The following is a 57,671-nucleotide window of genomic DNA, read 5'->3' as shown; positions in this document are numbered from 1 at the left end:
CCTATTGACCTCGATCACTCGTTTGCATTACGTGGACCAACAACAACTTGATCCTTTGGCAGTCGGTCCTTACCCAGAAGCAATGCGTGCTTTGGCTACCTCCTTGGATGTGGTCTGTCTGGATCTTTTTGCCGCAACACAACGGTTCTTTTCAGCGCTGGAACCACAACAGGCGAAAACCTATTTTCTTCATTTAGAAAAAAATCAGCACCCCAATTATCCAGCCGGCATTACGGATAACACGCATTTAAATGACCAGGGTGCTACAGCCGTTGCCAAATTAGTTGCAGAATGTTTGAAAAATTCTCCATTACCGCTTGCACAACAAGTTTTGTTAGATTGAAACTCATTGTTCGTGTTTAATCTTCCCCTAACATAAATACGCTACCTGATTTTAAAAAGAGCAACTCAAGCAAAACGCTGCGAAGAACATTTTCCTTCACAGCGTTTTGCTTTTCCTTCTTTTTAAAAGATTTGTTTGCAATTGCTTTGCTTCAACCCATTTATCGCCAAGCTACCTTTTAAAGCCCTGCATTTATTAGGTGTTGCACCATAAAAATGGGAACGATTGCAATCGTCCCCATCCTTACTACTGATTGTTTTATTCAGGTTGTTTCCCGATATACGCCAAGATACCGCCATCTACATATAAGACATGGCCATTGACAAAGTTTGATGCCTCAGAAGCTAAGAAAACAGTTGGTCCTGCTAAATCTTCTGGCTCACCCCAACGGGCAGCAGGTGTTTTCGCTACGATAAATTGATCAAAGGGGTGACGAGAACCGTCTGGTTGGATCTCTCGTAATGGTGCAGTTTGCGGTGTTGCAATATAACCAGGTCCGATCCCATTACATTGGATGTTTGCTGAACCAAATTCGGCACAAATGTTTTTCGTCAACATTTTCAAGCCGCCTTTAGCCGCTGCGTATCCAGCTACCGTTTCTCTTCCCAATTCACTCATCATTGAGCAAATGTTGATGATTTTTCCATGTCCTTTTTTGATCATTGACGGTAAGACTGCTTTTGAAACGATAAATGGAGCGTTCAAGTCCACGTCAACGACTTGGCGGAAGTCTTCAGCAGACATCTCCAACATCGGGATTCGTTTGATGATCCCAGCATTATTGACTAAGATATCGATCACGCCAACTTCTTCTTCAATCTGCTTGACCATTTCGTTGACTGCTTTTTCATCCGTTACATCGCAGACATAACCGTGGGCTTCGATCCCTGCTTCACGATAGTTTGCTAATCCTTTATCCACTGATTCTTGATCCAAGTTGTTAAAAACGATCGTTGCTCCTGCTGCTGCTAGTGACCGAGCGATCGTAAAACCGATCCCATAGACAGCGCCTGTCACTAATGCGATCTTACCATCTAAACGAAATTGATCCATTGAAAAATCCATAATTGATAAACCCTCTTTCTTTTTATTTTAAGTCGTCCATTGCCACCATATCCATGTCGGTATAGGTGATATTTTCGCCACACATTGCCCAGATAAAGGAGTAGTTACTTGTTCCAACACCCGAATGGATCGACCAGCTTGGAGAAATAACGGCTTGTTCTCCACTAACGACTAAATGCTTCGTTTCATCTGGTTTGCCCATCATATGGAACACTTTTGTGTCTTCGTTGGCAAAATCAAAATACACATATGCTTCCATCCGACGTTCATGGGTATGACTTGGCATCGTATTCCAAGCACTGCCTGGTTCTAAGATCGTATACCCCATTTGTAATTGACAGCTTTCGCAAACGTTTGGGTGAATATATTGATAAATTTTCCGTTCATTTAATGTCAAGCCTTCGCCAGTCTCCATTGGTGTGACTTGATCAATACTGATTTTTACATTTGGGTATTTCTTATGTGCTGGCACGCAAGATAGATAGAATTTCGCTGGATTTGCTGGATCATCTGAGTGGAACAAGACTTGTTTGGTTTCCTTGCCGATATAGTAGCCGTCTTGTTTTTTCATTGGTTCTTTTTGGCCATCGATCGTGATCGCACCAGGTCCTCCAATATTGATGACGCCTAATTCGCGACGTTCTAAGAAGTATTCCACCCCTAATTCGCTGCTTAATTGCACTTCTAACGCTTCTTCTGTCGGTGTCACTCCGCCAAAGATCATCCGATCATTGTGGGTATAGGTCAGCATGATTTGTCCTGGTGTGAAAATTTTTTCTACCAAAAATTCTCTGCGTAATTCCTCGGTACTATAGTGACGAATATCAAGTGGACTATGGGTATAGCGTGTTTCCATGTGTTGCATGTTTTATTCCTCCTATCGAATAATTTTTCCTGAACCTGTTGCAATAAATTCTTGTATCTCATTGGCGCTAAACTGATTACAGTCGCCATGGATCGTATGTTTCAAAGCAGATGCGGCTGTGGCAAAATCAACGATTTCTTGGTCTTGTTTCTTCGTGACAACACCATGTAGGATACCAGCTGAAAAGGCATCGCCGCCTCCGACGCGATCAACGATTGGATTGATCTCATGGGTAGCAGAAACGACATAATTGCCGTTATGCCATAGGCTTCCTGTCAATTGATTGTGACTTGCTGAGAGCACCTGACGACTAGTTGAATAAAAGAGCTGGATATTTGGGTATTTCCGATGCATTTCTTGATAATAGTAGTCATCTTCGACTTCCTCTGTTGGAGCTGATACATCCATAAAGACTTGGGCATCTAACTGTCCTGCCGAGCAATAATCGACATAGGGGAGCACTTCTTGCAAAAAGACGCGTGCTTCAGCGGTCGTCCACAGCTTTCCACGATAATTGATATCGAAACTGATTTTACAACCAGCTGCTTTCGCTTCTTTGATCAACGTCAGCAAAAGTGTCTTCCAAGTCGTTGAAAGAGCGGGCGTGATCCCTGAAAGGTGAACAATATCAACCCCATCAAAAAGGTCAGATTGCCACTCATTTTCTTTCATTTGAGCAAAGCTAGAGCCTGCGCGATCATAAACCACTCGCGCTGCTCGTTCCCCGATACCGGTTTCAATATAGTAAGTACCTAGTCGGGAACCGCCACGAAGCACGTGGCGACAATCGACGCCATAGCTTCGTAAATGATGAAAAACGGCATCTCCTAAAGCATTCTCAGGCACTTTACTAGCAAAAGAAACGCGATGACCAAAATTCGCTAAGGAGATCGCAACATTGGCTTCTCCACCGCCATAATGGGCAGCAAACATCGAACTATGGGCGATTCGTTCGCCTAACGTTGTCGATAGACGCAACATGATTTCTCCTAGTGTCAGAATGTTTGCCATCTTACTTTCCTCGAATCTCTTTTAATTTTGCCGCATATTGTTTCGCTACTTCTGTTACTTTGTCAAAATCCCCACTTGCTGCTGGCGCTAACAAATTCCCCCCTACACCAACGGCTACAACACCCGCTGCAAACCATTCTTGCATGTTGTCTAAGCTGACACCACCGGTCGGCATAATGTTTAATTGTGGCAATGGCGCTTTGAAGGCCGAGATGATACTTGGTCCATACGCACTACCCGGGAATAGTTTAATGATATCTGCGCCTGCTTTTAAGGCGTCCTTCATTTCTGAAATGGTCATGCAACCAGGCAGATACGGGATTTGATATAAATTACATAATTCAGCCGTTTCTTGATCAAAGGTTGGGCTGACGACATATTCTGCTCCTGCCATGATCGCTAAGCGGGCGGTCACTGCATCAAGAACGGTCCCCGCACCAACAACTACCTCTGGATTCTCTTTGAAGATTGCTACTAATTCAGCGATTACATCCGCCGCTTGAGGCACTGTAAAAGTCAACTCAATGCCGGTGATCCCCCCTGCAACGATCGCTTTACTTGCTTGTAGTGCTTCTTCTTTTGAAGCGCCACGTACAACAGCGATCACACCGCTTTCCTTTAGTTTCATTAAATTCGCTACTTTTTTCATTAAGACCCTCCACTTATTTCCTATTTGGAAAATGGTATTTATTATAAAGAAACTTACACGTTCATTATACCGTTCTCGTTTTTATTTGCAAGGGCTTTCCATTAAAAAGTTTACAACGCTTGCTCAATTTGTTGTTTTGTCGCAATAATCGCATCGATCAATGTCGTTTTGTATTTTGGGGTCAAGCGGTATTTCGGTAGGCTGATAGAAAACGCCCCAACGATCTCCTGATCTTTTGTCAGTGAGGCGCCGATGCAATAGATTTCTTGTTCCATTTCTTCATCATCAAAGGCTACTTGGTTCGCTTTTGCCTGTTCCAATTCTTTCTTCAACTTCAACTGATTTGTAATGGTATTTTCGGTATAAGCGGTTAAAGGCGTTGCTGCCAAGTACTCCTCTACTTGAGGGGCATCAAACTCCGCTAAAACGGCTTTCCCCATGGCAGAGCTATACAACGGTCTTGTGATTCCTACTTTTGAAGACATGCGGATCGTTTGATTCTGAGGCTCCAATTTATTGACATAAAGAATCTCATTGGCGGTCAAGACCCCTAAGTGGATCGTTTCATCCGCCGTTTTCTGCAATGCTTCCAAGTATGGCAAGCTGATTTCCACTAAATCAAGCTCTTGAATGTTTTGATTCGCATACTTGATCAGCTTAGACCCTAAGCGATAATTCTTCTCTTTGTCGCGTTTGACATAGCCGATCATTTGTAGCGTTTCCAATATTTTCAAAGCTGTGGATGGGGTCAGTTTCGTTGCTTCTGAAATTTCTTGCAATGGTTTACTTGGCGCTTCTGCGAGGTAATCTAAAATGGTTGCTGCTTTTAGTAGTACGGTTCCATATGGTTTTTGTGTCATCATTTCTCCACCTTTATTTTCTATATAAGAAATTATAATATCTTTTTAGGAAATGCACAATCTTTTTCCTCTATAAAAGCATGACGCGATTCCTATTTTACTTTCTGTCGTTATTCATTGTATGATGAAGGCAAGACAAAGGAGTGCCGAACAATGGACTTAAATGTATTGATCAAAGGAAAAAAATTGACTGACAATGAGCTGCAAATTCTTGATTATTTGCTTGCAAATACCGCTGCGATCGATGGACTGCCCTTAAGAGAAATCGCTAAAACGATCTACACTTCCCCAGCAACCATCGTGCGGCTTGCGCAAAAACTAGGTTTTTCTGGCTATCTAGAGCTGCTTTACTTCTTAAAGAATCGCTTGAAAAATCAGACGATCACTGAAGCCGCCATCGATTACCAAATTGACGCTGCCAGTATTGCAGATACGATCGAAGCGATCAAAGAAATCTATGGACAAAACAAGAACAAGTTTATTACGATTTATGCCACAGGTTTTTCGGGGATCGTGGCAGAATACCTCCACAAAAAAATGCTTGTCAACGGCATCAAAACCTTATTAGTCAGTGCTTCTGACTCAGGTGGGATCATTAGTAACAACATTGAGAACATCAGTATGTTGATCACCATTTCTAAATCTGGCGAAACACAAAAAGTGCTGGAAAAGATGGCATTAGCCAATGAACATCACATACCAACTGTTTTGTTTTGTGGTAACGGTGAGCATCGCGCCAATCAACTAGCGACCTTTTCCTTTGAAGTGACAGATGAACGTCCCTACGACACCCAAAACATCCAGTACACCAGTTTCTTTGGCAAACTGCTCTTATTGATGGAATATATCGTTGACGCTTTCACGTGTGTTGAAAAAGAAAACCAGCAACCCTAGTGGATTGCTGGTTTTTGCTTATGCATGAAAATACGTTTTTGCCAGTTCTTGATAAAGCGCGTGGTTCTGCAGATCAGGAACAAATTTTTCATCTGGCTGATCTTGCCGCACAACAGAGCTTTTGTACAAATCATACAAGCCGAATATCGGTTCATTTTCATCGGAAAGATAACAGGTTAGCCCCAACACATCCGCGGTCATTTGACCTAATAGTTTTGTTTGAAAGAAACCACCACTTACAGTGACTGCCCCTTCCAACTGCGCCATTTGCTTTAATAAATCGATGTTCATCAGCATGCCTTCGAGGACTGCCCGTAACATATCTGAGCGATTGTGTTTCAGGGTCAAGCCAGAAAAGCCACCTGTGATTTCATTCGTCCAAAAGGGTGCCCGCTCGCCATTTAAATAGGGGAAAAAACGTAAACCGTTGCTGCCGATCGGTGATTCCTCCATGACTTGCGGCAGATAATGATAAAACCCATCAGGATCTTCTGATAAGGTCTCTTTTGCCCAAGCAAGGACACAGCCACCATTATTCGAAGGTGCCCCTACGACATAGAGGTCATCTTGCAGATAGTAGCAAAAATTTTGTTTTTGGCGATCAAAGACGGTGGTCTCACTTACTTTACGAACCGCGGCACTGGTTCCGATCGTCAAGCTGTTGCGGATCCCTGTAGAAATATAGCCAGCATATGCTGCTAAACACCCATCGCTAGCCCCACACATCACTTCTACCTCAGGCTTCAAGCCACACCGCTGCGCCATCTCCTCGGTAATCAAAAAACGATCAGTCGGTGCACATAAAGGCGCTAACTGGGCTTTTGAAAGGGATAAATAATTGAGAATCTTTTGACTCCATTGCTTTTCTTTCAAAGAAAAAAGACCGGTCGCTGATGCGGTACTATAATCGATCCGTGCTTGTCCGGTAAACAACGCCATTGCTAGTTCTTTTAAGCCAAACCATTTCGTCTCTTTGGAATATGAACCATTTGTTTGAAAATAAGCCAGTTTCGCAAAGGGAGACATCGCATGGATCGGTGTCCCTGTCTCTTCATAAAACGTTGCCGCCAGATCCGTTTGACGAAAGGCCGTCATCGTTTGACTCGCTTGATTGTCTGACCAAATGTAAATCTCTTCTGCGGTCTCACCCTCCACTGGCATCAAACTGTGCATGGCGGTACTGAACCCGATCACTGTGATTGCCGCTTTTAATTGAACGGGAATCGTTGTGACACCACTGATCAATTGGCTACTGATCTGTGTCGCTGATTGGGTCTGTTTTAACCCGTGGCTATGGGTTTTGATTGGTAATGACTGTGAGTAAATGATTTTCCGATCTTCAATGACCCCAAATTTTATGGCTGTCGTGCCGATATCAATCCCTAAAAACATCGCATTGCTCCCTCTCATCTGATTCAATTAGCTTTATTCTACCATAGTTAGTGGCATATTCTAGTATACCTGTCTGATCGTTTTGTTGATAAGACGTTTAATGGTGATTTTCTTCAGAGAATTATCCTTCCACAACAAAAATCAAAAAAGAGAAAGATTCTTGGAGAATCTTCCTCTTTCCAGTTAGCCAACCAGCGAATGTTTCGCAAATGTGAAACAAATCAAGACAATCCTGGCCAGTAATCACCATTTTCCGAGACCAAATCATCGAGCAACTCTTTGGCTACTTTTGCGCTAGGAATCGTTTTGGAAAGGCTTAACGCTTGCCACATTTTTTGATAGCTCTTTTCCACATATGCTTCGACCACTAATTTTTCCACAGTCACCTGTTGGAACATGAGCGCTTGTTGGAAGGCAGGAATTTTTCCTTGAGCGAGGGCTTCTGGTCCATCAGAACCGACGATACATGGCACTTCCACCATGGCATCATCCGGGAAGTTCGCAATCGCGCCGTTGTTTTCCACAATCATGACCATTCGCTCATGCGTATTAAAAGCGATAGCGCGTGCCAAATCAACGATAAAGGTTGCATGGGCATCAATCTCAAAAGCGATCCCTTCAGCAGAGCCTTGTGCAGTGATCTTTTTGGCATGATCGAACACTCGTTTTTCCCGTCCTTCCATCACTTCATTGGAACGCGTATACTCTGGATGTTCTTTCATGTGTTCGTAGACGTAATCTGGGTATAAATAATACTTCAAGTACGTATTTGGCAGATATTCTGGTGTGAGCGCCAAGAGGTCTTTGGCTTTTTTGTGGGTGTCTTGCCAACTTGGGTCAGTATGTTGGGTATCCACTTCGATCTGCGTCAAATAGCCGTGTTCTGCAACGTAGTCACGAATGGTTTGAATGTACTCCGTGCCTTCTTTGTCTTTGACGCTGGTCCACCAGCCAAAATGATTCAAGCCAAAGTAGCGAACTTCTAGTTCCTCTGGCTGTTTGCCAATGATTTGCGACATGCGACGCAACGTGCCCACGGGCATGTCACAGATATTCAGAACCTTTGATTTCGGACGCAAGACCCGACACGCTTCAGCTACGATTGCAGCTGGATTGGAATAATTCAGCATCCAACAATCGGGGGAATATTTTTCCATGTAATCAATGATCTCCAGCATACCAGTAATGCTGCGCATCCCATAAGCGATCCCTCCTGGTCCACAGGTTTCTTGGCCAAAGACGCCATGGCGCAAAGGGACTTTTTCATCTTTTTCCCGCATGTCATACTTTCCTACTCGGATATGCGCCATACAGAAATCGACATCGCTGAAGGCTTCTTCAGGATCCGTCGTAAACGAAAATTCGATTTGCGGTGCTTGTTCTTTTAATAAAATCGCTAGGGCTTCACCGAGGATCGCTTGGCGTGCTTCATCATTGTCGTATAGTTTCAGCTTTCTTAAAGGAAAGCGTTCTTGATTGTCAAGCAGCATCATAACGATTCCCGGGGTAAAGGTACTGCCGCCCCCTGCGATCACTACTGAAAAATTTTTCATCATTCAATCTCTCCTTCTCTTCCAAGATAATGTTCTAATTCTTCCCGCACTTTCGGCACGGTCAACCCGTAAACGACATGGACATTTTCACCGTTTTTGATCACGCCTTTGGCTTGTGTTTCGTCTTTTAGCAGTGCTTCATCCACGAGTTCAGGATCCTTTAGTTTTAAACGTAAGCGGGTATAGCAGTTGTCGATGGTTTTGATATTGTCATCGCCACCTAGCGCTTTGGTGATGATTGCTGAGATACTTGTTTCACCAGTCGGACTAATGGCGGCTTGGTCACTCGCCATGACCCCGACACCTGCTCCAGCAAGTTGTTTTTCTTTGTACTCTTTCTTCGAATACAGTTTGGTCTCTGTCCCATCTTCTTCACGACCGACCGTTTTCAAATTCAGTTTCGTGATCAAAAAGCGGAACAAGAAGTAATAAAGAAAGAAGAAGACGACTCCGACGATCAAGTACACTGGCCAGCGAGTTTTCTCGATCCCTAAGGGCAAGTTGTACAAAAGAAAGTCGATGAAGCCATTCGGTCCGATGGCGCGAGAACCAAAGAGATTTAACGCCACCATGCTCAAGCCGCTAAGTGCAGAATGAATGACGAACAAAACAGGTGCCACGAACATAAAAGAAAATTCGATCGGTTCAGTCACACCTGCAATAAAGGAAGTCACAACTGCGGGAATCAAAATGGCTTTGACTTTGACTTTATTTTCTGGTTTTGCCGTTTGATACATCGCCAAACAGGCACCGATCAGTCCAAACATTTTTGAGATCCCGCGAGCGTCCCAAATGACACTTTGCGATAATACGCGGACTGCTGGGTCAGCAATTTCCGCAAAATAAATATTCCGTGCCCCTTCAAAGACTTGACCGCCAACTTCTGCGACACCGCCTAATGAAGTATACAAAAACGGCGTGTAGATCAAGTGATGCAAGCCAGTTGGAATCAATAAGCGTTCCAACATCCCGTACAAGAAGATGCCAAAGTTGCCCGTTTGTTGAATGATGCCGCCTAAACCGTCGATGCCAGTTTGTATTACTGGCCATATAAACGTGGAAACGATGGCTAATAACACGACGACCGGAATCAAGACAATAAAGACGAAGCGCGCGCCGCCATAAACTTGAAAGGCGTTGTTAAAGGTCGTATCGATAAAACGATTATGGATCAATGCTACGACGATCCCTAAAATGATACCCAGAAAGACCCCCATATCCAACACTTGGATTCCTAAAACGATCGCTTGTCCTGAACCTTGAAGGGCATCGGCTGGAACCAGCATCCCCCGAAGTTCCATGAATTTATTCATGGCATTCAAAAAGACGAAATAACCTAACAAAGCGGTAAATCCCGCTTCAGCTTTTTTCTTATTAGCTAACCCTAGAGCAATCCCGACACAAAAAATAATGCCCAAATTGGTTAAAATCGGTAATAAGGAAGCGGACAAGATACTACCAAAACCGGTGGTTATCGGATTATCCAAAAAGGGAAACTGCTCAAGCAAGCGGACATTTGTAAACACATTCCCAACGGCAATCAATATCCCTGCGATCGGCAAAATCAAAACGGGCACAAACATTGCCTTGGAGAATTTCTGCATCGCATCCATCACTTTTTCTTTCATTGAGGAAACTCCTTTGTAGTTGATTTGTAGGTTCATTATAGGAAACATTTGTTACTAATAGAATAGCAAACGTTTTCAATTCAATGCGTTTCAAAGATTGGAATGTGTTTCATCCTGTCTACTTCCTTGCTAGTGGCGATTACAAGCAACAAAAAAAGAGTGAATCAAGATTGATCCACTCTTTTTAGATGCAACACTTTTTGATAGAAATACAAGGGCCCAGACAGACAAAACAGATAGAAGATACCTGGTGCTGATTGCCATGTGAAGAAATAGCCGATCGCTGCTAGGACTAAGATTCCGATCCCTTTATGGTAGTGCATCATCGTAAAGAAAAAACTACTACGAAAAAGGTCAAACAAGTTTTGCCGATCTTGCATTTTTGATTGCATCACATACAGGTTAATGTTGTAGGACAACAAAAAAGTAAGAAAAATGATGGTCAAAAAAGAGAAAAACAATGAATTCGTCAAAGTAGCAGAACGCCACAAGCTGAGTCCGCATAAAAATGAGAAGAGATTGAAGACCCCTAGTGGCAGAGTCTTCAATAACGCGCTTTTGCTATTTTTCAAAAAGGGTTTTAGCAGTTTTGCTTCAGGATGTTCGTAAGCATCGACCACTGCTCGCAAAGCGGCTGGAAACGTGATGATCGGAAACGATACCACTAAAAACAAGAGATTCAATACCAGCATACGAAAAACGATTTCGCAAAGACGATAAAAACGACTCTCTAAAGCAAACATCACACTCACACACCTTTAGTTTAATTTTTCAATATTTTCAGCGATTTTCTCATTTCGATAATCAACGATTGCTGACCAACCATTGTTTTCTCGTTCTTGTAAGTAATCTTCCCAAATCTGACGGCCCGTTTCTTCCGAGTCTGCCTGAATAAAGTTGACCAACGCTTGCACTCTTGCTGTGTTGATGGAAGTGAGGTTTCTTGCTTCAGAACCGGTGCGAGGATCAATGTCTTCGATCTCAAAACGCGGCGCCAATTTGTCTTGCGACCATTCCACCATCTGCCGAATCGATGTTGCTGGTTTTTGTCCCATTTGAATGGCGTAATTGTCATTGCCAACAAACCAATAAGAACCTAAACCAATTTCCTTATCAAAGCGAGCAATATCAGAATTTCGTAACGCTTCTGTTTCTTCTGAGTACTCAACCACGCCATCCACAAGATTGTATGTTTCCCCTTCGATACCAAAGGTAGTGACCATCGTGCCATACTCACTTGCTAAATACGTCAAAAGTTCCATGGCTTTTTGGGGTTCTTTTGTCGACGTCGTGATGAAGGTTTGTGTCCATCCACCAATATTTCCGCCAGTAAAAGTGGAATCATCGCCATTCGAATTTTTCGGACCATCGACGGCAATATAGGTTTGCTCAGGATTACGGGCATTATTATCGGACATAAACTCATTGAGTCCCTTCGTATTCGTATGCAGGTAAGCAAAATAACGCCCTTGTCCTAGTTTTTCCTTCATCGTGTTGTCATTGTCTGAAAACTGGTCATTGTTGATGTATCCCTCATTGTACGCTTTTCTAAATGTCTCGATCCAAGTGATGTACTCCTCATCAGCGTCACGATCATTGAATTGACCGTCTACACTTGGTGCGATACTGAGAAAGTCTTGCAAAGTACCACCATAGGCGCCATCCCCGCCATTGGAAATATCTAGTGCAGTCGAAGCAAATGGGACTAGAGCTGCACCATCATCTGCTGTCGTAAATGCTTCTTTTGCCCGTTTTAACGCATCTAAAAATCCTTCTGGCGTCGACATATCGGGTTCACCTAACGCTTCGTAAATATCTTTGCGGACAATGAAAACTTGGTCTCCCACTACATTGCCGTCCTCATAATCTTGTGCAGTCGTGGAAAAGCTCGGGTATCCATAAATGTTGCCATCTTCTAAAGTAAACCATTGAACAGATTCCGGTTTCGCTGCATGTTCTAAGAAGTAAGGGTCATATTTTTCTGCCAAAAGATTCAATGGCAAGGCAAATTTTGTCGCTTCATTTGCAGCAGACAGGTTTTTATCGAAGGTCATGATATCTGGAAGATCGCCACCAGCTAGCATCGTATTAAGGTTCTCGTCATTTCCTGAAATAAATTCGACATTGATATTCATGTCTTCTTTGATTTTTCGCGTCACAGTGTCTTTGCCCCACCCCGGCTGAGCATACCAATCAAAATTGACATACCATTTTAAGGTCGCTTCATGGTCGGTGTCTTTTTGCCAGCTTGGTGTATCTTTGTCTGCTTCAAAGCGAGCTTCTGGCAGATCTTCTACCTCAGCAGCTCCTTTTGACTCACTGCTGGAATTACCACAGGCACCTAATACCATGACTGATGTACATACGAGACCGATCCCTAAAAATAATTTGCTTGCTTTCATTTTTTTCTCTCCTTTTGTCTATTCTTTTACTGATCCAAGAGTCATCCCTTGAATAAAGTACTTTTGTAAAAATGGGTAGATCACGACGACAGGAACCGTCGTTACCACCATGGTTGCTAATTGCAATGACTGTGAAGTTGTATTTCTGACAACATTGGTTCCGGTCGCCACTGCGGGCGATAGATTTTCCGAAACGATCCGAAATAGTAGCATTTGTAAAGGATATAAACTGCGATCATCCACATAGATATTGGCGGTCATGTAGTCGTTCCACTGAAAGACGCCGTGGAATAATGCAATGGTTGCCAAAACTGGAAGGGACAATGGCAAAATGATTTTCACGAAAATAATAAAAGGATTGGCGCCATCCATCATGGCAGATTCTTCCAGCGAAAATGGAATGCTCCGGAAAAAATTCATCAAAATCACCATATCGTAAAAAGAAAATAAGACAGGAATGATGTAAACCCAAAAATTATTTAACAATCCTAATTCTTTGAATAAGAGAAAGGTTGGGATCATTCCTCCGGAAACGAACATCGTTAAAATCCCCATGTTCATGTAGATTTTCCGTCCCATTAAGTTTCTGCGACTCATCCCATAGGCGACCATCGCCGTTAATGCCGTATGCAAAACAACGCCAATCACTGTTTTTGCAACTGAGATAACAAAAGCTTTATAGATCGCAGAATCTTCAAAAACGGTGTAGTAACTTTCTAGTGAAAATTCCCGTGGCCAGAAATAGATCCCCCCTCTTGCGGCATCGGTTGCATCATTGAACGACAAAGCGACGATATTCCATAATGGCAACGCAATGATGGCTAAAAAGAATACCATGAAAATCACATTGGCGGTATTGAAGATCTTCTCATCTTTTGAAAATGTTTGTTTCATACTTTTCCTCCTCTAAAAGACTGATTCATCACTGATTTTTTTGGTCAAAAGATGACTTCCTACTACGAGGATCAAAGAAACAACCGACACAAACAGGCCAACGGCGGTCGCATAGGAGAAGTCTCCTTGTTGGATCCCCATTTTATAGACAAATGAATTAATGACTTCACTGGACTGATAATTGACAGGGTTTTGTAAGACGAGTGTCTGATCGAGGTTTGAACCCAATAACCCACCCACTGACAAAACAAATGTCAAGGCGATAATATGACGGATCGAAGGAATCGTGATCCGCGTGATCTGCTGGAACTTCGTGGCGCCATCCATTCTAGCTGCTTCATAAAGAGCTGGATTGATCCCCGTCATAGCAGCGATGTATAAAATCGTATTCCAGCCAACTTCTTTCCAAATATCGGAAATGACTGCAATCGCCCAATATTTTTCGGGATCGGTCAAGAAGCGGATCGGTTCATCGATCAACCCAAAACCTAACAGTAAATTATTGACCAGACCGGTATCAGACAACCACGTAATAAACATGCCACCTAAGATGACCCAAGAAAGAAAGTGCGGCAAATAAGACACCGTTTGAACGACCTTCTTCAAGCGCACATGAACGATTTCATTGATCAATACCGCTAAACCAATCGCCGCTGGAAAGCCAATCAGTAGTTTAAAAAAGCTGATGCCCAATGTATTACTCATCACCGTCCAAAACATTGAATCACTAAAAAATTCTTGAAAATATTGAGTACCGACCCACTCCGCATTTGCGATCGAATCAAGAACTGAGTAATCTTTAAACGCGATAACGATCCCATACAATGGGATAAAATTAAAAATAATCATCAAGATAATACCTGGCCAAACCATCGCTTGATAAAAGCTTTGGCTTTTTAGTTTTTGCAAAAATGACCTTTTCTGTGGGGTTGCTTTTAGCATGACACCTTTTGATTCCATTTTTCCACCCTTTCTAAAACGCTTACTTTTCCACCCAAAGGAAATACATGCTTTCCTTTATTGGTTCATCAATTGATAGACCGCACCAATCATACCAGCATCATTTTTTAATTTTGCTCGTTGAATCGGTGCAATCGTGCGACCTTCTAAATAACCAATACTTTCATGGCGAGCTTTTAGCTGGCTCATGGTCTCTTCAAGCCTTGTCATGAAACCATCATTTTCACTGACCCCACCACCAACCAAAATCAGCTCGGGATCAAATGTACTGATCAAATTCAGTAAGCCCACTGATAAATCTTGGAAAAATTGAGCAATCACTTGGTTCGCTACTACTTCTCCTTGTTCTCCTCTCTGGAAGATCTCGACTGCATCTTGAGGCAGATCACTTCGCCCTTGTTGCTGAAGTGCCAGTTGATACTGATGGCAAAGACCACCCACGATGGCTGCTCGTTGATTCAAGGAAACTGACTCTAGATTTCCCTGTTCAGGCAATGTGTCGATCAGCATCCACCCAAATTCACCTGCCATGCCATGACTGCCTCGATAGAGCTGATTGTTGACGATGATCCCGCCACCAATACCAGTTCCCACAACAAGACAAAGATAGTTCTCACAAGCCTGTGCATGCCCAAGCCATTTTTCAGCAATCGCTGCAGCATTGGCATCATTTTCAACAAGGACTGGCAGCTTGACACGTTTCTCTAATTCCAACTTTAGGTTGATTCCATAAAGCGGTTTGATTGATCCTGCCGTGATCATCGTGCCATCTTTTTGGATGATGCCCGGTGCGCTAATACCGACACCTTCGATCATTGCGTCTTGCTGCAGCGATTCGATCAATGCTGTGATGGATTGCAAAAATTTTTCTTTTTCATGAATGGTTGGCATCTGTCCTTTCTTCACAATTTCACCCGTTCTCAAAATCACACCATATTTGATAGCCGTTCCTCCAACATCAATTCCAATAAACATTGCTTCACCCTCATTATTCATTTACTTGTTTTGTCGATTGATTAATACTCAATTCTCCTGGTAAAACGTAGGAGACACCACATGCATTTTCCTCAATCATTTCGATCAAGTGGTTTACTGCCGTGACCCCTTGCAATTGGATTGGATTTTTCACAGTCGTCAACCGAGGCATGAAATAGTCCAAGAGATCGATGCCATCAAAGCCAATTACGCTGAAATCATCCGGCACCCGCCACTTGGTCTCATGGATCGCCTTGACCGTTCCGATCGCACTAAGATCATTTCCCGCCAGAAACGCTGTGGGTAAATCTTTCTGCTCTAGCAAAAACTGTTGCACGCGGACTCTCGTTCGTTCTTCTTCAAAGAACCCCTGCAATTGATAGTCCGACCGTTTAGAAACCCCTGCCTCGTTTAATGCTTCTAAATACCCTCTTAAACGCTCATCACTATCATAAACACCAGTAATACCACTGATAAAGGCAATTTTTTTGTGGCCAAGTGACAAAAGATACTCGGTGGCTGCTTTCCCTTTTTCGAAAGAATCAAAGACTACACTGCCGAAGTTCTTCTCTTGAATGTTTCGATCGATAAAGACGGCTTTGATTTGTTCTCGTTCCATCGCAGCCAAATCCTGCTTCGTTAAAAAATCTTCAAATCCAATAATGCCATCAACAACACCACCTAAAATACTATTGAGGACAACGCGCTTATCTGCAGATAAAAACACGTTGACTGCATACCCATGTTTTTCTGCCTCTCTGGCAATGGCTTCAACTAGTACGCTAAAGTAGGGGCCCTTAATGCTGGTGGTGTAAAAACCAAGCATCTTGGTTTTCGTGTTTTTTAATTGTTTGCCCATCAAATTTGGGACATAATGCAACCGCTGCGCGGCAGCCATCACACGTTCTTTCGTTGCGGGCCGAACAACATCGACACCGTTTAATGCTTTAGACACGGTCGCAATCGACACGTTTGCCTCCTTTGCCACTTCCCGAATCGTGATTCGATTTGTCAAATGATTCTCCCCTCCTGAAGGATTCTTCCCAAAAATAAAAACGTTTTTATTTTGCTGAAAAAATCAACGACCACTCTAAGGTTGGCCATCCGATAAACCAACTATATATAAAAACGTTTTCACCCACAATGGTTCTAGGACTAGTTGGCGCATGTACCAGCACCTTGAAACCTGTGCCACTTTGGTACAAGTTGTTCCCGAAAAAAAAAGCCTCGAAAGGCTTTTAAATCGTGAGCGTACCAATCAACTTCGCTGAGGCAGCAGCAAAGCCAAGGTATAAGGAAATCGTACCAGGATCACTTTCTGTCGAGAAATCGGAATGAACATAAGCAAAATCCTCTGGTGTAACATAGAATGAATGCTGCCTTTCTTCGGCTGCAGCAAGATGGATTTTTTGCCATTGTTTTAATTCCCGCATCGGTCGCGCTACTTCTGTAACATCGTCTCTGCTATAGAGTTGCAGTGTCGTGGTATGCGGTACATCTCCCTCATTTTTCAACGTGCAGCTGACCTCAAATGGTGCATCCTTTTCCTGAGGATTAATGATTTGGGTGTGGGTGATCGTGCATCGACCATAGCCCATCCCCGAGCCAAAAGAAAACAATGGCTCATTTTTTTCATCCATATAACGCGAAATATATTTTTGATCACTATTCTCTTCAGTCAGTGGACGCCCTGTAGAGAGTTGAGCATAGGTCATCGGTAATTGGCCTTCTGCTCGAGGAAAACTCATAGCTAAACGTCCTTGCGGTTCAGACTCGCCCATCAACAAATCTGCCAACGCATTGCCTCCTTCTGATCCAGGGAACCAGGCAATCATGATGGCTTGGCAAAGAGGCTCGATGGCGGTCAAAACCAGTGGTCTGCCACAGAAAAGAATCGTTGCGATCCTAGGATTGACCTGACTTACTGCTTCAATCAATGCTTCTTGCTTTCTTGATAAAGAAAGTTTGGTCAGACTTGCCGCTTCTCCCGCTTCCTCGCTAGTTTCCCCCAGAGCCAATAAAACAACCTCAGCTTCTTTAGCAACTTTACACGCCTCATCAATAAAGGTGCTCGTCAGCATTTCCCCATCAGGATACGATAAGACAGTTAAGTCAATTTCTTTTTGAGAAAGACCCTCCGCTAAGGAGACCGCAGCCTCCGGTTTGCCGATCCACGACCAAGCCCCCAAAAGATCCTTCGAAGCTGCTTTGGGGCCGATCAACGCGACCTTTTGCTTTTTCTGCAACGGCAACAGTGCTTGGTTTTTCAGAAGAACCGTTGTTTGCTTTGCTGCTTCTCGTGAAAGAAGACGGGTTTCCTTTAGGAGTCTAGGCGTTAAGTTTTCCGGTGCTAACCCTCTATAAGGGTCTTCAAAAAGGCCTAGCTTGTTCTTTAAATGTAGCACATGAAAAACCGCCTTATTCAACTGCTCTTTCATAGCAGGATCTGCCTGAATGATTTGCTCTAGTGCGTTCAAATAGCAATCACTCATAATATCCATTTCGACACCTGCAGTAAAAGCTTTCTGTGCGGCTTCCTTTCGATCAGCAGCTACACGATGCGCCATCAATTCCGCCACCGCTGCCCAATCTGAGATGATCAAGCCATCAAACCCAAGCTTTTCTCGCAATACTTCCTGCAACAATGGTTGATTGGCTGTGGCCGGCACACCATGGATCGTATTAAAAGAAGTCATGACCAATTCTACACCAGCTTCAATCGCCGCCTGAAACGCGGGCAGATAATTTTGGTAGAGCTCCAGATCAGACAAATCGACAGTATGGTAATCCCGGCCGCCTTCTGCAGCGCCATAGCCGATAAAGTGTTTGACACAAGCAGCAATTCGCTGTTTATTTTCTGCAAGGGAAGCAGTTCCTTGATACCCTCGTACATAAGCAGCCGTCAACACCGCAGATAAGGTCGGATCTTCCCCATTACTTTCCAAGACCCTTCCCCAGCGCGCGTCTTTAACATGATCCGCCATCGGTGAAAACGTGACATGGACACCAGCTTCTGCCGCTTCTTTTGCTGAAGCTTTAGCAACTTCTTCCACTAACTGCGCATCAAAGGAAGATGCTAAGGCCAGTGGAATTGGGAAAATCGTTTCATACCCATGGATAACATCTGCCATAAAAACAAGAGGAATCTTTAAGCGACTTTTCTCAAGATAAGACGTTTGGATGGCATACACTTGTTCCGCAGTATGAGTGCCCAACACAGAACCAATCGAAAATAATTGGTCTTCACTCATGTGCCATTGTTGCATCGGACCGGTGATTTCTCCTCCTTGCGCAAAAAAATCTGGCGTCAGTTGGACCAACTGGCCCACTTTTTCAGCTACAGTCATTTGGTCAATCAGTTCTTTTAGTTTTACGGTTTGCACTATTATTCTCTCCAATCATTAGGCTCTCTTCTTTTGCTTATCGAACTTGCGGCATTTGCTCCTTCTTAGCAGAAGCAACATGTTGCAGATTCCTTTCATTCAGTATAATTAAAAACGTTTTCAAAAAAAGACGATCTTCATACTTTGGTGCAACTCATGGCAAAAAGGAAAAAACTTCATCATGGTACAAGGTGTACCATGAATAATGGATAACACCAAATCCCCTGATACATCCGACATTGTGTCTTCTCCGATGCTAACAAAAAGAAGCTGCAATTTGCTGCAGCTTCTTTTTGTTTATTGTTAAGGAACAAATGAAAGTTCCCAAAGAATGGTTGCTGAATATCTCGTGGCTTGAGGAGTCGCACTAATTGGCACCTCAAGTTTGACACTTTGATCCATTGTTTCTCGATTGCCAAAGCGCTGGACCCAAGTGCCTCTGCCTTGGTTGGCACCTGCTTGTGCGATTATCTCCGCATTTCCAACAGTCAGTGCTGCTTGCTGTTTATGAGTAGGTGGCTCAGACACGTTTTCTCGAGTCGTTACTACATCGATATTGTCTAATAAAATTCTAGCACCAGTCAGTTGATGCCCTTCATCACTTTCAAAAGGCTCTCGTAAGGTTGCACGGAGGGTCCAACCGGAATTTTCCCGCCTCCGATCTGAAACCTGCACATAATTAGGGCGTAGATTATCATTTGGATCAGCCGGCTGAAGGAGTTTTTGCGGCAGGGCATCGTAGGTCGTCGTTTCTGACCGAATGCCAACTGTCCCAAACTGGAATTGGGAAACAAAATCCAAGCTGACAAACCCTTGTTCTTCATCAATCTCAGGCGGATTCTCAGGATTTACTTGCGTATCCGGATCAAGAGGGTCTACTGGTTGCGGAGTACTTTCCAAACCATAAACCAGCCAGTATTCTTGTTCAGCTCGGGTGACTCTTGTTTCCAGCGGCTGACCGTCCCGCTCGTAAAGATATTGGTAATAAGGAATCTCCTCAGGAAGGATATCGACCGATTCATTTACGAATTCTCCTTGATAGGTTGGTTCCCTCAATGCTACCCCTTCTTCATCTATGTGATTGATCTTGATGTTCGATGGCACGCGATCAAATAAAAAAGTAACATTCTGATGGAAAGGCTGCGGCATAATATCAAATGTACTTGGGTCAAAGTGTTCTGTGTTAAACTCAACCCCGTAATAGTCATACCCTAAATGATAGGGTTCATCGCTCTCTCGGTTCTTGGGGTCAAGGGTATGAAGGAAACGTAATGGTAGTTCTAATGTTTCAGTTGGTAGAATATCCTCCCCTGTCTCTCGATCTCGATAATCCACATGGACGGTTCCGGTACCAATGTAATAATTCATCTCTTCAAAATAAAAGGTATGACGATCACTTCTCGCACCTGTACTACCAGATATAATAAATGCCATTGCAGAAATATCTGATGGCTGCCAATCACTGATGTCACGTTCCCAAGTCATACCTCTATAAGTAACTTTAAACCAGCGACCTTCATTATTTGGCTGATATTCAATCAGGATCGGGTCATCTGCTCCATTTCTAGCACCCGTAGTTGCTGCTCGAGCATCATCTCCCATATATGTTTCCAGTAATAATGGTGTCCTATGATAGATAAAGCCAGCAAAGGGCGCTCCATTGACAGCTATAGGGTCTCTTTCAACGATAAACCTATTCTGGTCAAAAAAACCTCGAGTAGCATTATAGTTATTGTCTAGTTTAAAAGCAAAAGCATCCCTCAAACCTCCGATTCCAAACGCATTGCCCTCATAACCTATTCTATTGGTCTCAGAATTGTGAAAGCCAAATGCCATCCCATCAGCACCAAGTGGTTTAGACCCAATATTGGCTTTACCTTTAAGCGTAAATGGCTGATCCAGACTAATTCTGTCTTTTAAGGTAACATAACCGACTGACCCAGTTATATCTTCTGTTAGTACTAATAGCCCAGTTTCATCATTGTAAGTAGCAGTATTTTCGTCACCTTCGATAGCAAAGTGTTCTCTAAAATTGCTTTTGTTAATTGTCACTTCGACCATCTGTCCACTTCTATCATCTACTTCTGGCTCTCTCGCTTCCGCATCCGCAGCTTGATCTGCTTCCGCAGAGTCATTCTCTTCTTCCGTCGAATCAGTGTCTTCGGCATCCGTATGATCTAAGATCAGCAGGCGCTGCGTAGCAGTCTCGGCAACGATGATCTCATATTCTCCGATCGTATCCACAAGAATCGGTAAGACAAAAGTCGTTTGTGGGGTCTCGCTGTTCAGCTGCCACACACCTTCGTGGTCTGTTGCTACCACCGTTAGTTCATCGTTCAAAGCTTCCTGATCAATGATTATTTCCTGAGGCAACGCGATGTCCACCGTTTCGAGGGCAACTTCTGAGTAGAAAATAAAATCTATTACGTGCTCGACCTCGCCTTGGATCAGTTCCTCCGCAAAGGAGATTTCTCCACTCACTTCATCGTCGGCCTTCTCCTCGTGTTCTTCCTCTGGTGTCCACGAAAAAATCGTCTCGGCATTCATGATTGTTAATGTTGTAATCAGTGGGAGTAAGGCAAGTAGAACCAGCAACCACTTATTTTTTTTGCGAAAAAATGAGTTCATCGCATTCACTCCTAAATGTCATTTCTCTTATTTTCCCCATGGGATCTAGCCCCACTTAGGGAATGTTGATTTCCCTTTTTTGATAAGTTGTTTTACTACGTATATGTTAAGTGCGGTGATCAGCAAGAGACTTCCAAGAATCACCCAATCCAACCGTTGAATGAAGTTTGTCTGGGGCAGCTGCCCGCCGGGTTTACCCGTGTCTTGCGGTGGACGCGGAACAGGACCGGTTGGTGGAGATGGTTCTGGTTGATCCAAAGGCTCATAAATCCCGGTAAACCCCACTGTCCCCTCCGTTTCCGTTGAACGTCTCTCCTCGCCAAAACTCGTTCTTGTAAACCCGAAAGCGAACAATAAGACCAAACATACTTTCAAAGCCCTTCCTCTAATAGATGCACCGTTGATATCCATTCTCCCTCCTCCTTGTGAGTTGTTCATTTCGAAAACGATCGTTTTTGAGACGTGTTATTTTATTAAAGCCAATCTCTTTACAAAAGCCTAAATAGTACTGTTTATATGGAATTCATTCTATCTTGATCGTAGTCGTACTTGATATCTCAAAAACCATGGTTTTCAAACATGTCATACTAATTATATCGATGTTCTACTTAGAATAAAATTCACGATATTCCTCGATCGATGAATATCCTGCATGAAGTTAAAAAAAACATACGTTTCATTCATATGTTATTGTTGCAACTATTTTAGAAACTTGCCATCTCCCTTTTATACAACAAAAAGCTCAATGATCTTAGATTACGTTATTCCTTTAATCCTCGACACCTTGAATCGACGCTTCATGTCAGGCGTCCCTCTCATTTTCTATCAACAAGACTGAACCGTAATTAGCTTGCTAAAATGCAAAAAAACAAACAGGTCCAAAAGTCATCAAAAGAAAAGTCTCTTGATCCATTAAACCTGTTTGTTTTTTTCATTTATTTAAGGAAAAATGTAGCTTATTCCCCTGCGGACAAAGAAAACTGACGAACCGTCTCCGACAACGCTTCGACTAAGAAAAGGCAAGGAATTTGCGTCGTCAAATCTTCATACTTGTTGATGCGTTTCACATCAACTGAATAGTCTAAGACATAATCGGACATTCGCCCCAGTGTGCTGTTGGCGTCACTGGTGATTGCTACAGTGGTGAAGTCAGGATTATTACGAAAGCCATTGACCACTTCAATGATCTCGGTGGTCGTTCCGGTGATTGAAAGGACCACGATCATATTGTCTGAAGTATGTTTCAGCTTCGCAAAGATTGGATAGGTATTATCCACCAAAGCATAACTGTTAAATCCGATCGTGGCAAAACGGCGGGCAGCATATTCACACATTGAACCTGACGCACCGATGCCATAAAAAATAATATTCTCACATTCCAGCATTCGTTCAGCGATTCGCCGGATTTTTCCTTCGATGTCTCGCGGGAAGCGTTCCGCATCCAAAACGGTCATACTGCTAAAAAAACTGACAGCATCTAACTCAGGTGCTTTGAACTGGGTACGAAATTCTGTAAAGCTCTCATACCCTAATTTACGGATAAAGCGCATAACAGAAGAAGCTGAGGTGTGGGATTCAAGCGCGATCTCACGGACCCGCATATAGGGAATCTTATCACTTTGGCTCGACATATAATGATAAATCGCACGATCGGTCTCTGATAACTCATTGAAATCGATTTTTCCAAAAAAAGACATAGTAAACGCTCCTATTTTCTCATTCTCCTATCAATGTACCACAAGCTAGCAAAAACATCACAACTGTTTGATAAGAAATAATTCCATCGGCTGTTCAAATCCAGGACTTGTCAAAAGTAACCCACCGGCATCTTGGTAACCAAGGTTGCGATAGAAATGCTGTGCCTGCTCGTCGACTTGCGTGGAAGTCAAACAAAGAGCATGGCCGGCTGCTTTTTGCTGTTGTTCCCAATAAGTAACCAACCGTTTCCCAAGACCCTTGCCTTGATGCGCTTCTGCGATCACTAACATGGTACAAAAAGGAATCGTGTCCCAGAAAAAATTGTAGCGCAGTAACCCTACTGGCTGTTCGTCTGCAACTATCACATAAGCAGTTTTTTCCATTATCTTTTTGGCGAAGACTTCCTTTGGTAAGTGAGTATCCAAAGAAAACCAAAACGCTTGATCTGCAGCTATTGCCGGTCGAATCGTAATCACTGATTTTTCGTCCCTTCCTGCTGTTTTTTTGTCTTATCGTAGAGAAAATGGTCTATTTTAGTCACTTTCCGTCTTTTCGTATTCAGAAAGCAATGCTAAAAAGGCATCGCCATACTTATCCAATTTGTTTTGGCCAACCCCTTTGATCTGTAAAAAATCGATCGGCGTTTTTGGCTGAACTTCCGCCAATTCTCGCAGTGTTTTATCAGAAAAAACGACATACGGCGGCAAATTTTGTTCTTGTGCGAGATTCAATCGTAAGGTGCGCAGTTGATCGAACAGTTCATCATCAACCACTAACTGTTTGACTTTGGTTTGTTTTCTATAAACTTTTGCTTTTCCAAGCAACACATCAATCCCCACATTGGTCACACTTAACAAAGGGTATTGCCCTTCAGACGGCAAAAGATACCCTGATGCTGTTAAATAATCGATCAGCTGATTGACTTCCTTTTGGGACCAATCTTTCATTAATCCATAAGTTGGTAACTTTTCAAAGCCCCACTGTTTGACTTTTTGGTCGCCAGAGCCCGTTAGCACTTTCCCCACCAAGGCTTTCCCAAAGCGTTCGCCCATTCGTTTCACACATGACAACACTTTTTGTGTATCCACTGTGATATCCACTTGTTCTCTTTCATCAAGGCAATTGCTGCAACGACCGCAATCGGGTCCATCTTCTCCAAAATAACGCAAAATATAGCGCTGTAAGCACAGTTGGGTATGTCCGTATTGGCTCATCTCCCGCAATTTCAAGTATTCGTTTTGGCGATAAAGAATATCTGATTCGGATTGATCGATAAAGAATTGCTGAATCTGCATGTCTTGTGGAGCATAAAGTAAGATCGCATCACTGGGTTCGCCGTCTCGTCCGGCACGCCCGGCTTCCTGATAATAAGACTCCAAATTTCCAGGTATCTGGGCATGGATCACGAAACGGACATTGCTTTTGTTGATTCCCATCCCGAATGCATTGGTCGCTACCATCACTTGCAGGCGGTCATAAAGAAATTCTTCTTGGAAAAATGAGCGCTCTTCTTCTGAAAGTCCGCCATGGTAATACCCGACGGACACGCGTTCATGTTTCAACAGGTGATAGATCCGTTCCACTTCCTTGCGGGTACTGGCGTAAATGATACCTGATTGTCCTTGGTTCATTTTCAAATACGTTGTGATGTAGGTATCTTTTTGATCCTTGACGACTTGAAAAGCCAAATTTTCCCGAGCAAACCCGGTTTTGACTTGATTTTCTGCCGGAATTGAAAGTAAGTTTTCGATGTCTTCGGCAACTTTGGGTGTAGCTGTCGCGGTAAGGGCAACGATCGTTGGCTTCTGCTCCCAGTTTTCGATCGTTTCGGCGAGTCGCAGATAGCTCGGGCGAAAATCATGTCCCCATTGGGAAATACAGTGGGCTTCATCAACGGCCAATAAAGCGATCGGCATCTGCCGCAATGAGTAGCGGAAAGATTCTGAGTCTAAGCGTTCTGGCGAAACATACAGCAGTTTGATTCGCCCTTGGCGTGCTTCTTGCAAGCGTTGATTGATCTGTGCTCCTGTCAAGGAAGAATTGATATACGCTGCTGGGATCCCCATATCAACGAGGCTATCTACTTGGTCTTTCATTAATGAAATCAAAGGGGAGATGACCAAGGTCACTCCATCCAGCAAGAGCGCTGGCAATTGATAACAAATGGATTTCCCTCCACCTGTGGGCATGATTCCCAAAACATTTTGTTGTGTTAAAATAGATTGAATAATCGTCTCTTGACCTTCACGAAACTGTGAATAGCCAAAATGTTCTTTTAAGACTGTTTGAATAGTTTGCATAATACCCTCTTTTCCATCTCCTTATTATACGCAATTAAGTACGCAAAGAAAACGGCATTAAGAGAACTTTCGCTTTTTATTCGCTTTTCAATGAAATCAAACAAAGGAGTCTTCTACTATGAAAAAAGTTATGATTATCGGCGGTGGGATCATCGGTTTGACCCTCGCCAATTATCTTGATAAAACCAAATTTGACGTGACTGTCATTGATTCCCTCATCGGTCAAGCAACATCTGCCAGCGCTGGCATCATTTCCCCTTGGTTATCCAAACGCCGCAATAAAAAATGGTACCAGTTAGCACAAGACGGAGCCGCTTTCTTCCCGAAATTGGTACGGGATTTTGCTTTAGATGAATCCATCTATGCCCCATGTGGCACTTTGGTAGTGCGACCAGAAAAGGCGCTTCAAGAACTGGCAGAATTAGCTGAAAATCGACGTAAGGCGGCACCAGGAATCGGCGAAATCGACTTACTGACGGGCTCACAAACCAAAGAGGTATTGCCATTACTAAAAGAAATGCCCTCTTTACGAATCACAGGCGGTGGCCGCTTAGATGGTCAGGCTTATCTTGCCCACTTAAAAGCAAACGCTCAGCAGCAGCAAGTGACTTTTATTGAAGAAAAAGCTGAGATCGTCAGAACCGACAACCATTGGCAAATCAAAACCAAGGATCACTTTCTTGAAACCGAGATTCTTTGCCTGACAGCTGGACCGGGATTACTAGACTTGTTATCACCTTTAGGGTATCAGGTTGATATCCGTCCGCAAAAAGGCCAGTTGCTCTCTTTTGCCACCAACCTGCCGACAAACAGTTGGCCGGTCGCCATGCTAGAAGGCGAAGGCGACTTGATTCCCTTCTCTAATGGTCAAATTTTATTAGGCGCTACTCATGAAAATGATGCTGGTTGGGATTTGACACCTACTGAAGCAGCTCAACAGCAATTGATGACAGGAATCGGTGCTTTTCTTGAAGACCCCGAAGCACTCTTTGCTGCCCCAATGACTATGCGAGTCGGCACACGCGCTTACACCTCTGATTTTGCGCCTTTCTTTGGGGAAGTGCCTGATGAAACGAATTTGTTCGCCGCCAGCGGGCTAGGTTCTTCCGGTTTAACGACGGGACCTTACATCGGTTATCTTCTAGCAAATCGGATCAATGAGGTACATGCGCAACCAACAGACTTCTCGTGCTACACCAAACCGATGACAGAGTATATCAAGAAGCGCCTTTGATAGGAAACCACTAAAAAACCACCAGAACCGTTACGGTCTGGTGGTTTTGCTGTTTGATTCTTGTAAAATTACGGACAATTTCCTAACTACTAGTTAAACATATTCTCCTGTTTCCCAATAATCGAGTAAAACTTCATTGATGATCTCACGATCCAGTGGTTCACGGATATCATCATCAAAGGCATCTTCGATCGGGACATCGCCCACAGCTTTGATACAAACCGGGACGACCGGATTCGGATGATCCTCTGCTGTCAACACTTTTTCAATCTTGATCTTATGTGTCCAATCTGCCCCCATATCATAAATATAGGTCATGGACTTACAATACTGAAAATCTTGGTCAATAGCGGACGCATCCGTTGGAACGGAATTGCCTAAGCCGATCGATTTCGAGCCGGCAATAAACAAATACAAATGTTGATTCATCCACTCAAAGGCAATCTGGATCAAAATATGTAGCTGTTCATAGGTCAGCCCTGCAGGAATAATCAAACGACGCCAAATTGGCGGACGGTATCCTTCTAAATCAATACGGACCTGATAGGCGACCGGCGTATCTGCTGCGTCATCAAAGGCCGTATGTTTTGTTGGAAATGGGACGATTTTTGGCGAGATTGCAGCAATCCGTGGGTCATCAACGGGCAATAGATCATGTTCTTCGGGATCGGTGTCTTTAATCATTGCTAACATCGCTTCTTTCTTTTCAGCTGACCAAAACTGTGGTTTGGACATCCGAGCGAAAAAGATAGGTTGTTTTTCAGCCAATACAAAGGCAATTTCTAGGTATTGCGATTTGGTAATATGCTTTTCTTTATACATGCAGTAATAAAAGTCTTCAATGGCTGTTTTGGCAAACGGAAGAAAATTTAGACTGTACGGTACTTCTTGAGGCAGCATTTCAGTATATACCCATTCAACAAAGACTTTGTCTTTTAGTTTGGTCATGCCGCCATCTGTTTCCGCGCAAAAGATCAAGTAAAAAACAGGATCTAAGTAATGCTCAAGATCGTCGTCACTAACCACACTGGGTCCGCCATACAAATCAACGTGATCCATCATCCGGTCAATCACTTTCGCTAATTTCTTCAATGTTTTTTCCAAAAAAATCTCGCTCCTTCCTATCAAGTTTACTTTGACGAAAAGAGCGAGGATTGTCAATCTTTTTTTTAATGGGAGAGCATTTCCTGTGCAATTTCTAATCCGCTCATCCCCGTTGGGTAATAGGTCGGCCAATGCTCCATTTCCTCTAGTAACGCTTCATGACTCTCGTTGCCAAAGTAGATATGGAAATGATGTGAAGCACCTGGTGCGATCATATGGTCGCTAAATTGGATATATTTGAACGCCGCATCTTCATCGGTGCTTTCAAATAAGAAGCGTACGCCACGATTACCAGCTGAGTAGTTCAAAACCTCTTTGCCAGTATACACATACTTGGCTTCTTTCTCTGTACCATCATCAAAAATAAATGTCATTGTATTGTCTGTGATCTTGATCTGAGCAACATCCGTTTGATACCCTGTCGTATAATACTCTTTGTATTCGTCAGCTGTCATTTTCTTGTCCATTTTTGCTTTATAATCAAACACTTGATCCAATGTTCCGTCTTGTAAAAATGGGTAAACGGATTGCCAGTCTCCTGCCCAGTCAGATAAAGGACGGTCTTGTACATCGGCATCCTCAAAGTAGCCGTTATAAACTGTTTTTTCTTTTTCGGCTTCAGCCATTTCTTTGTCATTTGCTACATCGGTGGTTTTTCTCAAGGCATCGCGGTTTTGCTCCATAATTGAAATGTAGTCTTCCCCGTTATCCATCTGCTCTTGGGTCAAGCCTTCTAATGGGTTCAAAACAGCTAATTCGACTCCTGCTTCTGACGCTAACGTCCGGGCAATGCTGTCTTTGGCATTTTCTTCAAAATAGATCGTCTGAATGCCTGTTTCTTGAACGAACTCTTTTAGTTCTGCGATCCGTGAAGCGGAAGGCTCTTCACTTGGTGAAAGACCGGAGATCGGAACTTGGGTCAATCCGTATTCTAAAGCTAAATAACCAAAAGCGGCGTGCTGCGTTACAAAATGATTTTGCGCCGGATTGCTAAATGCTTCTTCATACGATTCATGAAGATCTTGTAATTGTGCTAAATAATTTGCCGCATTTTCAGCAAAGGCTGTCGCTTTCGCTGGATAAGCCTCACTCAGCTGGTCACGGATCGCCTCTACTTGTTTCATGGCTAAGCTTGGGGCTAACCAGACATGGGGATCTAATTCATGAGAATGACCATCATCGCCGTGGTCATGATCGTGATCGTGGTCGTGGTCATCGTCACCGGGTAACAGGACCATTCCTTCTGTGGCTTTAACCACTGTCACATCCCCGTCATTTAACGTGGCTTCAATCGAAGGAACCCACATTTCCATGTTCTCGTTGTTGTAAACGAAAACATCCGCATCTTGGATCTTTGCCATATCCTTTGCAGAAGGTTCATAATCGTGGGAATCAGTGCCTGCGGGCATCAATAATTCAACCTCCCCTTCATCCCCTACAACTTGACGAGCAAAATCATACATCGGATAAAACGTAGCCATGACCTGGATTTGTTCATTATCAGAAGCAGCGTTGCCTGATTGTTCAGTTGCATCAGAGCCTCCTTGTCCACAGGCCGCCAAAGCTAGGGCTACTGTTGATAACATCGTTATTTTAAAAAACTTCTTCATTTTCAAAATACACTCCTTTTTATTTTTCCATATTTCCTTTTCCTCGGCAAAACACTGATAAATCAATTACGATTTACAAAAAACAAAACGTAACGTTTACGTTTTACCATCGGTTTTCTACTTTACACAACTATTTACTCCTTGTCAACAGCTTTTCAAGATGTTTTTTTATATGTAAAAACTTTCATATGTACCACTGCTGATATCATTATTAACTTACTGAATGGATCGGTTGATTCGGCAACAATCGGCAAATGACGAAAATCGCTATCTATTGTCCTTTGTCGCCTCCTGTGCTACACTCGAGGGGTAATTGAATACAAGATTATCCACTAGGGGCGCTTTATGCTGAGATAGACGTATGTCTGGTCCCTTAGAACCTGATTTGGTTAGTACCAACGTAGGGAAGTGGCAGCGCATGATTTTTCGCGTTCCCATTTTTTCTGTCTACGTGTGGATAGAAAAAGGAGGAACGCTTTTTTTGTAGACAGAAAAACCATCGAGAGGAGAAGAGAAAAATGACAAATGAACCAATCGCCTGTGCGGCAGATGGGATCGATATCACGGGGTGCCGAGTTAGCTTGTACCCAATGAAAGACCATTTCGCGCAACAAATTTTAACAAGTATCGAAAAAACGAATACGAGCGCTGTTTGGCAGCAGACCGATCTGTTCAGTACCCTTTTTCGAGGGGAAGCGCCTAGTGTCATAGACGCAGCAGAGGCGCTATTTATCAACGCCTACGAATCAAAGACACACCTCGTGGGTGAGTTTACTTTTTCCAAAGGCTGTCCCGGAGACACTGCGGGTGACACATTCTTGAATGGCGAACAGGCGCAACCCAATAAAGGAAAGAACCTTGCGAATGGTGACTTTTTGGTTGATTGCAAATATTCGTTTTACGTATTTGGCGAAAATCATTATATGGAAGAAATCGCCACGATCGTCCAACTGGCAGAGACTCATGGCTTGAGCCCTCGTTCCGCTCACTATGTGACGATGCTGACCGGATCAGCAAGCCAACTCTTTGCTTATTTTGAAGCCGCATTAGCTTATGCCCATGACCATCTCCCCCACTATGTTCTGGAAGCGACTGTTTCGGTCAATAGCCCTTCAAAAAAGGAGGCGATGCCACATGACTAAGTGGGCTTTGAAAGATGTCATCATGGTAGGAATTGCTTCGTTGATTTTTGGCGTGATCTATCTTGGGGCTGTCCATTTCGGATTGTTGTTAGGTACGCTTCTAACGCCCTTTGGTTTATCTGTCTTAGCCAATGAGTTTATCTTTGGTGTTTGGTTCATGGCGGCAGCTTTTGCCGGATATGTGCTACGTAAGCCGGGAGCAGCTACGATCACTGAAATGATTGCGGCTCTTTTAGAAGTGTTTATGGGAAATTTTTATGGACCTATCATTTTTATTAGCGGTTTTGTACAGGGGATCGGAACAGAAGCCGGCTTTGCATTAGGCCGCTACCGACGCTACGGGTGGTTCCCTTTAGTTACTGGAGCCGTGGGCGCCACGATCACGAGTTTTCTTTGGGGAATCATTCGGTCAAATTTCATTAACCTACAATGGCAGTTGCTGTTGGCGATCTTTCTTATTCGCTTGCTTTCTTCGTTATTCTTTTCAGCCTTTTTAGTGAAGATCGTCTGTGACCACTTGACACGGATGGGGGTCCTCAACAGTTACCCCATTGCTGAAGATCAAACGGTCATCGTCAAACGGAAAACCGCATGAGCCTGTCGGTAAAAAACGGCAGTTTTTTGGTGGATCAAAAGCGACTTGAATTGACTCTGTCTTTGGCCCCTGGTGAAACAAAAGGGATTTATGGTGCTTCAGGAACAGGAAAAAGCACCCTTTTCCATCTCTTAGCGGGACTAAATGAGAAGGGGTTTGATGGAGGGACGTATACGATTGACGGCCAAACGATGAACCAGCTTTCCATCCGGGAAAGAAGCACGTCCGTCAGCTTATTGTTTCAAAATCCTGATATGCAATTTTGCATGGCAACACCTCGAGAAGAGTTGCTTTTCTGTTTAGAGAATCAATGTATTCCCCAAAAAGACATGCCAAACAAAGTGGCTGAAGCTTTGGCATTTTGCGAGATTACCCACCTTGCTGATCAACCTTTCACGACCTTGTCTGGTGGTGAAAAACAGCTAGCCGCATTGGCTTGTTGTCTGATATTAAAAAGTCGTTACTTGCTTTTGGACGAACCCTTTGCCAATTTGGATTCGGACACAAGTCAAAAAGTCATACGAAAACTGCAGCAAATCCAACACAAAAATGCTCTTGGTATTTTATTGATCGATCATCAAATCAAAGAGACCGCTAACTGGGTCGATGAGTGGCTGCTGATTGAAGAGGAATTCAGAACGATCAATCAAGCAGCGCTCCGCCAACTTGATCAGCACCTACGCAAGTCGCTGCCGCTTGTGAACATTAAATCGACTTCTAACGAAAAACGGCTTTCATTTCAAAATTTCCGATTACCCATCCGAAACCATGAAATTGTTTTCCCAGATCTTGCCTTTGATAAGGGCTCACTGATTGGAATCACTGGACGTAGCGGCAGCGGCAAGTCTTCGTTTTTAAAAGCTATTTTACAGCAGCAGGCCTATAAGGGGGATATTCTTTTGGCAGGTAAACCAATCAAGAAGTATCCGTCACCTTTTCGCTCCATCAGTTGGATCATGCAAAATCCGCAAGACCAATTTTTGGCAGCTACCGTTGCGCAAGAGCTTAGCCAAGGAAGCGCCCCGACCGAGAGCGACAAACTACTCGAAAAATTGCGTCTGCAAAACAAGAGTGCCCAGTCGCCTTTTCTACTGAGTCAAGGACAGCAACGGCGCTTGGCTGTTGCCTCCTTACTGCAGCGCCCGGTCGACCTACTGCTAGTAGACGAGCCGACATATGGTCAAGATGTCACACAAGCTTGGCAGATCATGGAGCTATTAGCTGCTAAAGCAACCACTGGCACGTTAGTTTTGATCGTTAGTCACGATGTCTTATTGTTGCAACAGTTTTGCTCGCAAATCATTGATTTCAATTGCTATCAAAAGGAGGTCGCAGATGCGTACACTCAATCCCACAGTCAAGTTATTCGCCATTTTAGGACTCGCCTTAGTGGTTTCTTTTCAAAATAATTTCAGATTGAATTTATTGCTCTCTGTCCTATTCTTCGTTATTACTGTAAAAGAGCGCTCCTTGAAAAAAAGTCTTTTGCTCTTTTCTGCATTAACACTGGCAGCTGTAGGGGTCTTTTTCACTGGTCTCCTTTACTATCAAGACCATCAAGGCGCTCCCTCCTCAACGGCAGCTATTCACTATGGGCTTGACATGGCGAGCCGAATCTACTGCTTCGGTATTCTGGGAAGTTCTTTCAGTGTGACGACCACGATCAATGAATTGATTTATTCGCTGCAGCAACAGCTGCACCTGCCTGCCGTTTTTGCGTACGGTCTGCTCGCTGCGTTTCAAATTGCTCCGATCATTCCAGCAGAGTATCAAAACATCCGCAATAGCATGCGTTCCAGAGGAATCTCAGTCAATTCGTTTTCTTTCAAAATGTTGATTCCTTTACTCGTCAAATCCATTCGCTGGTCCGAACTTTTGGCGACGGCAATGCTTTCAAGAGGTTTCGACGGTGAAGGAAAGCGAACTTATGCCAAGACATTTCGAATCACTTTTAGGGATACGCTGTTTTTATCCTTATGTTTGATGGTGGGACTTGGCGGAACACTCATCCTATAAAGGGGAAAGAGACAAAAAGACAAAGAAACGTAAGGGTTTCTTTGTCTTTTTTCATTGATTTATTAAGAAGTGATCGTCTTTTTTACTGAACCAGATTTGATTTGGTAAAACGTAACAAACATCGTCGTTGCTAATATATACAAGGCGAAAAGAAGATACATGTTTTTAAACAGCTGGATCGTCGTTTGGTTCAACCAGGCCCCTACTTTGGGAATATAAAATATCGGCTGGCCAATCAATTGACTTTTTTGAATTTCGTTTGGTTCCATCTGATTTTGATTGTCGCCAATGGTGTAGAGCACCGATTGATTTTCCCCAACCGCAACGATTCGCCGCGTCCGCATCTGTCTACCTTGATCAACATAATACGTTACTTCGTTGCCAACCACTAAATTATCTTCAGAAGCTTTTTTTACAAAAAGGAGTGTCCCTTCAGAATATGTCGGTTCCATTGCATCACTAGCAACAATAGCCATTGTGAAACCAAACGCATGTGGGATCACCACAATTAGTACAGACAGCAGCATGAACATCAGTACAAAAAGTGAGAGCATGATACTTTGTTTTGGAAAAAGCTTCATTTTCTATTCTCCTTCTAAACCTCAGTTTCTTTTATGATTCTATAACATAACTCTATTTTTTTCAAATATTTAAAAACGTTTCATTGAATTTTTATACGAAGATTACTCGATTATTATTTGACTTTATTTAATTATTTATATTATGCTAAAGGCGATTAAAAAACAGAGGAGAAAAAGTATGCCTTTTTTAAATAACAAGTTTTTTTTAAAGCGTTGGATTCCCTTCATCCTTCTGGTCCTATTTTTACTGGGAAGTATTGTCTTTTTTCTCGTTCTTTTTTTATTCCCAACTTCTGATATCCATGCAGTGGAGAAAAAGGAAGACTGGATTTTCTATGCTGAGGACAATCCCGAATCTACTTTTATTAGCCGTTATGTGAAACATTTACCTAGTGTAAAAGCCAATGATCGTTTTGTGATGAAGCGAAAAATGACCAACGATTATAAATACCCTACAATGTTACTAATTGGCGATCATCAACACATGACTGTCTATCTCGATGATCAAGAAATTTACACCAACGATGAGCCCAATGATCCACTGACTCTCAATCATCCAGGCAAAACATTGTCTTTTATCACCTTGCCTGAGGATTATGTTGGTAAAACCTTGAAAATATACGTGACTAGTCCTTTTGACACCTATTCTGGCTTCCCAGCAGAAGTCTTTTTTGGCCCTGCAAATGCACTGATCGGCTATGTCTTCAGTCTGTCAATTTTAAATATTTACATTCTTTTATTTACTGGTTTTATTTGTATCATCAATTTATTTTATGTCTTAGTTTCTTTTATCAATCAACGAAGGCTGAAAATATCTTCTCTCTTATTCAGCGGCTTTGCCTTAACAGCAGGCTTGGAAGCGGGCTTCAGCGATATGCTTGGTGGACTACTGTTTCCCCCGATCGTCAACTCCGTAATGTTAAATATTCTTTCTATTATTACACCAATGTTCTTGATCGGCTTTTACTGCACGAATATGCATTTTATTCGCAAGTACTACCAGAAATGGTTATACTTCCACTATTCATTCGGTCTGTTAGCGATACTTTTCGCACTTTTCCAAGCACAAAGTTTGCCCGTCATCATGAATTATATGTTCTTGTTGAATATTACCAGTACCTTCATTACTTCTTTTGCAGCAATCTATGAAGCATTGAAAAAAAATCCTTTTTATGTCATTTGTGCGCCTTGGATCGTGATTGCGGCTATTGGTCATTGTTTCTTGTATATTCAGGATATTTTAGTTTTGCCACAATCTGATATTAATTGGCGTTCGATCATCTTTTTCTTATTAATTATCATTTTTACTTGTTATGGATTCCTCGAACTTTTTTTTGCCAGCGAGGGCAAAAACAAACAGATCGATACAGCAGACATCAAAGTGCGTTTATATGAGAACCAACAAGCAATCAGCCCTGAACAAACGTTAAAATGGCAGCAAGTTTTACGGACCATCAAACAAAGAACCCATACGGTCAAGGATATGTTAGAAGATCAGCAGTTGGCAGCGGCCTATGAAGGCCTTAGTGAGATTGAAGAACAGATCAAGCAGCAGTTAACGAGTCCTTCCGTTGAAAAAGAATCACTCACGACGATGCTGCTTGCTAATTATAAACACACAGCTGCTCAAAAAAGGATCACCTTTGCCTGTGATGGCATCATAGAACCACTGGAACAATTGGCGGAAAATGATCGTCTATCCTTGATCGCTCATTGCCTAGAGTACGCCATCCGATACACTTGTGCGGTCACTGATCCTCAAAAGCGAAGACTCGCGTTGAGGGTGAATGACACGAACGGCCAGTTGCATATCGACTGCCAAATGCCGCTTCTCTCAAATGAAGAAGCAGAAAAACTACAGAACAATGAAACCAAACGACAGGCGATGCAGGCTGACATGCAAATGCTAGAACAACTTTGTTTAGCCTACCAAGGAAGTATCCGGATTGAAGAAACTGACGGGCTTCACCTCTTGCATTTGACACTTAGGGCGAAAATAGATCCGCTGTCTTTCGACTGACCGTCTTGCTACATTAGTTTTAAAGGAGCGATTTTAAGAAAAAGCGAAAAAACTCTTGCTTTTTTCGCTTTTTCGCTTTAGCATGATAAAGAACAGCAACAAGCATTGGAATAGTAGTTTTATGATGGTCTTAGAGAGTCGATGGCAGCTGAAAAATCGACACCCACTGATAAAATGAACCTACCCAATGGCAATGACCGCAAAACGGTCGGTGGAAAGGCCTTATCCTTTACGAGTTGGATTATCCCGATAGATAATCAACAAAGGTGGTACCGCGAAATCCAAGCATTTCGTCCTTTTTTAGGACGAGATGCTTTTTTATTTTTTTAAGGAGGAAAAAGAATGACACAAAAAAATGATTTTACAGAATGGTATATCCAAACGATCCAAAAAGCCGAATTGATGGCTTACTCCCCAGTGAAAGGTTCCATTATTTTCCGTCCTGACGGCTTCGAACTTTGGGAGCATATCCAAGAAGAGTTCAATCGATTCTTGAAAAAAGAGGGCATTCGTAATGCGTACTTCCCAATGCTGATTCCGCAAAATTTCTTTATGAAAGAAGCCGATCATATTGAAGGTTTTGCGCCTGAATTGCCATGGGTCACAGAAGTCGGCAATGAAAAATTGGAAGAACCTTTGGCCTTGCGTCCAACCTCAGAAACCATGATTGGCTCTGCCTTTTCTGATTGGATCAACTCCTACCGTGACCTGCCTTATGAAATTAATCAATGGGCAAACGTCTTTCGTTGGGAAAAGAAAACATTGCCTTTCTTGCGTACCTCAGAGTTTTTATGGCAAGAAGGCCATACCGCTCATGAAAGCGAAGAAGATGCACGTCAACGCACCATGAAAATCTTGGATGAATATGCCCGCCTTTGCGAAGAATTCCTAGCGATCCCTGTTTATCGCGGACAAAAAACCCCTTCTGAGCGTTTTGCTGGAGCAGTTGATACTTATTCGATCGAAGCGATGATGAAAGACGGCAAAGCAGTCCAAGCAGGAACCAGCCACTACATGGGGACAAAATTTGCTGAAGCATTTGATATTACGTATTTAACGAAAGAAAACAAGCATGTCCATGCCCACACAACCTCTTGGGGTGTCTCTACCCGCTTGTTGGGGGCCTTGATCATGACCCATGGCGATGAAAATGGGTTAGTTTTCCCACCAACCATTGCACCAACCCAAGTTGTGTTGTTACCAGTCGGTCCATGGAAAAAGAATCCAGCCATCTTAGAAAAATTAGAAGAACTGTATGCCAACTTTAAAGCCAAGGGCATTCGTGTTCGATTGGATGATTCTGATAACTCACCTGGCTATAAGTTCAATGAATGGGAACTAAAAGGCGCTTGCTTGCGAATCGAATGTGGCCCAAGAGATTTAGAAGCTGGCAAAGTGATGGTCAAAGTCCGCGACTTGGCTGACAAGCAAACAGTCGCCCTTGAGCACTTGGAAGCCTTCGTTGATCAAGAACTGCAAGCAATGACCCCACGCTTATTGGCAGCTGCGAAGGAACGTAACAAAGATAATGAGTACACCAACATCGATACATTGGATGAACTAAAAGCCCATATCGAAACGTGCAAACAAGAAGACAAAGTGACTGGATTTGTTTTGATCGGTTGGGACGGCTCGGAAGAAACGGAAGCGAAAATCAAAGAAGAAACCGGCTTTACTACCCGAAACATTCCGTTTGAAGCACCAATGGAAAAAACAGTCGATATCGTCAGTGGCAAACCTGCCAAGCATACCGTTTGGATCGCCCGCGCATACTAATAGAAAAAACGAAGCAGCCAGATTGAAAAGGCTGCTTCGTTTTTTGATTAATAAATCAATGAAAGAAAATCTTCAGGCGTGATGTTGCCAAAATATTTTTTGACATCAATGTTGGCGATGACTTGTGCCAAATCTTCCTTGGCATAACGAGTTCCGATCAGGGCTTGTTCGACATCTGCAATGTCCCCTAGTCCGAAAAAGTCGCCAAAGATTTTGGCATCCGTGATTTTTCCTTCTGCCACATTCAAACGAACTTCGATGGAGCCGATTGGGAAGCGATGACGGCGTTCAATATCAAAAGCTGGAGATTTACCGTAATTCCAATCCCAGTTGCGATAATACTTATCGGAAATCTCATTGATCTTGACCCAATCCTCTTCAGTCAGTTCATAGGTTTTGACTTCTTCCACGGAATCGACACCAAAAATCTTCAATAAGATTTCTTGACGGAACTCTTCAGTCGTCATGTCTTGCTTCTCTTTTGGCAAGAATGGTTTGATGTTGGTCACTCTTGAGCGGATCGATTTGATGCCTTTTGATTCGATTTTGTCTTTGCGGACTTTCAAGGCGTTGACCACTTCATTGATGTCACTGTCAAACATGATCGTCCCATGAGCAAACATCCGGCCATTCGTTGCGTACATCGCATTCCCAGAAAACTTCATGTCATTGATCACAAGGTCGTTGCGCCCTTTTAGTTGCGCCCCTTCAACCCCCATCTCATGCAAGGCTTGGACGATTGGTTTGGTCAGTTTTTCAAAATCTCTGAAAGAATTGCCATCGTCAGGCATAATAAAGCTGAAATTCAAGTTTCCGAAATCATGATAGACTGCACCGCCGCCGCTGAAACGACGAACGACATGAATCCCATGTTCATCCACATATTCCTTATTGATCTCTTCGATCGTATTTTGATTGCGTCCAATGATAATCGATGGTTCATTAATGTAAAAAAGTAAGATGGGTTCATCTACTTTCATTTCTTGAAGAAGAAAAATCTCGATGGCTAAATTGATGCGTGGGTCGTTCAGTTCATTCGGTACAAAAAGCATACTATTTGTTCCTCCTAATTAGATGATTTCTATTATTTTTTGAACAGCCGCCAACTCAACAGGGATTCCATTGGCAGCTAGTGCAGCCTCTTCTCGTAACTGTTCTAAGTCACCATGTTGCGGCAAATGCGTCAACATTAATTTTTTCACCTGCGCTGCATGGGCGATCTCCCCTGCTTCTTTTGAAGTAAAATGAGCCTTGTGCCGCTCATTTCCTGCAAAAAGATAGGTATCTGCCAAGAATAAGTCAGCCCCTTCAGCAAACGGAACGAAAGATTCTAAATAGCCAGAGTCTCCAGTAAAAACAAAGACCTTGCCCGTACTTTTCTCAACAAATCGCATGGCATAGCAAGTGACTGGATGGATCGTTTTCATAAAGGTAATGTTGAACGGGCCCAATTCCAACGACTCAGACTGAAGGTAATCAAATCCTTGGGTCACTCCCGGCATCGTCAGACTTTCAAAATGAACCCTGTCCTCCCCATGACCGTAGATCGGCAAAACCTGCCGTTCTTCGTTTTCGGGATATAATTGCCAATAGTATTGTAATACCCCCAGATCCGCAATATGATCGTGATGGTAATGTGTCAAAATCACTGCATCTAAGTCTAAGGGATCAAGGATCTTTTCTAATTGGACCAAGGTGGTACTTCCCGCATCAAGCAGCAAATGAAAGCCATCTGACTCTACTAAATAGCCAGTAGTCCCTTCACCATTATACGGATAGGCACCTAAACAGCCTAAGACAGTTATTTTCACATGTGTTTCCTCCTCTTTGGCTCCAGCTGATTTTCTACTTCTTTTATGCTATCACATCTCAGCTGATTTGACTAAAATCCGACCATTTTTTTTGCGAAAAAGTATCAAGAAAATGAGAAAAAAACGACGTCTATTGATGAATCCCTTGAATGAGTGTTCAACTCTATCCTTAAGGAACCATTCCAATGGTACGTCGTCTTTTTTTGCTTATCTGATCAGCGCTCGTTGTTCATTGATCAATTCTTCATAGAATGCTGCGTTGACCGCATACGCATAGGCGTTTGCCCACAACATCCCGATCAAAAGCGCCAAGAAACCCAGAATAAACCAACCAATCAGTGATAACTGCAGCCAAATGTATTGCCCCAGATGCGGCCGTAAGAGAGCAAAGGCTACTTTGATAGACTGAAGAACCCCTAATTCCGGTTGATCATAGCGCAGATAGATTGCTAATTGGATCACACCAGTAACGACTTGTGACAAAAAGAAGAACAAAATGATGGAGAGAAAGGTCCCAATCACAAAAGCGACCGAACCATTAAACATAGCCACATCAACAGAGATTCCCCGATTAAAATTTAATACCAAGTCCAAATACTGATTGAGTCCTGATAAGACAAACTGCGGCAAGAAAATCGCAAAACTCAAAAGATAATTTAAAAGCGCGCTCACTAAATTTAATAGCAAAAACGGTACATACAGACGCTTATCAAAGACTAGAAAAATATCCGCCACCTGGATTCCTCTGCCACGAACCAGATAGAGTGCCATGATACTCAATGCTACCGAAAACGCAAAGAAGACAAAATTATCCAAGATCAGATCGATCCAGCTCCCTGCATTGTTTGCACCAAAAGAAGTCCCAATACTACTAAAAAGCGAGCTGACCACCGCTTGAACGGCAACCGTTGCTAAAATACTTAAGACGAACGTTCCCCAGAATCCTCGCAAGGAGTTTTTAGCCGTCTCACGAATCATTGTGTTTGATCTCATAGGCTCACCTTAATAACTGCGCAATGCTTTAACGGTTTTATCATCTAAGCGGCGGACCACTTCCGTTACAAGCTTGACTGTATTAAAGTAATCATCCTCATGAATGACGGAAGTATGCGAGTGCAAGTAACGAACGGGCACTGTAATAGCGATCGAAGGAACCCCATCACGAGTCAAATGCATTTGTCCGGCATCAGTTCCTCCACCAGTGATTACGGTATATTGGAAGGGAATCTCCATCTCTTCGGCGACATCGATCACAAAATTCAATAATTTCTTGTGAGGAATCATGGAAGCATCGAAAATCAAGACTTGTGGGCCTTTGCCTAACACAGAATCCGCTTCTTTTGGTGTCATTCCAGGTGTGTCCCCAGCGGTACCAGTATCTAGTGCGATAGCGATATCAGGATTCACTAAGTGAGTGCTTGTTCGCGCACCTCGTAGTCCAACTTCTTCCATCACGTCACTGCCGGCAAACAAGCAGTTTGGATGTCCTTCTGCTGCCAAGGTTTCTAATACCCGCAGTGATACCGCCGTACCGATTCGATTGTCCCAGGCTTTTGCTAGCAAAAATTTGCTGTCGTTCATCCGTTTGTATTGGATATAGGGAGTGATCATGTCTCCAGGACGGATGCCCCAACCTTTGGCTTCTTCTTCGCTTGACGCGCCAATATCGATGAACATATCTTTGATATCGTAAGGTTTGTTTCGAGTCTCTGGACTCAACACATGGGGTGGTTTTGAGCCGACGACACCGTGGATCACTTTGCCTTCATTGGTTTTGATCTCCACTTGCTGTGCCAGCATCACTTGCCCCCACCAGCCCCCAAGGGTTTGAAATTCAATAAAGCCTTTTTCTGTGATTTTTGTTACCATAAAGCCGACTTCATCCATATGTCCCGAAATAAAAATTTTCGGACCGCCGCCATCACCAACATGTTTGGCAATGACACTTCCTAAACCATCAAAAAAGATATCTTCAGCAAAGTCTTTGGCATATTCTTTAAAGACTTCACGCACTTCCTCCTCATTCCCAGGAACCCCACGTGCAGTCGTTAGGTCTATTAAAAGCTGTTCTTCTTTTTTCTCCATTTCGCTTCCTCCTTTGTCTCGTTGATTATGATTATACCATTCTCTTAATCTGGTACCAGAGGGAAATACAAAAAGATTGGTTAAATGAAAAAAACGCTCCTAGTTTCCTAGAATCGTTTTATCGTATAAATAGATCAAGTTTCAATAATCCGCAGACACAGCTTGACGGTAATCAAATAGGCAAACAGATAGACGACTGCTGCCACTGCTGCAAACAAATGAGCAACCCAATACCCGGGACTATCGATGATCTGTGTGAAAGTATTGATGGCAAATACCGCATGCAAAATCGCCAATAAGGTGCCAGGCATAAAAATCCAAATGTTTTGCCAGTACACCAACTTGCGCACTTCATTACGGGTGTAGCCTAATTTTGTCAATAGTCGGTAATTGTACTTTTCCCGCTCAGTGTTAGAAAATTGCCGAACGATCAAACTACTAGACGTGGTGATCAAAACGATCACCCCAACAAATAGCGATACGAACAAAATGATTCCTGCTTGTCGTCGCACCCCGCGCATTGTTGTAAAGCGATTGGCTAACGTTAGCCGATATGCGGTCGTCTGACCACTATCACTACTTGAATCCCGAGCGGTCTCTGGATAAAAGCGTACGTTTTTTTGGTCGTCGCTAAATTCATAGGTCAATGGATGCGCCCACTCGATTGGCAGCTCTTCATCCAACAACTGTGTCAGCGCGTCTGTTTGCACCTTTTCGGTCTGTAAATAAGCAATGGTATAGGTGAATCCTTTGATTTGTTGGTACGCCTCATCTTGAATGACAAGGACATTGGGTAAAGAATAGCGTAAAGCACTATCACCAAAATAATCTTGTTCGGCTTGAATGAGTTTAAAATTATGCTGACTGCCGACTTCGACTTCATCGCGATATGTGATAAATGAACGAGTTACGTCGTATTGACTGTCAAAAAGTACAGCTTGCTTATCAGTACTCAGTCGAATCTCAGGAGCACCCGGAACCAGTTTTCGCAGACGCTGATAATCCGAAAGTGCCACCAGATTCACCATCATATTTTCGACACTTTCATCTTGCAATTCTCCTAGGTAGCGTGTCTGCACCGTCATATTGGTCATTTTGTAGGGAATTGCTTGTTCCGCTGTAATTGGCACATCCGACTTTTCTAAAAGGGTACGCAAGGCCCCTGCCTGCTCTCCTGACACCTGAAAGGAAGTTGGATAGATACGGTTCGTTGCTTGGTAATTCAAAGAGATGACCCCCATTGTTCCCCCGATCAATGAAATCGCGATTGCAGTGATGATCGTCAAAAGGGCGTAGCTTTTCCACGTCCTTTGCAAGTAAGCACGCACGTTATTGTAAGCAATCAACTTCGCCCCTTTGATAAGGCGTTTTTTTGGTTTACTCAAAAAATACAATAGTGCTGGCAAGGAACAATCAAAAAAGAGATAGGTTGCCGTTATACAGCAAAATAGAATCAGTAAAGGGATCCATAGAATCGCTGAAAAATCTTGCGTATACGTGATATAGTTGGTCCATGTTTCCCGTAGGGTCAATGACAGATAATACCCTACCCCAAGTAAAATCAGACCTAGGACCCCCATCAATGTACGAAACGGAGTCATTTTCATTTTTTTGATCGGTAAGCGGTATTCGGTCTTGATCAATTCACTCATTGGGGTACGCCAAACAAAAAGGATCACTTGAATACTCAATATAATCATTGCGGCAATAAAGACAAAGACCGTCGAAAAAATCGATTGCGGTGAATTAAAGAAATGACTGGTCAAATTTAGGCCCATCGCCCGAATCAAAATCATTGAGAAGAATTTTGAAAAAATAATTCCCATAAAGATACCGGTCACTAGAGAGAAAAAATTTAGTAAAAACGTTTCCCGTAGCAACAGCCAAGCAAGACGACCTTGTCGCAACCCCAAAAGCTGGTAAACACTGATTTCTTTTTGTCGCTGACTAAGAAAAAAATGATTGGCACTCAGCATAAAAAACAAGACAACAAATGCGACCACACTGCTGCCAAATCCTAATACCCCTTCAATCCGGATGTCTTGCTGGACCCGTTGATTCAAGAGGCGATCGTTCATCAAGGCATTAAATGAATAGAAAATCATCACAGCGGTCATCATACAAATAAAATACACCATATAATTGCGAAACTGCCGCAAAAAACTCCGCCAGCCGATTTTAAACAACATGGCGCGGACCGCCTCCAATCGTAGCCTGCATATCGATGATTTTTTCGAAAAATTCCTGACGGCTGCCTTTTTTGACAACTTCCGCAAAGAAGACACCATCGCGAATGAACAGAATCCGATTGCAGTAGCTGGCGGTAAAAGGATCGTGGGTGACCATCAAGATCGTCGTTTTTTCTTGTTGATTGATCTGCGCTAAATACCGTAACAATTCTGTTGCCGCTTTTGAATCAAGGGCTCCCGTGGGTTCATCAGCAAAAAGGACCGCCGGACGACTGATGATCGCCCGAGCAGCAGCGACCCTTTGTTTTTGCCCTACAGACAATTCTTCTGGGTAGCGATCCAACAAGTGTTCGATCCCTAACAAATTGGCCGTCTCCTCGATACGTACTTGGGTTTCCTTCACGGGCAAGCGATCAATCGCTAAAGGCAGCAAAATATTGTCTCTGGCTGTCAATGTCTCTAAAAGATTAAAATCTTGAAAGATGAAGCCAATCTGCTGACGGCGAAAATCGCTGAGGGCTTTTTCCGACATTCGGGTAATGTCTTTGCCATCGATATAGATCGAGCCTAAGCTAGGTCGCATGATTGAAGACAAAAGATTCATCAAGGTCGTTTTCCCAGCACCGCTTGGCCCCATGACCCCAACAAATTCTCCTTGATCCACTGCAAAAGAAAGGTTATCTAATACTTTGGTTTGATTGAAACGGGTGCCGTAACTTTTTGTCAGATGCTTCACATCGATCATATTTTTCACACAGAACCCTCCTTTAAAAAAATTCTCTCCTTATGGTAGCATACTTTATCATTGAATACTTCTGCTTCAAAACAGAGAAAAAATAAATTTAAAAAAGTTTTTATTCATTATGTGAAACATGGAACAACCAAATCCTTAATCTTATCAAGTTTTCTCAGAAACACCTAAATGAATATACACCATATATTGTGTATATCCAAAACACAAACCCTTTTCGACTACTATATATAGTTGCTCATTTCTACAATTTGTTTTATTATATTGTGGAAGATAAGGAGTGGTAGAAATGATGAACATTAAGAGAAATCCTGAGCAAGGGTTGGAAAGACAGTCCGCTTTGCGTCAGTTAAAAATCGTAAAACGTGATGGACGGCTTGTCGATTTTGATGATCAAAAAATTTATGATGCGTTAGTGAAAGCCCTGAGAAAAATCAACGGTGAGCTTTCTCCCATCGACCACGAAAAAATCACCGAGATCGTTGACAGTGTCGATCACGAGATCGCGGAACGTTTTCGTACAAATGTAAAAATCTATGAGATCCAAAATATCGTCGAGCATATCTTGTTAGCAAAGAACGAGTATGCCTTGGCTGAAGAATATATCAACTACCGGACCCATCGTGATTTCGAACGCAGCAAAGCAACAGACATCAACTTTACGATCAATAAATTGATGAATAAAGATCAATCGGTCGTCAATGAAAATGCCAATAAGGATAGTAACGTGTTCAACACACAACGTGATTTGACCGCTGGGATCGTAGGAAAATCGATTGGTTTGAAAATGCTGCCTCCTCACGTGGCAAATGCCCACCAAAAAGGCGACATTCATTACCATGACTTGGATTATCATCCATATACCCCAATGACTAACTGCTGCCTAATCGATTTTAAAGGCATGCTAAATAATGGATTTAAAATTGGGAACGCCGAAGTGGAATCGCCAAAATCGATCCAAACGGCCACCGCTCAAATCTCACAAATCATTGCAAATGTAGCATCGAGTCAATATGGTGGCTGTTCTGCTGATCGAACAGATGAATTATTGGCTCCTTTTGCTGAGTTGAATTACCAAAAACATTTAAAAGATGCCGAAGAATGGATTGAGACACCCGAACGTCGGGAAGCTTACGCGAAGAGCAAAACCCGCAAAGATATCTACGATGCAATGCAAAGTCTAGAATACGAAATCAATACGTTATTCACCTCTAACGGACAAACGCCGTTTACTTCCCTTGGCTTTGGTTTAGGAACCAACTGGTTCGAACGGGAAATTCAACGAGCGATTCTCCAAATTCGCATCAACGGGTTAGGCAGTGAAAAGCGTACTGCTATTTTCCCGAAATTGATTTTTAGTATTCGCCGTGGGGTCAACTTGGCCCCTACCGATCCGAACTATGATATTAAAGAACTGGCTTTAGAATGTGCCACTAAACGGATGTACCCGGATATTTTGAATTATGATAAATTGGTTGAATTGACTGGGAGCTTTAAAGTGCCGATGGGCTGTCGTTCTTTCTTGCAAGGCTGGAAAAACGAACGTGGTGAAGAAATCAATGTCGGTCGGATGAATCTAGGTGTCGTGACATTGAATATTCCACGGATCGCCTTAGAAGCAAATGGCGATCAAGAAAAATTCTGGTCACTGCTGGAGGACCGTCTGCAAATCGTTAAAGATGCCCTTGTCTATCGAGTGGAACGCTGTAAAGAAGCGAGTCCCGCCAATGCGCCGATCCTTTATATGTATGGGGCTTTCGGTGAACGTTTGGATCGCAAAGACAATGTCAACGAATTATTCAAAAACAAACGTGCCACTGTTTCGCTTGGTTACATTGGTTTATACGAAGCTGCTTCGGCTTTTTACGGTGGAACTTGGGAACAAGACCCAGAAGCAAAGGCCTTTACGATGGCGATCGTGAAAGAATTGAAAGCTCATGCCGATGCCTGGGGCGATGAATACGGTTATCATTTCAGTGTGTACTCGACCCCTAGTGAAAGCTTGACCGATCGTTTCTGTCGCTTAGATACCGAAAAATTCGGTGAAGTTGAAAATATTACCGACAAAGAATATTATACCAATAGCTTCCACTATGATGTGCGAAAAAATCCGACACCATTTGAGAAACTTGATTTTGAAAAGGACTATCCAAAATACTGTTCTGGTGGCTTTATTCATTACTGTGAATATCCAGTCTTGCAGCAAAATCCAAAAGCGTTAGAAGCGGTTTGGGATTACGCATATGATCGGGTCGCTTATCTTGGAACAAATACCCCTATCGATCACTGTTACGAGTGCGGATATGAAGGAGACTTTAATCCAACCGAACGAGGCTTTGAATGTCCACAATGTGGCAATCACGATCCAAAAAGTTGTGATGTTGTCAAAAGAACCTGCGGGTATCTTGGAAATCCTCAAGCTCGCCCGATGGTCAACGGTCGTCACAAAGAAATCTCTGCTCGGGTCAAACATTTGCAAGAATAATCATAAAAGGAGTGTTAGATTTCTTCTACACTCCTTTTATCGAACAACCCCTGTAATTCACAATAGAAAGAAGTTTTCTTATGAGAAATCCTAAGCCCCAAGAATGGAAAACAAACGAGTACAGTCAAAATTATATCGCTGATTACAAAGCCTTCAACTTTGTGGACGGTGAAGGCATCCGAAATAGTTTATATGTGAGCGGCTGCCTGTTTGCTTGTGAAGGCTGTTTCAACAAAGCCGTCCAAAACTTTCGCTACGGCACACCTTTTACCCAAGAGCTAGAGGATCGAATCATTGAGGATCTGCGACATGACTATGTTCAAGGACTGACCCTCCTAGGCGGCGAACCTTTCTTGAACACGACGGTCTGTCTGAAAGTTGTTGATCGCGTTCGCGCCGAATTTGGTCATAGCAAGGACATTTGGAGCTGGTCAGGCTACACTTACGAAGAACTGCTCTTGGAGACCCCTGACAAACTAGAACTTTTATCCAAAATTGATATTTTGGTGGACGGCCGTTTTGAACTCAGCAAGCGAAACCTAAACTTGCAGTTTCGTGGTAGCAGCAATCAACGAATCATTGATCTTGCTGCATCTCGAGAACAAGGAAAAGCGGTTATCTGGGCAAAGTGCAAAGATGCTGAAGCAAGTTACGAACAAATCAAAAAACAAATTTAACGACTCAAAACACCGTGCATCTTGAGATGACCCCAAAAGTTAGACCAAAAAATCGAACTTTTGGGGTCACCACATCTTCCTTCAAAGATGATGCACGGTGTTTTTTTTGTTATATAAAAATCAGTGACCAAGCTTTTTAAAGGTACTTACTTGCTTCACGAACCGTCAAAGGCGCCAGACTTTTTTGATGGCGTAGAAGAAAATCTTGAACCCACAGAGGATTCGTCTTGGCATAGTCTCGCAAGCTCCAGCCAATGGCTTTGTTGATAAAGAATTCAGAACTCCCCAAATTGTTGACAAGGATCTCTTCAAGTAATGGTCGATCCATCTGTTCTTTTTGCAACAATTGGTGAAGAATCGCCACTCGCCGTAGCCAAAGATTATCCTCAAGACTCCAACGAAGCATCTCAGCCTTTAACGCTGGCAGTCGGCGAACAAGCTTTCTGACGACCTCACTTAGTGCGTCCACGCTATCCCACCAAGATTTCATTATGACTAACTGTTCAATTTTTGCTAGATCAACGGCTGATAAAAAGGGCTCCAGCGCCACTAAATAATCAATCGCAAGGTACTGGTGTTCCCGATAGCTGCTTTGCCAACATTGATCGATAAATTCCCAATCGATTCGTTTCATTTGTTTTGCTACTTTAAAGGCTGCTTTTTCCTGCTGACGGCGCAACGGCGTAGGGATGCCTAAAAACTCAAACTGATGCCGCATATAGGCGGCCATTTTTTCCCTTCGTTCTTCATCAGCCAAAGCAATCATCGTTTCATATACTTGATAGATCGTCATATTGGTCCTCCTTTTTAGGTCTACTGATCGTCAGATGTTTGCCATAAAGGCAGTACGATATTTTCATAGGTCAGAGGATCGAGATTTGTGACGGTGATTCCCAAAAGACGAATGCCTTTTTCAAGACCTAAAATCTCTTCCCAAATGAGACTGGCTTCTGAAAATAACTGTTCTTTTTTATGAACGTAAATCGGCAAAGTCACTCGTTTAGTGATCGTAGAGTAATCACTGTAACGGACTTTCAACACGACTGTTTTGCCATGTTTCTGTGTGCGCTTTAGTGATCTCTCAACTTCTTCTGCGATGGCGCGTAATTGACTTAAGACTTGTTCTTCACTCGTTAATGGATTGCCGTATGTATGCTCCTTACCGACTGATTTTCGTTCTCTGGTCACACTGACTGGTGAATCATGGATTCCTCTAACTTTGCGATACAAAGAATACCCCATTTTGCCAAATTCGCGGATCAACGCCATCTCACTCCAAGCGTATAGATCTGCTCCTGTAAAAATGCCTAACTCATGCATCCTGGGGACAGTTTTCTTCCCGATCCCATGAAATTTATCGATGGGTAGTTGTTGTAAAAAGGCCACTGCCTCATCCGGCATCACCACTGTTAACCCTCGTGGTTTATGATAATCCGAGGACAATTTTGCCAAAAACTTGTTGTAACTGACGCCTGCCGAACAAGTCAAATGGGTCTCATGCCAGATGTCTCGCTGAATCAGACGAGCGATCTTAATTGCTGAAGGACAGTTGATTTTGTTCACTGTGACGTCCAGATACGCTTCATCAATTGAAACTGGTTCGATGATGTCGGTGTATCGGTGAAAAATTTCTCTGACTTGCTGGGACACTTCACGATACTTTTGATGATTCCCCGGTTTAAAAATCGCTTGCGGACAAAGCTCGTAGGCTTTTTGTGCGCTCATTGCCGAATGGATGCCATATTGTCGCGCCAGATAATTCGCTGTCGTGACCACTCCTCGGCCGCCGGTATCACTTGGGTGACGGGCAATGACAAGGGGATGCTTGGCCAGCTCAGGATCATCCCGTTCTTCCACCGAAGCAAAAAAAGCATCCATATCAATATGAATAATTTTGCGGCTCGTATCATTTTTTAAGGGAAATTGCAGTTCCGACATCGTTGCTCACCTCGCTTCTTATTATAAACGAACAGAAGTTCCCTATCAAGCAAGGAATCAAGACAAAGACGCAAAAAGGACCAATTTTCATTGGCCCTTCCCTATACGTTCGCTACTTTTGCTGCACGGTTCATGACCCAAGAAGTTCTGCTATAAGGCAGCTTCTCCTCGTTCATTGGTGCGAATCCGAATCGCTTCTTCCAAAGGGTAGACGAATATTTTGCCATCACCGACTTCATCTGTCCGACAGATCGATACAATCAGCTCAATCACGGCATCGACTTTTTCATCTGCCAAAACAAAGCGGACATTTACTTTCGGTAAAAGAGTCGTGATCACTTCTTGGCCACGAATAAACTCTTTTAACCCTTTTTGATTGCCACACCCGAGAACTTGACTGACCGTCATCCCACTGATCAGATCCGATTGATCCAAAGCGGCTTTTAGCTCCTCCAATTTTTCTTGGCGAATAATCGCTTCAACTTTTTTCATGACTGCTCCTCCACTCTTAAGAATCTAACCCCATAAAGGTAGGATAGGCCGTTTCATCATGTTCGATCCGATCCATCCCCACCGCTTCTTCTTGCTGAGATACGCGAATCGGCATCACCCATTTAATCAAGGTAATTATGACAAAGGATAGGATACCAGCGAACAAAATCGTAAATACGATACTTTCGGCTTGTGCGATAAAAAGATCAACACCGCCATAAAGCAATCCTGAATGTCCACCAACAGCGGGATCGGCAAAGATCCCGGTCATCAAACCACCGAAGATTCCGCCTACCCCGTGACAACCAAAGGCATCCAATGCATCATCTAACCCTAATCGATGTTTGATGACGGAAATAAAGAAGTAACAAAACGGACTGACTAAAGCGCCAATGATAAAGGAAGACCAAAGGGAGACAAACCCCGCCCCTGGTGTGATGGCAACTAAGCCCACAACTGCACCTGTACAAGCACCGACGATTGTCGGTTTTCCCACGACGATTTTTTCGATCAGCATCCAAGAAAGCATCGCACTGGCTGCTGCTGTATTCGTGGTCATTAGGGCGTGGATCGCTAGACCATCAGCTGCTAACGCAGAGCCAGCATTAAAGCCAAACCAGCCAAACCATAAAAGACCGGCACCTAGTACAACAAAGGGAATATTATGAGGACGATATTCGGTTTGATGAAATTCTCGTCGCTTACCGACAACGATCGCTAAGACTAGGCCACTGATTCCCGAACTGATGTGAACGACATTGCCTCCTGCAAAATCGATCGAGCCGATCGCATCTAAGAAGCCACCGCCCCACACCATATGCGCCATTGGAAAATACACGAAAACCAGCCAGAAGCCAATAAATAGAAAAATAGCAGAGAACCGCATTCTTCCAACGACTGATCCAGTGATAATCGCCGTTGTGATCAAAGCAAACATCATTTGAAAGGCAGCAAACAACCCTTCTGGAATTCCCTCTCCTTCTGACATCGAAACATGATTGAAAAAGACTTTGTCTAAATTGCCAATAAATGATCCTGTCCCGCTAAAGGATAATGTATACCCTAGAGCGACCCAGAGGACGGACGCCAAGCCCATCGTACAAATCACCATCATCATGGTATTGAGGATGTTTTTGCGTCGTTCCAATCCTCCATAAAAAAATGCCAATGCTGGAGTCATTAGAAAAACCATACCGCTACAAATTAAAATAAATGCAATATTCCCTGTATCCATTTTACACGCCTCCCTTTCTATATGTTAGCTATCCTAACACCATATTTTCGAATAATCTAGATTTTTCTGAGAAAAACATGAATTTTCTGAAAATAGCTGACTTTATATGTTAGGTAATATCACATAAGTAAGCGTGTGAACAAAAAAATACCGAGAGAAGTCTCGGTATGATTACTCTTCTATTTGGTGATACGCTTGATAGACAAGCTGTTTCTTTACTTGATTACGTTTAGCCACTTCTTTGATTGCTTCTTTTGAGGACATTTCGGCCTCTTCCATCAAGGCAGCTACTTGTTCTGCGTAACTTCCTTCATAAACAATTTCATGTATTTCAGAAGAGCCTTCCACCAACAGACAGCATTCTCCTTTGATTGGCTGCTGCTCTAAATAGTCGATCAATTCAGAAAAGGTCCCTCGCAAGTATTCTTCATGGATTTTTGTCAATTCTCGGCAAATGACTGCCTGACGTTCACCAAATACCTCTAGCATTGTTTCAATCGTCGCTGCGATTCGATAGGGTGACTCATAAAAAATCATCGTTGCTTTCTGGGTCGCTAATTCACTCAAGGCTTGTTTTTGTTCTTTTTTCTTACGAGGTAAAAAGCCATAAAAAAGATTTGGTTGCGGCGATAAGCCTGAAGCAATCAACGCTGTCAAACCTGCCGTAGGTCCCGGAAGCGCAATCACCGCGATTCCTTCAGCTAGACAGGCCTTGACTAATTCATGCCCCGGATCACTGATGGAGGGCATACCAGCATCGCTGCATTGGGCAATGGTCTTGCCCATCTGCAGCTGTTCTACCAAATGCGGAACTCGCTCTTTATAATTGTGTTCATGTAAGCTTTTTTGCGGTGTCGAGATCTCAAAATGATTCAACAATTTCTGGGTATTGCGAGTATCTTCACTTGCAATCAGGTCCGCTTCTTTTAAAATTTTGACACAACGGACCGTCATATCTTCCAAGTTCCCGATCGGTGTCGGAACAAGATACAGTTTTCCAGTGTCTTGTTTATAACTTTGTTGCTTTTGCATGTGCTGCTCCTTTCGAAAAAAAGACCAGTGGAAACTGATCTTTTTTCTAACGAACCTATTAGACTGTCAGTCAGTTATTTGCCGCTTTCACGATAGATCACTTCTAGACAAAATGCACAAGGTTCATCATGTTCTCTGCGAGAACCGTATAAGTCATAACAAACATGAAATCCTTCTTCGTAAATCTTTTCTAAATTCATTCGTGATTTAGAAAGTTCTTGTTTGACCGATTCAGCGGGTGCATCTGCCACTTGGTTCAACTCACGAATGTGTTCACGTAAGCGTTGATTTTCCAATTCTAATGTCGTATTTTTTTCGACGATTTCTTGCAAAGACTGCTTCATTTCCGCTAGATTATTTAAGGAATTTTGCAACTCCGATTCTAACTGATTCAATCCGTCATATATTGATCGTTTGTCCATGCTCATTATGGTCACCTACTTATTTTGTCACTAGTTCTTCATAATCATATTCGATTGGTGTTTGCCGATCATGCAAACGGACTTTGATCACTCGGCTCAACAGATCCAGCCCAACCACACGTCCTTTGCCATCTGGCGTTTCAACTTCCTTGCCGCGATCCGGCAATTCTTTTTTCGCCCGCTCATATTCTTCACTTTCATACTTAAGACAGCACATCAAACGACCGCATAATCCTGAGATTTTCGCAGGATTCAAGGAAAGTCCTTGATCTTTAGCCATCTTGATGGATACAGGGATAAAATCCCCTAAAAACGTCGCACAGCATAGTTTGCGACCACAGGGCCCAACTCCGCCTAGTGCCTTCGCTTCATCCCTGACACCGATTTGGCGCAGTTCAATCCGGGTATGAAATTCACTTGCCAAGTCTTTGACTAATTCGCGAAAGTCAACACGGCTTTCTGCAGTAAACGAAAAAATCAGTTTTGTCCGCTCAAAGGTATAGGCTACTCGAATCAGTTTCATTGGCAACTGATGTGCGCGGATTTTTTCTTTTCCAATTTTTAACGCTTCATCTGCCGCCTTTTGATTGGCTGCTGCCTGTTCCAAATCTTTCTTCGTCGCCCGACGTAAGATAGGTTTGACTACCTGAGGCAAATCGCTCTCATTCATTTCTCTGCTTTTGGTGACGACTGTGGCAAGACATTTAGCATCTTGTGATTCCACGATGACTTGGTCATTTATAGTATAGGTCTGTTTTTTCGGTGTGTAAAAATAAATCTGGCCTACGTCATGATAACGCACTCCGACAACTTCGATCATCTCTGGTCTCCTTTTCCGGCTGCTGCGTTTTATCCATAGATGATTTTCACGGAAAATTGTTCTGCCACACCTTGGAAAGACACATTGGCTTGCAACTTTTTTTGTGCTTGCAATGCGGCTTCAATGGCACGATTGATCTCTTTTCCCCATAAACCTTGCCCCAACAATCGATCCCGCTCCTCTTGAAAGTAAAATAACAAGAGCAAAAAGATTTCTGATTGCTGATTTTTTTCTTTTGCTAGACCCAATAATTTTTTCTGAACAAAAATAAATGCTTGCGGGTCTTTCTTCAAAAGGTAATTCACCCAACGCTTAACAGCATCCTTAGTTTCATTAAACCATTCATCTTGCGAGATTTCAACTGCTTTATGATAACTATTGGTCAAGTGGCTTAGAAGTCGGCTTGTCTCTTTAGAAAGTCCCTCTTCTTGTAACTTTTCTTGCAGTTTTTCTTTTGACAAAGGAGAGAAATGAATGATCTGACAGCGAGACTGGATGGTTGGCAAAATACGACCAAGGCTCTCCGTTTCTAAGATCGCCAGAAAGTTTCCCACTGGTTCTTCTAAAAACTTTAGTAAACTGTTGGCAGCGCTGTTGTTCATTTTGTCAGCTTGAGACAAAATAAAGATTTTCAAACGGCTTTCAAAGCCGCTTTTTGAGAACTCCTCTTGCAGCTGTCGAATCTGGTCGACTTTGATCATCTGCCCATCAGGTTCAATTTGGATAACGTCAGGATGCTCTCCTTGGGCGATCCGTAGACAATTGCTGCATGCACCACATGGCGCTTCTTCTTGTACATTGGCACAAAAAAGGCGTTTTGCGAGCCATAGACTTAGTTCATGCTTGCCAGTCCCCTTGTCCCCTTCAAAAAGATAAGCATGAGCAATGCGCCCATGCTTGATACTTTTTTTTAGTTGGGCAAAAACAAGAGGCTGGTATTCTTGTAGAAATAACTCCTCCATGAAATGCTCCTTTTTTAATATTGATGGAATCCGTCAACTGGCAGCACGAATACGGTGGCGCCACCGACTTCGACTTCGACTGGATAAGGAACTTGACCATCTAAGGATATATCTAGTGACATCGGTGTCGAGACATATTGCTTTCTTGATTGACAGGTTTTTTTAATCAATTCTAACGCATCTTGCACACGGTCATCTTCAATACCAATGATAAACGTACTATTACCAGCCTTTAAAAAACCACCCGTTGATGACAATTTTGTAGCACGGATATTGGCATCAATAAACTCATTTGCCAAACGATTACTGTCTTTGTCTTGTACGATTGCCATAATTAATTTCATGGGACCATCTCCTTTGTGTTATCCAACCTACCCTAGATTGATTTGAAGTAAGCAGGATACGATTCAACGATTGCTGAATAGCTGGATTCAACAACTTCTTGTAACCCCATTCTAGCATCAATCTTATGAATGCGTACAGGATTTTCTTCCGCTAGCTTTAGATACGCATGACGAACCCGTTGATGAAACTCCAATCCTTCCGAATCTAGTCGGTCATATTGATGTGCACGATTTTCTTGGATGCGACGCAAGCCAGTATCAGAGTCAACATCTAGATACAAGGTAAAATCAGGGGTCGTTCCTTCCGTCGCAAACTCGTTGATCCGTGCGATCTCAGGAATCCCGATGCGACGTCCAGCTCCTTGATAGGCAAGCGAACTGTCAACAAAGCGGTCACAGATCACGATGTGTCCGGCGTTCAATGCCGGCAGGACAACCTCAATCAAGTGTTGGCGGCGTGCCGCTGCATAAAGTAAGGCTTCGGTCCGCTCATCCATTTCTTCATTTCGCGGATCTAAAATAATTTTACGAATTTTTTCAGCGATTTTAACTCCGCCAGGTTCTCTTGTTTTAACGATTTTTCTTGTTGCTTCAAGCTGTAACCGAGGATACAATTCTTCGATCACACTGGTTTTTCCAGCACCATCCGGTCCTTCGATGGTTATAAACAATCCATTCACCCTAATTGCCTCCAATATCTTTATAATTCTCGGCGACCTTCTACTGCTTTTAGCAAGGTCACTTCATCCGCGTATTCAATATCGCTGCCCACAGATAAGCCATGAGCCAAACGCGTGACTTTAATACCGGCAGGCTTGATCAAACGCGACATATACATCGCCGTCGCTTCGCCTTCCGTGGTCGCATTGGTCGCAATGATCACTTCTTTGACCTGATCATCATGCAGCCGCTGTATCAGGGATGCAATGTTGATATCTTCTGGACCTGTCCCTTCCATCGGGGATAACACGCCATGCAGCACATGATAAAGTCCATGATACTCGCGGACTTTTTCTAATGCCATGACATCTTTAGGCTCTTCAACTACTAAAATCGTTTCTTTGTCTCTTGTGGGATCACTGCAGATTTCACAAGGATCTTCTTCCGTTATATTTCCGCAAATACTGCAAAAGTGCAAATCTCGTTTAACACTAAGCAACGATTTAGCAAACTCATTGACGACTTCTTCTTTCATATCAATCGTATAAAATGCCAAACGTGTTGCGGTTTTTTGTCCAATTCCCGGCAGTTTCATGTAACTGTCGATCAATCGGGCGATCGGTTCAGGATATTGCACCGTCATTTCTCCTTTTATAGACCCGGAATGTTTCTTGTATATTTGCCCATTGTTTGTTCCGATTCTTTTTCAATTTTCTTTAATCCGTCATTGATAGCTAAAATGATCATATCTTGCAGCATTTCCACATCGTCAGCATCAACGATTGCTTCATTGATAGCAATGTCTTGTAACGTCTTATCGCCAGTAAAGGTCGCTTTGACATAGCCATTTGTCGATTCGCCGATAAATTCTTTGCTGTTTAGTGCTTCTTGTTCTTTCATCATTTCTTTTTGCATTTTTTGCATTTGTTTCATCATGCCTTGCATATTTCCCATGCCTCGCATCATTATTCATCACTCCATGTTCATTAATTTTCTTCAATGCTGGTTAATTCACCAAATAACTCTTGCGCTTTTGTTACTAAGTCGTCATTTTCTGGTTCGACAGGAGCGGCTTCGGTCTCTTCTTGCTCTACTTCAATTTCTGACTCTTCCGTTGCTTGACCGCCAGCCAAAAACTCTTGTCGTAGCGTCGGCCAACTTTCTTTTGTAATAAAGACAGCCTGTGGGGCGTAGTCTTTGATCATACGGGACAATTGATTATGGATCATCAATTGAAACTCTTGGTCGTTACTTGCTCGCTGACATAAGATCTCATAGTCAAAAGCGATCACGACGCCCGATTCGCTGGCAGCTTTTGCTTCACTGGAGTGCAGCATAGCTCTTTGCGTCACGGAAAGAGACATCAAAAGATCGTCCCAAACATTACGAACATTTGCCAAGTCTTTCTTCGTTGCACTTTTCAGTACTTGGAACACGCGTTCCTTTGGTAAACGGAACGTAGTGGTCGCCTTGGTTTTCTTCACTGGCGCGGTGGTTTCAGCAACGGCACCTGTCGGTCGATTCTCTTGCAGTCGTTGCACCTCTGCCTGAAGTTTTTGCAGTGCTTGACGTAACTGCGCCACTTCTTGACTATTGTCAGATGAATTGCTGGCAACAGCAGCACTTTCTGGATCATTGGCTAATTTGACCACAGCCACTTCCAAATAGATCGTAGGATTGTTCGTAAATCGTACTTCATTTTGCGTATCGTTTAAGACCGTGATCCAGTGATAGATTTTTGATGGCGGGGTAATTTTTGCCAGTGTTTGAAACGCTTCAGTCAACTGCAGAGACTTTTCAGATAGCAGCTGCGGCGCTTGTTGATACATCAGCAAGTCTCGACAATAAACCAACAAGTTTTCCAATAAACGGCGGGCTTCTTTACCAGAGGCTAATAACTCCCGCAAGGTCGCTAACGCATCGGCAACTTCTTTTTCCCCACAAGCCTGCATCAGACGGTCCATCATTTCATAGGACAAGCTGCCCGTCACTTCTAAAGCATCTTGGGTCGTTACGGTTCCATCACTAAAAGCGATCGCCTGGTCGGTGATACTCAAGGCATCCCGCATACCGCCTTCTGCGGCTCGCGCAATGATCTGTAAAGCTTCTGCTTCGTAATTGATCTCGCTAGTAGTAAGGACCGTTTCCAAATGACCCACGATGTCTTGCGTATTGATCCGTTTGAAATCAA

The 57,671-nt window shown here is 43.1% G+C and carries 53 protein-coding genes, 1 riboswitch and 1 other annotated feature (2 of these 55 cut by a window edge); of the genes, 11 read left to right on the top strand and 42 right to left on the bottom strand.

Going from position 1 to position 57,671, the window contains the following annotated elements; genetic code table 11:
• A protein-coding gene (locus tag IGK63_RS06495; protein ID WP_008381539.1) for a rhamnogalacturonan acetylesterase crosses the window boundary here: on the top strand, positions 1–343 show its 3' portion. It extends 329 nt beyond the left edge of the window; 343 of the gene's 672 nt are visible here — the last part of the coding sequence; its start codon lies beyond the left edge, outside the window; the stop codon is at positions 341–343.
• 258 nt (positions 344–601) lie between these two features.
• Here the strand turns inward: IGK63_RS06495 and IGK63_RS06490 are convergent, their stop codons facing one another.
• The 5 genes from IGK63_RS06490 to IGK63_RS06470 form a co-directional block, all read right to left on the bottom strand.
• Positions 602–1,408, bottom strand: a complete 807-nt coding sequence (locus IGK63_RS06490) for a gluconate 5-dehydrogenase (protein WP_005229917.1) — start codon at positions 1,406–1,408, stop codon at positions 602–604.
• 22 nt (positions 1,409–1,430) lie between these two features.
• Positions 1,431–2,273 carry a 5-dehydro-4-deoxy-D-glucuronate isomerase gene (gene kduI / locus IGK63_RS06485; protein WP_008381541.1) on the bottom strand — a complete coding sequence of 281 codons (843 nt, stop codon included), beginning with the start codon at positions 2,271–2,273 and terminating at the stop codon, positions 1,431–1,433.
• A gap of 12 nt (positions 2,274–2,285) precedes the next feature.
• Entirely contained in the window at positions 2,286–3,284 is a 999-nt protein-coding gene (locus IGK63_RS06480; RefSeq protein WP_008381542.1) for a sugar kinase, read from the bottom strand.
• A gap of 1 nt (position 3,285) precedes the next feature.
• Complete coding sequence (locus IGK63_RS06475; RefSeq protein WP_008381543.1) at positions 3,286–3,933, bottom strand: bifunctional 4-hydroxy-2-oxoglutarate aldolase/2-dehydro-3-deoxy-phosphogluconate aldolase; 648 nt, start codon at positions 3,931–3,933, stop codon at positions 3,286–3,288.
• Between the two features lie 110 nt (positions 3,934–4,043).
• Positions 4,044–4,796 (bottom strand): IclR family transcriptional regulator, encoded by a 753-nt coding sequence (locus tag IGK63_RS06470; RefSeq protein ID WP_016613298.1) that lies wholly within the window; start codon positions 4,794–4,796, stop codon positions 4,044–4,046.
• Between the two features lie 150 nt (positions 4,797–4,946).
• Here IGK63_RS06470 and IGK63_RS06465 point away from each other — a divergent pair, with 150 nt between their 5' ends.
• Entirely contained in the window at positions 4,947–5,687 is a 741-nt protein-coding gene (locus IGK63_RS06465) for a MurR/RpiR family transcriptional regulator (RefSeq protein ID WP_008381545.1), read from the top strand.
• A gap of 18 nt (positions 5,688–5,705) precedes the next feature.
• Here the strand turns inward: IGK63_RS06465 and IGK63_RS06460 are convergent, their stop codons facing one another.
• The 15 genes from IGK63_RS06460 to recQ all read right to left on the bottom strand — a co-directional run bounded on the left by IGK63_RS06460 (position 5,706) and on the right by recQ (position 25,500).
• The gene (locus IGK63_RS06460; RefSeq protein WP_422708688.1) at positions 5,706–7,079 is read right to left on the bottom strand and encodes a gluconokinase; all 1,374 of its coding nucleotides are present in this window, start codon (positions 7,077–7,079) and stop codon (positions 5,706–5,708) included.
• Positions 7,080–7,300: 221 nt separating this feature from the next.
• On the bottom strand, positions 7,301–8,632 hold the full coding sequence (locus IGK63_RS06455) for a 6-phospho-alpha-glucosidase (RefSeq protein ID WP_034858513.1): 1,332 nt from the start codon (positions 8,630–8,632) through the stop codon (positions 7,301–7,303).
• On the bottom strand, positions 8,632–10,260 hold the full coding sequence (locus tag IGK63_RS06450) for a PTS transporter subunit EIIC (protein ID WP_034872219.1): 1,629 nt from the start codon (positions 10,258–10,260) through the stop codon (positions 8,632–8,634). Before IGK63_RS06450 ends, IGK63_RS06455 begins: the two co-directional genes overlap by 1 nt.
• A gap of 164 nt (positions 10,261–10,424) precedes the next feature.
• Entirely contained in the window at positions 10,425–11,003 is a 579-nt protein-coding gene (locus IGK63_RS06445; RefSeq protein WP_008381551.1) for a hypothetical protein, read from the bottom strand.
• Positions 11,004–11,018: 15 nt separating this feature from the next.
• The gene (locus tag IGK63_RS06440) at positions 11,019–12,662 is read right to left on the bottom strand and encodes an extracellular solute-binding protein (protein ID WP_016613294.1); all 1,644 of its coding nucleotides are present in this window, start codon (positions 12,660–12,662) and stop codon (positions 11,019–11,021) included.
• An 18-nt stretch (positions 12,663–12,680) separates the two neighbouring features.
• Positions 12,681–13,556: a carbohydrate ABC transporter permease gene (locus tag IGK63_RS06435; protein ID WP_005236529.1), complete on the bottom strand. Its 876-nt coding sequence runs from the start codon at positions 13,554–13,556 to the stop codon at positions 12,681–12,683.
• A 12-nt stretch (positions 13,557–13,568) separates the two neighbouring features.
• On the bottom strand, positions 13,569–14,516 hold the full coding sequence (locus IGK63_RS06430; RefSeq protein ID WP_005236531.1) for an ABC transporter permease: 948 nt from the start codon (positions 14,514–14,516) through the stop codon (positions 13,569–13,571).
• Positions 14,517–14,573: 57 nt separating this feature from the next.
• Entirely contained in the window at positions 14,574–15,491 is a 918-nt protein-coding gene (locus IGK63_RS06425) for an ROK family protein (protein ID WP_008381552.1), read from the bottom strand.
• 13 nt (positions 15,492–15,504) lie between these two features.
• Positions 15,505–16,506: a LacI family DNA-binding transcriptional regulator gene (locus IGK63_RS06420; protein ID WP_008381553.1), complete on the bottom strand. Its 1,002-nt coding sequence runs from the start codon at positions 16,504–16,506 to the stop codon at positions 15,505–15,507.
• 223 nt (positions 16,507–16,729) lie between these two features.
• Positions 16,730–18,874 (bottom strand): glycoside hydrolase family 3 N-terminal domain-containing protein, encoded by a 2,145-nt coding sequence (locus tag IGK63_RS06415; RefSeq protein WP_429972462.1) that lies wholly within the window; start codon positions 18,872–18,874, stop codon positions 16,730–16,732.
• Positions 18,875–19,177: 303 nt separating this feature from the next.
• Positions 19,178–21,502: a WxL domain-containing protein gene (locus tag IGK63_RS06410; protein ID WP_016613288.1), complete on the bottom strand. Its 2,325-nt coding sequence runs from the start codon at positions 21,500–21,502 to the stop codon at positions 19,178–19,180.
• 45 nt (positions 21,503–21,547) lie between these two features.
• Positions 21,548–21,913: a hypothetical protein gene (locus IGK63_RS06405; RefSeq protein ID WP_008381556.1), complete on the bottom strand. Its 366-nt coding sequence runs from the start codon at positions 21,911–21,913 to the stop codon at positions 21,548–21,550.
• A gap of 545 nt (positions 21,914–22,458) precedes the next feature.
• The gene (locus tag IGK63_RS06400) at positions 22,459–23,199 is read right to left on the bottom strand and encodes a MurR/RpiR family transcriptional regulator (RefSeq protein ID WP_016613287.1); all 741 of its coding nucleotides are present in this window, start codon (positions 23,197–23,199) and stop codon (positions 22,459–22,461) included.
• A gap of 57 nt (positions 23,200–23,256) precedes the next feature.
• Entirely contained in the window at positions 23,257–23,676 is a 420-nt protein-coding gene (locus IGK63_RS06395; protein WP_005236549.1) for a GNAT family N-acetyltransferase, read from the bottom strand.
• A 57-nt stretch (positions 23,677–23,733) separates the two neighbouring features.
• Positions 23,734–25,500 carry a DNA helicase RecQ gene (gene recQ / locus IGK63_RS06390; protein ID WP_016613286.1) on the bottom strand — a complete coding sequence of 589 codons (1,767 nt, stop codon included), beginning with the start codon at positions 25,498–25,500 and terminating at the stop codon, positions 23,734–23,736.
• Between the two features lie 118 nt (positions 25,501–25,618).
• On the opposite strand from recQ, the gene IGK63_RS06385 reads away from it, so the two are divergent.
• Positions 25,619–26,734: an NAD(P)/FAD-dependent oxidoreductase gene (locus IGK63_RS06385; RefSeq protein ID WP_016613285.1), complete on the top strand. Its 1,116-nt coding sequence runs from the start codon at positions 25,619–25,621 to the stop codon at positions 26,732–26,734.
• 93 nt (positions 26,735–26,827) lie between these two features.
• On the opposite strand, the gene IGK63_RS06380 is transcribed toward IGK63_RS06385, so the two are convergent.
• On the bottom strand, positions 26,828–27,838 hold the full coding sequence (locus IGK63_RS06380) for a plasmid pRiA4b ORF-3 family protein (RefSeq protein ID WP_008381564.1): 1,011 nt from the start codon (positions 27,836–27,838) through the stop codon (positions 26,828–26,830).
• Positions 27,839–27,903: 65 nt separating this feature from the next.
• On the bottom strand, positions 27,904–29,448 hold the full coding sequence (locus tag IGK63_RS06375) for a zinc ABC transporter substrate-binding protein AdcA (protein ID WP_008381566.1): 1,545 nt from the start codon (positions 29,446–29,448) through the stop codon (positions 27,904–27,906).
• A gap of 324 nt (positions 29,449–29,772) precedes the next feature.
• Positions 29,773–29,872: riboswitch (TPP riboswitch) on the top strand.
• A gap of 94 nt (positions 29,873–29,966) precedes the next feature.
• Here IGK63_RS06375 and IGK63_RS06370 point away from each other — a divergent pair.
• From IGK63_RS06370 to IGK63_RS06355, 4 genes are read left to right on the top strand one after another with little or no spacing between them, the layout of a single operon-like run.
• Positions 29,967–30,590 carry a YkoF family thiamine/hydroxymethylpyrimidine-binding protein gene (locus tag IGK63_RS06370; RefSeq protein WP_005236559.1) on the top strand — a complete coding sequence of 208 codons (624 nt, stop codon included), beginning with the start codon at positions 29,967–29,969 and terminating at the stop codon, positions 30,588–30,590.
• A complete protein-coding gene (locus IGK63_RS06365) occupies positions 30,583–31,185 on the top strand; it encodes an ECF transporter S component (protein ID WP_005236560.1) in 603 nt (200 codons plus the stop codon). Before IGK63_RS06370 ends, IGK63_RS06365 begins: the two co-directional genes overlap by 8 nt.
• Positions 31,182–32,594 (top strand): ABC transporter ATP-binding protein, encoded by a 1,413-nt coding sequence (locus IGK63_RS06360; protein ID WP_008381568.1) that lies wholly within the window; start codon positions 31,182–31,184, stop codon positions 32,592–32,594. The genes IGK63_RS06365 and IGK63_RS06360 overlap by 4 nt, the downstream gene beginning before the upstream one ends.
• Positions 32,521–33,201, top strand: coding sequence for an energy-coupling factor transporter transmembrane component T (locus tag IGK63_RS06355; protein WP_051154600.1), 681 nt, complete (start codon positions 32,521–32,523; stop codon positions 33,199–33,201). Before IGK63_RS06360 ends, IGK63_RS06355 begins: the two co-directional genes overlap by 74 nt.
• Before the next feature lie 62 nt (positions 33,202–33,263).
• On the opposite strand, the gene IGK63_RS06350 is transcribed toward IGK63_RS06355, so the two are convergent.
• Positions 33,264–33,782 carry a signal peptidase I gene (locus tag IGK63_RS06350; protein ID WP_016613282.1) on the bottom strand — a complete coding sequence of 173 codons (519 nt, stop codon included), beginning with the start codon at positions 33,780–33,782 and terminating at the stop codon, positions 33,264–33,266.
• 178 nt (positions 33,783–33,960) lie between these two features.
• On the opposite strand from IGK63_RS06350, the gene IGK63_RS06345 reads away from it, so the two are divergent.
• Entirely contained in the window at positions 33,961–35,802 is a 1,842-nt protein-coding gene (locus IGK63_RS06345; RefSeq protein WP_008381574.1) for a hypothetical protein, read from the top strand.
• Between the two features lie 96 nt (positions 35,803–35,898).
• Positions 35,899–36,103: a binding site (T-box leader), on the top strand.
• Between the two features lie 41 nt (positions 36,104–36,144).
• Positions 36,145–37,578 (top strand): proline--tRNA ligase, encoded by a 1,434-nt coding sequence (gene proS / locus IGK63_RS06340; RefSeq protein ID WP_016613280.1) that lies wholly within the window; start codon positions 36,145–36,147, stop codon positions 37,576–37,578.
• 47 nt (positions 37,579–37,625) lie between these two features.
• Here proS and IGK63_RS06335 read toward each other — a convergent pair whose 3' ends face one another.
• The 6 genes from IGK63_RS06335 to IGK63_RS06310 all read right to left on the bottom strand — a co-directional run bounded on the left by IGK63_RS06335 (position 37,626) and on the right by IGK63_RS06310 (position 44,417).
• Entirely contained in the window at positions 37,626–38,630 is a 1,005-nt protein-coding gene (locus IGK63_RS06335) for a lipoate--protein ligase (protein WP_005236575.1), read from the bottom strand.
• 18 nt (positions 38,631–38,648) lie between these two features.
• Positions 38,649–39,389 (bottom strand): MBL fold metallo-hydrolase, encoded by a 741-nt coding sequence (locus tag IGK63_RS06330; RefSeq protein ID WP_016613279.1) that lies wholly within the window; start codon positions 39,387–39,389, stop codon positions 38,649–38,651.
• Between the two features lie 207 nt (positions 39,390–39,596).
• Positions 39,597–40,382, bottom strand: coding sequence for a DUF975 family protein (locus IGK63_RS06325; RefSeq protein WP_228100676.1), 786 nt, complete (start codon positions 40,380–40,382; stop codon positions 39,597–39,599).
• Between the two features lie 9 nt (positions 40,383–40,391).
• Positions 40,392–41,474, bottom strand: a complete 1,083-nt coding sequence (locus IGK63_RS06320) for a M42 family metallopeptidase (protein ID WP_008381585.1) — start codon at positions 41,472–41,474, stop codon at positions 40,392–40,394.
• 134 nt (positions 41,475–41,608) lie between these two features.
• On the bottom strand, positions 41,609–43,663 hold the full coding sequence (locus tag IGK63_RS06315; RefSeq protein WP_016613277.1) for an FtsX-like permease family protein: 2,055 nt from the start codon (positions 43,661–43,663) through the stop codon (positions 41,609–41,611).
• Positions 43,653–44,417 carry an ABC transporter ATP-binding protein gene (locus IGK63_RS06310; protein ID WP_005236606.1) on the bottom strand — a complete coding sequence of 255 codons (765 nt, stop codon included), beginning with the start codon at positions 44,415–44,417 and terminating at the stop codon, positions 43,653–43,655. The genes IGK63_RS06315 and IGK63_RS06310 overlap by 11 nt, the downstream gene beginning before the upstream one ends.
• A 286-nt stretch (positions 44,418–44,703) precedes the next feature.
• Here IGK63_RS06310 and nrdD point away from each other — a divergent pair, with 286 nt between their 5' ends.
• Positions 44,704–46,899 (top strand): anaerobic ribonucleoside-triphosphate reductase, encoded by a 2,196-nt coding sequence (gene nrdD / locus IGK63_RS06305; protein WP_005236607.1) that lies wholly within the window; start codon positions 44,704–44,706, stop codon positions 46,897–46,899.
• An 80-nt stretch (positions 46,900–46,979) separates the two neighbouring features.
• Positions 46,980–47,576 (top strand): anaerobic ribonucleoside-triphosphate reductase activating protein, encoded by a 597-nt coding sequence (gene nrdG / locus IGK63_RS06300; protein WP_016613275.1) that lies wholly within the window; start codon positions 46,980–46,982, stop codon positions 47,574–47,576.
• A 136-nt stretch (positions 47,577–47,712) separates the two neighbouring features.
• Here the strand turns inward: nrdG and IGK63_RS06295 are convergent, their stop codons facing one another.
• The 13 genes from IGK63_RS06295 to dnaX form a co-directional block, all read right to left on the bottom strand.
• On the bottom strand, positions 47,713–48,369 hold the full coding sequence (locus tag IGK63_RS06295; protein WP_016613274.1) for a DNA alkylation repair protein: 657 nt from the start codon (positions 48,367–48,369) through the stop codon (positions 47,713–47,715).
• 20 nt (positions 48,370–48,389) lie between these two features.
• Entirely contained in the window at positions 48,390–49,514 is a 1,125-nt protein-coding gene (gene dinB / locus IGK63_RS06290) for a DNA polymerase IV (protein WP_005236610.1), read from the bottom strand.
• A gap of 150 nt (positions 49,515–49,664) precedes the next feature.
• Complete coding sequence (locus IGK63_RS06285) at positions 49,665–50,006, bottom strand: P-II family nitrogen regulator (protein WP_005229830.1); 342 nt, start codon at positions 50,004–50,006, stop codon at positions 49,665–49,667.
• A 16-nt stretch (positions 50,007–50,022) separates the two neighbouring features.
• Complete coding sequence (locus IGK63_RS06280) at positions 50,023–51,240, bottom strand: ammonium transporter (protein WP_005236611.1); 1,218 nt, start codon at positions 51,238–51,240, stop codon at positions 50,023–50,025.
• Positions 51,241–51,411: 171 nt separating this feature from the next.
• Complete coding sequence (gene rsmI, locus IGK63_RS06275) at positions 51,412–52,272, bottom strand: 16S rRNA (cytidine(1402)-2'-O)-methyltransferase (RefSeq protein WP_005236618.1); 861 nt, start codon at positions 52,270–52,272, stop codon at positions 51,412–51,414.
• Between the two features lie 74 nt (positions 52,273–52,346).
• Complete coding sequence (locus tag IGK63_RS06270) at positions 52,347–52,694, bottom strand: DNA replication initiation control protein YabA (protein WP_077452675.1); 348 nt, start codon at positions 52,692–52,694, stop codon at positions 52,347–52,349.
• 19 nt (positions 52,695–52,713) lie between these two features.
• Positions 52,714–53,514 carry a PSP1 domain-containing protein gene (locus tag IGK63_RS06265; RefSeq protein ID WP_005236620.1) on the bottom strand — a complete coding sequence of 267 codons (801 nt, stop codon included), beginning with the start codon at positions 53,512–53,514 and terminating at the stop codon, positions 52,714–52,716.
• 29 nt (positions 53,515–53,543) lie between these two features.
• A complete protein-coding gene (gene holB / locus IGK63_RS06260; protein WP_005236622.1) occupies positions 53,544–54,476 on the bottom strand; it encodes a DNA polymerase III subunit delta' in 933 nt (310 codons plus the stop codon).
• Between the two features lie 14 nt (positions 54,477–54,490).
• Positions 54,491–54,820, bottom strand: a complete 330-nt coding sequence (locus IGK63_RS06255; RefSeq protein WP_005229817.1) for a cyclic-di-AMP receptor — start codon at positions 54,818–54,820, stop codon at positions 54,491–54,493.
• A gap of 32 nt (positions 54,821–54,852) precedes the next feature.
• Complete coding sequence (gene tmk / locus IGK63_RS06250) at positions 54,853–55,500, bottom strand: dTMP kinase (RefSeq protein WP_005229815.1); 648 nt, start codon at positions 55,498–55,500, stop codon at positions 54,853–54,855.
• A gap of 20 nt (positions 55,501–55,520) precedes the next feature.
• Positions 55,521–56,117: a recombination mediator RecR gene (recR, locus tag IGK63_RS06245; RefSeq protein WP_005229813.1), complete on the bottom strand. Its 597-nt coding sequence runs from the start codon at positions 56,115–56,117 to the stop codon at positions 55,521–55,523.
• Between the two features lie 14 nt (positions 56,118–56,131).
• Entirely contained in the window at positions 56,132–56,446 is a 315-nt protein-coding gene (locus tag IGK63_RS06240; protein WP_005236633.1) for a YbaB/EbfC family nucleoid-associated protein, read from the bottom strand.
• Positions 56,447–56,466: 20 nt separating this feature from the next.
• A protein-coding gene (gene dnaX, locus IGK63_RS06235) for a DNA polymerase III subunit gamma/tau (protein ID WP_016613273.1) crosses the window boundary here: on the bottom strand, positions 56,467–57,671 show its 3' portion. The gene runs 517 nt beyond the window's last position; only the last 1,205 of its 1,722 coding nucleotides appear in the window; its start codon lies off the right edge, out of view — the gene reads right to left on this strand; its stop codon occupies positions 56,467–56,469.

The organism is Enterococcus sp. AZ040 (assembly GCF_050499185.1).
Taxonomy (GTDB): Bacteria; Bacillota; Bacilli; order Lactobacillales; family Enterococcaceae; genus Enterococcus_D; species Enterococcus_D entomosocium.
This window is presented reverse-complemented; position numbering and strand designations above follow the sequence as displayed.

Coding starts and splice junctions, on each gene's coding strand:
- IGK63_RS06490 (WP_005229917.1), bottom strand. CDS start 1,408: ATGGATTTTTCAATGGATCAATTTCGTTTAGATGGTAAGATCGCATTA.
- kduI (WP_008381541.1), bottom strand. CDS start 2,273: ATGCAACACATGGAAACACGCTATACCCATAGTCCACTTGATATTCGT.
- IGK63_RS06480 (WP_008381542.1), bottom strand. CDS start 3,284: ATGGCAAACATTCTGACACTAGGAGAAATCATGTTGCGTCTATCGACA.
- IGK63_RS06475 (WP_008381543.1), bottom strand. CDS start 3,933: ATGAAAAAAGTAGCGAATTTAATGAAACTAAAGGAAAGCGGTGTGATC.
- IGK63_RS06470 (WP_016613298.1), bottom strand. CDS start 4,796: ATGATGACACAAAAACCATATGGAACCGTACTACTAAAAGCAGCAACC.
- IGK63_RS06465 (WP_008381545.1), top strand. CDS start 4,947: ATGGACTTAAATGTATTGATCAAAGGAAAAAAATTGACTGACAATGAG.
- IGK63_RS06460 (WP_422708688.1), bottom strand. CDS start 7,079: ATGTTTTTAGGGATTGATATCGGCACGACAGCCATAAAATTTGGGGTC.
- IGK63_RS06455 (WP_034858513.1), bottom strand. CDS start 8,632: ATGAAAAATTTTTCAGTAGTGATCGCAGGGGGCGGCAGTACCTTTACC.
- IGK63_RS06450 (WP_034872219.1), bottom strand. CDS start 10,260: ATGAAAGAAAAAGTGATGGATGCGATGCAGAAATTCTCCAAGGCAATG.
- IGK63_RS06445 (WP_008381551.1), bottom strand. CDS start 11,003: ATGTTTGCTTTAGAGAGTCGTTTTTATCGTCTTTGCGAAATCGTTTTT.
- IGK63_RS06440 (WP_016613294.1), bottom strand. CDS start 12,662: ATGAAAGCAAGCAAATTATTTTTAGGGATCGGTCTCGTATGTACATCA.
- IGK63_RS06435 (WP_005236529.1), bottom strand. CDS start 13,556: ATGAAACAAACATTTTCAAAAGATGAGAAGATCTTCAATACCGCCAAT.
- IGK63_RS06430 (WP_005236531.1), bottom strand. CDS start 14,516: ATGGAATCAAAAGGTGTCATGCTAAAAGCAACCCCACAGAAAAGGTCA.
- IGK63_RS06425 (WP_008381552.1), bottom strand. CDS start 15,491: ATGTTTATTGGAATTGATGTTGGAGGAACGGCTATCAAATATGGTGTG.
- IGK63_RS06410 (WP_016613288.1), bottom strand. CDS start 21,502: ATGAACTCATTTTTTCGCAAAAAAAATAAGTGGTTGCTGGTTCTACTT.
- IGK63_RS06405 (WP_008381556.1), bottom strand. CDS start 21,913: ATGGATATCAACGGTGCATCTATTAGAGGAAGGGCTTTGAAAGTATGT.
- IGK63_RS06400 (WP_016613287.1), bottom strand. CDS start 23,199: ATGTCTTTTTTTGGAAAAATCGATTTCAATGAGTTATCAGAGACCGAT.
- recQ (WP_016613286.1), bottom strand. CDS start 25,500: ATGCAAACTATTCAAACAGTCTTAAAAGAACATTTTGGCTATTCACAG.
- IGK63_RS06385 (WP_016613285.1), top strand. CDS start 25,619: ATGAAAAAAGTTATGATTATCGGCGGTGGGATCATCGGTTTGACCCTC.
- IGK63_RS06375 (WP_008381566.1), bottom strand. CDS start 29,448: ATGAAGAAGTTTTTTAAAATAACGATGTTATCAACAGTAGCCCTAGCT.
- IGK63_RS06370 (WP_005236559.1), top strand. CDS start 29,967: ATGACAAATGAACCAATCGCCTGTGCGGCAGATGGGATCGATATCACG.
- IGK63_RS06365 (WP_005236560.1), top strand. CDS start 30,583: ATGACTAAGTGGGCTTTGAAAGATGTCATCATGGTAGGAATTGCTTCG.
- IGK63_RS06360 (WP_008381568.1), top strand. CDS start 31,182: ATGAGCCTGTCGGTAAAAAACGGCAGTTTTTTGGTGGATCAAAAGCGA.
- IGK63_RS06355 (WP_051154600.1), top strand. CDS start 32,521: ATGCGTACACTCAATCCCACAGTCAAGTTATTCGCCATTTTAGGACTC.
- IGK63_RS06350 (WP_016613282.1), bottom strand. CDS start 33,782: ATGAAGCTTTTTCCAAAACAAAGTATCATGCTCTCACTTTTTGTACTG.
- IGK63_RS06345 (WP_008381574.1), top strand. CDS start 33,961: ATGCCTTTTTTAAATAACAAGTTTTTTTTAAAGCGTTGGATTCCCTTC.
- proS (WP_016613280.1), top strand. CDS start 36,145: ATGACACAAAAAAATGATTTTACAGAATGGTATATCCAAACGATCCAA.
- IGK63_RS06335 (WP_005236575.1), bottom strand. CDS start 38,630: ATGCTTTTTGTACCGAATGAACTGAACGACCCACGCATCAATTTAGCC.
- IGK63_RS06325 (WP_228100676.1), bottom strand. CDS start 40,382: ATGAGATCAAACACAATGATTCGTGAGACGGCTAAAAACTCCTTGCGA.
- IGK63_RS06320 (WP_008381585.1), bottom strand. CDS start 41,474: ATGGAGAAAAAAGAAGAACAGCTTTTAATAGACCTAACGACTGCACGT.
- IGK63_RS06315 (WP_016613277.1), bottom strand. CDS start 43,663: ATGTTGTTTAAAATCGGCTGGCGGAGTTTTTTGCGGCAGTTTCGCAAT.
- nrdD (WP_005236607.1), top strand. CDS start 44,704: ATGATGAACATTAAGAGAAATCCTGAGCAAGGGTTGGAAAGACAGTCC.
- nrdG (WP_016613275.1), top strand. CDS start 46,980: ATGAGAAATCCTAAGCCCCAAGAATGGAAAACAAACGAGTACAGTCAA.
- IGK63_RS06295 (WP_016613274.1), bottom strand. CDS start 48,369: ATGACGATCTATCAAGTATATGAAACGATGATTGCTTTGGCTGATGAA.
- dinB (WP_005236610.1), bottom strand. CDS start 49,514: ATGTCGGAACTGCAATTTCCCTTAAAAAATGATACGAGCCGCAAAATT.
- IGK63_RS06285 (WP_005229830.1), bottom strand. CDS start 50,006: ATGAAAAAAGTTGAAGCGATTATTCGCCAAGAAAAATTGGAGGAGCTA.
- IGK63_RS06280 (WP_005236611.1), bottom strand. CDS start 51,240: ATGGATACAGGGAATATTGCATTTATTTTAATTTGTAGCGGTATGGTT.
- rsmI (WP_005236618.1), bottom strand. CDS start 52,272: ATGCAAAAGCAACAAAGTTATAAACAAGACACTGGAAAACTGTATCTT.
- IGK63_RS06270 (WP_077452675.1), bottom strand. CDS start 52,694: ATGGACAAACGATCAATATATGACGGATTGAATCAGTTAGAATCGGAG.
- IGK63_RS06265 (WP_005236620.1), bottom strand. CDS start 53,514: ATGATCGAAGTTGTCGGAGTGCGTTATCATGACGTAGGCCAGATTTAT.
- holB (WP_005236622.1), bottom strand. CDS start 54,476: ATGGAGGAGTTATTTCTACAAGAATACCAGCCTCTTGTTTTTGCCCAA.
- IGK63_RS06255 (WP_005229817.1), bottom strand. CDS start 54,820: ATGAAATTAATTATGGCAATCGTACAAGACAAAGACAGTAATCGTTTG.
- IGK63_RS06240 (WP_005236633.1), bottom strand. CDS start 56,446: ATGATGCGAGGCATGGGAAATATGCAAGGCATGATGAAACAAATGCAA.